The following is a 55,366-nucleotide window of genomic DNA, read 5'->3' as shown; positions in this document are numbered from 1 at the left end:
GGTCGGAGGTGAGGGCGAGTACAGACATGGTGTTCTCCGTTTCGTGTGGTGGTGGTGCGGGGTGTTCGGCGCCGCCGGTGAGGGCGCCGAAAAGGTCCGGCTATCCGGTGGTGAGGGGGCCGTCGGCGTAGGCGACGTCGAAGTGCAGGTGGTTCGGGGTGTCTGTGAACTGGGTGATGTGCTGGTAGCTGGTCGAGCGGCACTGGATCTGCCCGGCACGCGAGCCCGCCGGAACCTGTGGGTCCAGGACGGTGAGGAGCGTGAGCGCGTTCACGTCGCAGCCGGTCGTGGCCGTGCCGTCGAAGGAGAAGAAATCGACCGCGTTCCCGCCGCCGTTCATCCAGTGCGAAGAGCCGGTGCCGGCGCCTAGGAGGGATCCGGTGCACTGGCGGTTGAGGTCGGAGACGCCGACCTTCCCGAACGTGTTCAGCGCGATGGTGATGATCTGGAGGATCCGCACGTCGATGCCACAGTTCTCCTTGGCGGTCCCGGCGGCCATGTCGCGGATCTGCTGCGCGTACCTTTCCTCGAGCAGTCGCAGGCGCCCCTCGTCCATCGCCGTCACGAGGCCGGCTGCGAGGGACTGCGCGTCGCCAGATACGGCGACGCATCCACCGATCGGCGCAGCCGTCGCAGGTGCGGTGCTGGCCGGCGTCGACGGAACATCGACCGGTGCAGCGGTCGTCGCGGGGGCGGTCGTGCTGCTGCCGAGGCCGTTGAGGTAGGTCATGATCGCCACGGCGTCGGCGCGGTACTTCGTGTAGTGGTTCGGGTCGGCGTTGCGCTGGACATTGTTGATCGCGATCGAGGGCTCCATCGACTGCCAACCCTCGACCGCGACGAGGCGGTCGTAGAAGAAGCCCGCCGAGGTCGTCGGGTCCATTCGCTGCTCAACGGTGCCCCAGCTCGACTGCTGCTGGAACAGTCCGATCGAGTCGGCAACTGACCCGTCCGGGTTGATCGCACCGTCCCCGTGGGTGATGTTCACCAGGGAGGACTCCCCGATCGCTGTCTGCACGCCGAGCGTCTGCCCGTCCGCGCCGAGCCCCTTCGCGGCTCCCGCGTTCACGATCAGTGCAGCGTTCACGAGTTGGTCGTGCCCATAGGCGCCGACCTTCGCGTCCGCAGGGATGGCGGAGACGTTGACGGGCCCCCCGCCCGGCAGGCATGCCGCGGCAGCAGAGCCGCCGAAGAACAGCACCCACAACAGCATTGCGACCGCCACGACGGGCACCATGACCGCCGCCATTACCCCCAGTCCCCCCTTCTGCATTCGGCTATTCCGAGGCCAGAGGGGTGATCTGCTCGACGGCCCAGGGAGTGCTCTCGCTGGTGCGGTGGACGTACACGGAGTACTCCCCCGCGTCGGTGGGGACGAGGATGCGCATCGTGAACGCGCCGTCACCGTCGCGGACGGTCGCAGCGCCCGTGAGGCTCGTGCAGGGCACGTTTGCCGGGTCGACCGTCTCGTAGGCCACTGCGGCCCGCTGGCTCAAAAACGGGTAGAGCTCGCTGATCCAGGTGTCGTAACCGACCGTTGGACGGCAGAACGCCACCACCGCCTCCGTCGCAATCGCGACGGCTGTGCTCATGAGAGACGGTTCTGGGGACGGCTCCGTGTCGACCGGTTGTACGCCCTCAGGGGTCGGCGTCGGCGATGAGAGTCGGGTGTTGGGGAGAGGTGAGGCGGTCTGCGGTGACTCGTTCTCACGTGACGCCTCACCTGGCGAAGTCGACGAGCAGCCGCTCACGAGGAGGGAGGCGACGAGGGCGAACAAGACGGTTGAGTACCGAGACGAAGAAGCGGGCACATGACAAAACTACCGATTTCGGTAGCTATTGCAACCCGGTTCGGTTACCGAAATGGGCTTATATCATCTTTGGTACATTCCAGGGGTGGCTAGACGACCGGCGCCGGGACCGACCGACTTTTCGCGACGCGTGGTCCGCGCGGTCGAGACGCTCCGCGATCGTGCACGACTGACCAACACCGAACTCATCCGTGCTGCAGGCATCTCGGCGAACTACTTCTACATCCGTCTGCGCGGCGAAGCGCCGTTCACCACCAACGACATCGAGAAGCTCGCTGGAGCCTTCGGGGTCGAACCGTACGAAGTGCTGCAGCTCGCGTCTTCTCCGAACCCGGAAGACGGTGGCGGAGAGCTCACTGCTGAGCGCATCGACGGCAGGGAGTTCGCTCGACGACTCCGATTCCTCGCCGAAGGGCCGACGAGTGCGGATGCTCAGATCTTCACGCTCGACACCCTCGTTCAGTCCATCCGCGGTCGTGACATCAGCTTCGAGCCGAAGGACTGGGATGAGCTGCTTGAGCTGGAGGGCTCCACGCGGCTCCCAGTCGATCTGCTCGTCGGTCTCAGCGAGTTCTTCGGCGTCAGCTACGAGTACCTGACTGCAAGGCGTGAAGACGAAGCCAGCGAGCTCATCGAAGCGGAGATCCGCTTCCACCGGGCGCTACTGGCTACCGGAGCCACCTCGGTCAGTGCTCGAGCGCTTGGGGGCATGAACGCGAAGCAGCTCGCCGCCGTGACCAAGGCGATTCTGTCGATCGAGCGAACTCCGAAGGAGGGCACTACCGAATGAGCACCACCCAGAGCAACGAAGCCCTGTGGTTCGAACACGCCGACGTCGCCGCACGCACGACGCAGACGTTCGAGGAGAACCGGTTCCAGGACGATCAGACCCTGGATGCCCTCCTCAAGCATGTCTCTGACCTGCACGGCAAACCGATCCACGTCGATGCCATCGACGACGATGACTGGCAGACGCTCACAGCTCTCTGGGTCGATTTCCCCGACGAGGCCCAGATTCTCTACCGCTCGACCGATACCCGGCTCTACCAGATGCACTGCATCCTGCACGAACTCGCTCATATCGCCCTCCGCCACCCCGGCTGCAACGTCCTTGGGGACGACTCTTCCGTCGCCTCCTATCGGGGGACGAACGGAGTCGTGCGCGGCCGGCTCCTAGAAGCAGGCGGCTTGGAGGACCTCGAGAACGTCGATGGGGACCGGCGCATTCTCGAAGGCGAAGCAGAGCACCTCGCCCATCTTCTTTCCCGCTCACTCCTGCGTCCTCGTTTCCGGGAGGACGAGGAGGTCTTCGGGTAGATGCAGGCTCTAGCCCTGATCGCTCTTGCGGTCCTCGCCGTCGTCTTCGTCGCCCGGATCCCCGCTGCTGTCTCCCAGCCCTCGAGCCGGCTGTCCTGGCTCGCGAGCGGAGTCGGCTCCCTCGCGCTCCTCACCCGAGTCCACCCCGGATTGGACCGGTTCCTCGGTGGCGAGAACTACATCAACCTCGCCCAGAACGTCCTGGCGACCACCGCGTTCTGGTTGGTCATGAGAGCAGCCCTCCTTCAGTCCCGCAGCACCCCACGATTCTGGACGAGGAAGCTCATCCTCGCCGCCATGGTCGTGTCCTTCGTCGTGCCGTTCCTGTTCATCACCGACAAGGAACCCACCTCGAAAACTTTCATCACCGAGCACATCTCCCAGACAAGTACCTGGCTTTACGCCAGCATCTACATGACGGCGATCCTCGCCATCTCGACGATGCTCCTCCTTGGTCTCCGTCGCAGAAAAGCGCGCTCCTACGGCTTCTTCGTCGCAGGCAGCAGCCTCGTCATCCTCGCCTGCATCGACGAGATCATCGTCTTGTCCCTCGACCACTTCGAGATCACCGACCTCGGTTTCCGCGTCCTCCTGCGGAACGCGTTCGACTTCCTGTTCTACTGCGGCGTGATCCTCATCGTCACCGGAATCGCCTCATTCACTCTGCAGAAGGCCATGCGCGAGGCACGACTCAGTCGGCATGCACGGCGACTTCGCCGCCTCGCCGGCAGACTCGCGGTGATGCCGACTACGAACGGGTCAAGTCGCGCTCGAGACGAATCATCGATCGCGGTCGTGTATGACCTGGTCATCGCGCTACGCGACTTCGAGAACGCTCACCGCGGCCGTCTGACACCAGCCGACGCTCGTCACGTTGCAGCGGCGGAGGCCATCGTGATGGAACAGCTCCCCTCCCCCGCGACCACAAGAGCTTGGACTCGATGAGCGCCCGGCAAGGCGGCGTGAGAGCTGTCGCAGGAGTAGCGGGAGCCGCTGTGACTGCCCTCTCCCTGCTGGCAGGCGTCGGTGTCGTCCTGGGGCGGCGAGTCGTGATGCCCGGGCGCAAGAGGACCGTGCAGGTCCTCTCGGCGACCCCGGACAGCCTCACTCTCCACGCCACGCCCGAAACCCTTCACGACGGCGAGTACGGCTTCTGGTTCGACTCCGATCGGGGCCACGCGCTCGTCGGCCGGATCCTTCATCACGACGCGATCGAGCGGACCGTTCGGCGCGAGGTTCTTCGAGTCACCGGCGGCGATCTCTCTACCGCTCACGAAGGCCGATGGACCGGGCACGTCTTCGCACGTCCTGAGGACATCGACCCGCGCGTGCGCGAGATTCACGTCGACGCGCCAACAGGCCCATGTCCGGCGTGGCTCTTCCCGTCGACCGGCGGCGAGGGCGAAACAACCTGGGCGATCCACGTGCACGGCATACGCACCACCCGCATCACCGCGCTGCGCTCAGTCCCGGCAGCACGCAAGCTCGGCTACACGTCGCTCGTTCCTTCGTTCCGAGGTGACGGAGATGGGCCACCAGCGAAGAACAGGGCGTCGACTCTCGGTCAAAGCGAATGGGATGACGTCGATGCTGCGATCAACTACGCCGTGGAGCACGGAGCGCACAGCATCGTTCTGTTCGGCTGGTCCCTCGGTGGCGGCATCGCACTTCAACTCACCGAGCGGTCTCGACACCGCCAACTCATCACCGCCCTCGTCCTCATCGCGCCCGCCACCGACTGGCGGCAGGTCATTCGGGCTGGAGCGCGCCGTGCTCATCTGCCATCGGTGGTGGGTGCGCTTGGGACGTTCGCGCTCTCCACTCGCCCCCTCAGCACCCTCGTAGGACTTCCCGGGCCCATCGATTTCGATGCCCTGGACTGGACCAAAGGACCGAGACTCACCGTTCCGACCCTCCTCATCCACTCAGAAGGAGATCGGGAGGTGCCTGCCTCGTTGTCACGGGCCTTCGTGAGCGTGAACGTCGAGCGGAGCGCGCTAGCCCTGCTCCCGCCCGCTGCGCATGCCTGGGAGTACAACGTCGCGCCGGACGTCTTCGACGCCTCGGTTCGTGAGTGGTTGCAGAGTCCTGGCTGACCCTCTGGACGGTGTACCGGAATCGGTACGGGAGCGGCACCTATTTTGGTAGGGTGCCGACATGGTTGTTCGACGGGAGTCTCATGCCCCGGCAGGTAGGGGCCGTCACGGCGCGACTTGGGCTGACGCCCCTGCCCCTCGGCAGCAATCGCGCTTAATCCCGGGATTGATCCGCCCTACGCGCGGCGTGGCGCGCACAATCCCGGGGTTAAATCACCACTCTGGTGGCATGGCTCCGATCAAGCAGAAGCGACGCGCGCGCAACGGCGCCGTCACCGTGCCCGTCGAGTTTCAGATGCCTCACGTGCTAAAGGACGACGTCGACGGCGCCGCCAAGGCCTCAGGCGTCTCCCGCTCGCTGTACTTCGAGCTTCTGGCAGATCAGCTCCGCGACTCCACCGGGCGCCTGCCCGTGCTGGCACCGACGTTCGATATCGACCAGGAGGCGCACATCTCCGCCGCTTAAACGAAGGAGGCCCGCCGAAGCGGGCCTCACCAAGTTTCGTAGCTCGTACCCCGACACCGACCAAAGCAACGGGTCCGAGCTAATCAAGTCACCACCCTCACGGGAGGCTTCTCTATGCCCGAAAGATTACACGACGGGCTGAGAGATTCAATGATGGATCTTTCGGCGCGCCGTAGCAGCTCGTCGACGCTCGGCGGTGACGCATGGTCCCTGACGCGTCGGCTGAGCCCGCGCGGCACTGTCCGGACGATGCGCCGCGACGCCTACGGGCGCTTGGATGAGAACGCGTATCCCATGGCGTTCCTGATTTCTCCAGTTGCCCCGAGCACTCCCTGGGCGGTCTACCTTGCGGACGACACAGGCACGTTCCGGCTGCTCTGCTTCGACTTCGACGGCAAGGACTCCCACGGCGTCGACGCGGACCTCATGGAGCAGGCCGCGGACGACTGCGACGCTCTCTCCGCCGTTCTGGACGCGCACCATGTGGCCCACCTGGTGTGCCAGTCCTCAGGGACCGGCGGCCGGCACCTGTGGATCGCACTCGCCGAGGGTGCGCCGGCCGAGTTGGTGGCTCGGTTGGCGATCGCTGCTCGCGCGAACTTCCGCACGCTGGATCACGGGATGCTCTGCAACCCCCGCACCGGCGCCGCTCGACCGCCGCTGTCCCCGCACCGCGACGGCAGTTTCTCGAGCGTTCTCCGCGGCCGCGTGGAGGAGCTGCTGGACGCGACCGTCACCGTGGCCGCGGTCGAGTCCGTGACTACTGCGCTGCAAGCGTCCCGCCCGCCCCGGTCTGTCGACGCCGCTCCCCCGGTCGCCGCGACGACTGCGCATCGGGCGCACCGCCAGCTCAGCGCTGCCGGCGCCGGGCACATGGCGACGGCGGGTGGCGGCGCGAATCCGTCGTGGACGGCGTTCATGTGCCTGCTCTCCGCGGCGCACGCTGGCTGGTCCTTGACCGACGTCGAGCACGCCGCGCGGACCGCTCCCGGGATGGAGCACTTCCGGACCAAGAACACCGGTCGCGGCCACCGCCGTCCGCGCTCGCGGGACGAAGCGGCCGAGCGCCTGACGCGGCAGTGGCAGAAGGCGCTCCAGTACGCGGCGCTGCACGCCGTTCTCCCGTCCGAGCGCGAGCCGGGCGACATGGTGGAGCTGGAGAGCCTCGTCGGCTCCGTCAGCGCTCTCCTCGAGCGGTTCCGGGTGAGCCCGGGCCGGTGGGGCCGGAGTGAGCGGGCGACGTCGGAGAAGACGATTCTCACCGCGCTGGCCTACCTGACCCTGCATACCGGCAAGCGCACCGTCGCCGCATCCATCCGAGACCTCGCCCTCCTCGCGGGCCTGGGCCGCACCACCGCGGCCAGCGCCCTGCGGACTCTCCGCGAAGACGGCTACGTGCAGCTCGCCGTCCGCGCGGACGGCTCGAACGCCAGCGAATGGCGACTGTCCGAGCATTTTTCCACAGGCCCACTGCAAGGTCCGGCCACAACCACTAATAACCCCCGCCCCCCCGGTCCGATCTTCACCGAACGAACCATGCTCCTGACCATGCTCGAAGTAGACCTCACCGACACCCGGCACGATCTCTTCACCCGCGCTGGCCTGGGACACCTGGCAGGAAAGACCTACGCTCTGCTGCGTCGCGAAGGGACCCTCGCCCTCGACGCCGCAGCCACGCTGCTCGGAGTCACTACTCGCACCGCCGCCACTGCTCTCTCCCGCCTACGCACACACCGGCTGATCATCAAGCACACGACCGGGTGGACCCGCGCCAAGCGTGACCTCCGCACTGCCGCAGCTCGCATCCTCGGCGTCGACGGAGCCCTCGCAGATCGAGCCCACCGATACGACGTCGAACGCGAGGTCTGGGCCTGGTGGCAAGCCGAACTGACCCACCGCTCCTCCTCCCCCAGGCAACGCCCACGACGCCGACACGTGTCGAGCCGACCCCTGTTCGAGGACACCACTCCCGGTGAGCGCGTCTGGCCGCTCTACCCCCGCGACGCCGCCGGCCGCGGCGATCACCGAGAAGCGCTGCATTGGGGACGCACCGGCATGCTCGCCCCCGGATCGCTCTGGTGGTCCTCCACCGCTGCCTAGCCCCCGACGTGGCCCTCGACGTCGACACGGATTTTCGACGAGCTCGACGCGCCCGAGACGGCTCCACCCAGCGGCCGAACCATTGGTACCCAGGAGCGCTGTCGGACCCTCCGACTTACATTCGACCTTCATCGAACGTATGTTCGAACGTATCAGGAGGTATCGAGATGACTGTGACGATCGTGGAGCGGATCTCGACTCCGGCCCTGGACGCCGTGGCGATCGCGTTCCTCGTCGCCGGCGACGCGGTAGCCGCCGGGTTCCCCTCTCCCGCGCAGGACTACTTCGACGGCTCCCTCGACCTCAACGACCACCTCATCCGCGACAAGACCTCCACCTTCATCGTCCGCGTCTCCGGGGAGAGCATGATCGGCGCCGGCATCAGCGACGGCGACGAACTGGTGGTCGATCGCTCCCTCTCCCCCAAGCACGGCAACGTCGTCGTCGCGATCCTCGACGGCGAACTCACCGTCAAACGCCTCGAACACTCCCCCGGCGGCGTCATCCTGCGCGCCGAGAACTCCGAGTACCCGCCGATCCTCGTCCCTGAACTCAGCGACCTCCAGATCTGGGGCGTCGTCACCGCCTGCCTCCACCGCCTCCACCGTGCGCTCTGAACAGCGCAAGCGTCATCCTCACCAACCTCTCCCCCAGGAACTCCCACGCCTCCCTCGACGTCTTCGATACCGCCTTCGACACCAGGGGCCTCGGCGCGACCATCGATGCCGTGACCAAGCGCCATGGCCGCTCCGCTGTCGGCCTCGGACTCCCCGCGGTCCGCAAGGGACCCGTCTGGACGATGAAGCGCGGCGCGCTCTCCCGACGCCCCACAACCCCTTGGGGCGAACTGGCGATGGCGTTCGCGCACTGACCGCAGCTGCAGGCGTATGGAGACATGAACCACATTGCGGTGTAAGTTCCAAACTTCGAAAGATACAGAACTACAAAGTCTGTAACTTTGGTCCCAGGTCGCCACGCCGTGGTCTGTAAGTTTCAGAATCACGAACTCTGTAAGTCGTATTGTGAGACTGGGGAGCCCAGTGTGTCAGGGAGACGGAAGAGGACCCGTCTACAGAGTTACAGACTTTGTAGTTCTGTAGATCACAGGCTTTGTTGACGGCCGAAGTTGCTGGTGGCGGGGAAGTTCCACGTGCCACCTGGACCTAGTGGAACGAACTGGGCTCAAGCGTTAGAAGAGACCTGCGTCGCAAGCGTCCGTCGATGTCCCAGCGCTGCTCGGAGGCGACCAGGTGCAACTCGGGTCGTCGAGGGCGGTGGTACCACGTACTTCGTGGGTTACAGACGTCCGAAGTTAGGGACCTTTCGCCGAACTTTGGTACTCTGTAACTACGGGAGTGAGAGGAGCATCCATGCGCATCGTGTCCCTGGCAAATCAGAAGGGCGGGGTCGGGAAGACGACGAGTCTGATGAACCTTGCGGCCGTCGCCGCCAAGAACGCGCGAGTGCTCGTGGTCGACGTCGACCCCCAACAGTCGACCACCATGTGGGCGGCTCGGGCAGGGGAGCGGCTGCCCTTCGACTTCGCGGAGAACACCGACCCCAACACGCTCACACGCCTGCGGGAGCTGCCGTACGACGTGGTCTTCGTAGATACACCAGGAAACCTGACTGATACGGCGATCCTCGGTGCCGTTCTCGATGTCTCCGACTTCGCGATCGTGCCGATGGTTCCAGAAGCGCTTGCTGTCGATCCGACGCGCAACACGATCAGCAAGCTCATCGAGCCCCGAGATGTTCCGTACCGAGTCCTGCTCGGCAAGGTGGACATGCGTGTACCGAACCTCCTCGAAGACTGGGTCAATCTCGTGGATGTAAGCCTCAAGCTCCCTCGCTTCAAGCAGCACATCCGACAGTACAAATCGATCAGCGATTCGCCGCTCACCGGAGACGTTGTGACGCAGTACCCCGACACCAGGCAAACCGCCAATGCGATCTACGACTACAACGCAGTCGCCCTGGAGCTCACCTCCATCTGGGCGCACTCGACCACGAGGAGCTCCTAATGGCCCGCCAGGACCTCAGCGCCATGCTGTCTACGCCGCCCCAGGCGGATCTGTCTCTCACTCCCCCCGAAGCATCCCCAGAGGTGGTGAAGCCTCTTCAGCCGTCGAAGTCGCCGGGAGTGGAAGACGACGCCTCTGCAACTCGACAGGACCCGGCTGAGGGAGCCGGCTACCGGTCCTTCGCCAGGAAAGAAGCGAAGATCCGAGACGATCAGTACACCGCGCTGACTGCGCACGCGCGTCGACTCACGCGAACCAGGCCCGCCGGGACCGAGCGAATCACGGAGAACACCCTCATCCGAGTAGCGATCGATCTTCTTCTCGAGAGAGGTGATCAGATCGCGGGCGGGTCGGAGGCCGAGATTCGGAAGTCTGTTGGTCTGTAAGTAACAGACTTGGTGGGAGACGTCCCTTGCCGCCATCCTTGAGCACGCCCTCCGCTCGGGTATTTCACTGACCGTGACGGTCCTTCGATAGAATGATCTATAGGAGGTGGTTGCCATGGCGATCGCTCAGAGGCCCGATGGGGACACCGTTCGCCGGCTACGCAGCCGTCAGGTCGTGACGAGAGTGTCGTACCTGCGGGAGCTGCGCCGGGCCGCGCAGGACACCACGCAGAGGCAACTCGCGCACCTGATCGGTATCTCCCAGCCCTCCGTCAACAGCGCCTTGAAGTCGGCGGCCGCCGTGCCGGACGTGCGCCCGGGGTTCTCCGGCGCCACCACCTACGAAATCGCCCAGCGCTACGACGCCGGCGAGCTGACGCGCGAGCAGACCATCGATGAGCTCGGCCGCTGGTCGTACCGACCCGGCTCGCCCAGCGACGGCTACGACTGGACGACCGGCGACGCGGGGGAGTTCGCGGACGTCCGACGCGCGTTCAGCGAGCACCTGATCGACGCGGAGATGTACGACGAGATCCTGACCCGCTACAGCGAGCAAGGTCGGTGACGGGCGAGGACTCGTCAGCGATCGCCGCGCACCGCGAGACGGTGCGCGAGTGGGCTCGGGCCGGCGGCCCGCTGAGCCCTGCCGGCGAGCGGGCGACGGTCAACAACCGCGACTGGTTCGTCCGGGACCCTGATGGCACGTATCAGCCGCGCGCTGCGCGGCAAGAGCTGCACGATCGACTCGTGGCCGAGTACCGCGATCGCTTCCCTGACGTGCGCGCGGACCGGAAGGCGATCATCCTCGCCGGCCCGCCCGGGGCCGGGAAGTCGACCGTCCTCGCGGACGTGCTCGGCGCCGACCGCGGCGCGTGGATCACCGTCGACGCGGACGAGTTTAAGCGCGCCCTGCTCACCGAGGCGATCAAGGACGGCAGCTACGACCGCGCGATCATCCCGTCAGAAGTTCGAGCCGCCGAGGCGGCGGGGGAGCGGTTCTTCCCGCTCGAGCTGGCCTCCCTCGTCCACGAAGAGTCGTCCATCCTCGCGCTCCAACTGCGCAGCGAGGCGGTGCGCGACGGTCAGAACCTCGTGATCGACACCGTGCTCTCCTCACCCGAGAAGGCCGTCGAGCTGGGGCAGCGACTCGGATCCGCCGGCTACAGCGTCGAGGTCATCGACGTGGAGGTCCCGTTCGAGCTGTCGGAGTCGCGCATCGCCGGCCGCTGGCAGCAGTCCTACGAACGCGCCCTCGACGGCGCCGACGAGCTCGGCGGCCGATGGGTGCCCAGCGAGTACGCCCGCGGCGTCTACGCCGGCCCGGACGGCCGCTCCCTCCCCGAGGTCGCCGCCGAGCAGCTGGCCGACACCGGACCGACCGTCATGCGCTACCGCCGCTACAGCACCGCCGCCGAAGGGCAGCCGCGCACGCTCGACGTCGACAAGTCGCGCACCGCGTTCGGAGAACCCCTGATCGACACTGCCCTCGCGCAAGCACGAGCGACCGTTACCCGCAGCTTCCCCACGACGCCGGCGCAGGCGCCGGACCGCGGCGACCGAAGCCGTTAGACCCACTGCCGGCGGCGCCCGTCAGCCTGCACTCTTCCTCTACCCGTTCCGGGGGCCGCTAGACGCGGCACCGGCGATGCCGGGGGAGGGAGGCCGCTGCGCGGCCCGTTCTTGCGCGTTTTCTTCACCTCTCCGCGGTTTCAACCTATTTCGCTCCGGCGGCTGCGTGCCACCGATCCCGAACGCGGTCGCTGCGCTCCCTCACATCGCTCGTGATCGGCGTCACTCCGCCGCCTCCACTCAAACGGTCTTCCCCGCCGGAGAGGCAAAGAAAAACGATCAGCCAGAGGGAGACACACCATGAGTCAGCAGCGCGGCACCCGTACCGAGGTCATCACGAGCGAGTACCACGGACCCGGAGCGGACGGGATCAGCCGGACCGCCCGTCAGGTGGTCATCGTCGGCGCCGGTGGCCGCGACCCGGTGACCGAGCAGACACCGGCCGTGCACCTGGTCACCCGCGAGGGCCGCGCGGGGCTTCCCGGGGTGACGTTGCAGCACTTCGAGCCCGTGGAGGCGCTGCCCGCGGATCGCGTCGGCTACATGGCCTCCGGTGCCTACGTCGTCGTGCCGGTCGACGTCGCGCGAGCGCTCGACCTGTTCCCGGCCGCGTACGCGCTGCACGACCGCAGCGAGACGCCCGCCGACTACCGCGCCAACGACTGACCCCCCGAACCGAGAAGGAGAACCGACATGCTCACCATCACCCACACCCCCGAAGCCGGAACGATCATCGAGGGCACCAGCCGCGGCGACGGCACCGCCGAGATCCTCAAGGCGTCCGGCTGGCGCTGGGGCCGCTCCATCAGCGCGTGGTACGTCCCGCAGTCCCGTGACCGCCTGCCGAAGTGGTGGACCATCAACCGCGCCGCGACCGCCCTGCGCGACGCCGGACACGAGGTCACCATCGAAGCCGAAGAGACGTTCCGCCCGACCATCGAGGCGGAGGCGGCGACCATCGAGCGCCAGGCCGTCCGGGTCGACGCGCTCGACGCGAAGGCCGACCGCCGCGCCGTCGACGCCGATACCGCCGACGCGGCCGCGCGCCGCGCGTTCGATCGGCTCCCGGAGGGTGGCGAGCCGATCAAGATCGGCCACCACTCCGAGACGCGGCACCGCAACGCGATCGAGAAGGCCCACAACGCGATGGGCCGCAGCGTCGAGGCCGACCGCGAGGCCACCCGCGCCCGCGCCCGCGCCGACGTCGCCGCCCACACCACCGAACACCGCTACGCCCCCGGAATGGTCGCCCGCCGCATCGACCGGCTCGACACCGACATTCGCGGATGCACGCGGAAGATCGAGGGCAGCTCGCACAACTTCGGCGGCGGCTACATCGAAACGACCGCCCCCGCCACCGGCGCTTACCGGGAGCGGCTGCTCACCCAGCGCGCGCAGCTCGACGACCAGCGCGACTACTGGACCGCCGTCCGCGAAACGCAAGCCGCCGCCGGACAAGTCACGATCCACAGCCGAGACACGATCGCCAAGGGCGACATGATCAAGCACCGCTTCGGCTGGCACGTCGTGACCCGCGTGAACCCCAAGAGCGTGACCGTCGCGCTCGACTGGAACGACGGAACCCGCCCCTACAAAGTCGCCTACGCCGACGTTCAGGGACACCACACCGCCGCCGAGGTTGAGGCAGCCCGTACCGCGGCCGCCGAGAAGGCCGCCGCGAGCTAAACGGCGAGGGCTACCTACCTATATAGGTAGGTAGCCCGTGAGGGGCGGGCCCTCACGCTCCCCGGGGATCCCGCTCCGGGAGGCGCGAGCTGCGCTCGTGCAGCGGCGACGGAGCGCCGCCAGAAGGTCGCCCGGCTGCGCCGGCCGCCGTTGGTCGCCCTACTTTTTTGCCGTGAAGCCTTCGGCGGCGCCGGATCGCGCGGAAGCAGTAGGCCGATAGCGTGCGCGGAAGATGCATTCAGTGGAGCAGCGCTCGTCCCGGTCAGGGCACGCGGCGAGGTCGTGGTCCGCGCGGCTGAGGCGGCTGCGCAGCTCATCGAGTCGCGCCCGCTTCTCGTCCAGTTGCCGCACCCGCTCCGCGAGGAGCGGGCGCAGTCCGTCGCGGACGTCCGTGCAGGAGGTGGTTTCGAGGGCGCGGAGGTGCCGGCCGATGTCCTCGAGTGGGAGGCCGAGTTCCTTGCTGGACTCGATGAGGTCCAGGCGGGCGAGCACGTCCGCGTCGTAGTCGCGGTACCCGTTGCTGCTGCGGCTCGGGGTGAGGAGTCCGATGGACTCGTAGTACCGCAACGCCGTCGCGGAGACGCCGCTGCGCTTGCTGACATCCGAGATTCGCACACGCCGACCCTACGGCCGGAGCCCCCGCTTGACCTTCAAGCGGCTCGAACGTTTACCGTTGCACCCCGTGCCCCTCCTCCTTCCCGGTCTGCTGCCGTGAGCGCGTTTGTCGCCTGGCTCGAGCATCGCCAGATCGCCCACTATCTCGTCGCGATCGCGGCCGGCGCTGCGCTCGGGCTGCTGCTGCCCGCCGCGCACCATCTGGAGGTCGCGATCGAGCCGGTGCTCGCGCTGCTGCTGTTCGCCACGTTCCTCGGCGTCCCGTTCGCCGCGATCGGCCGGTCACTGCGTGACGGCCGTTTCCTCGCGGCGGTCGGGGTCTTGAACTTCGTCGTCGTGCCCGTCGTCGCCTATGGCCTGTCCCGGTTCGTGGCGGACACTCCTGCGTTGCTGTTCGGGGTGCTGCTGGTGCTGCTGACGCCGTGCATCGACTACGTGATCGTCTTCGCCGGCCTCGCCGGAGGCGCGTCCGACCGGCTGCTCGCCGCGGCGCCGCTGCTGATGCTCGCGCAGATCCTGCTCCTGCCGCTGTATCTGCTGCTCTTCCTCGGAACGGGGGGCGTCGCCGTGGTCGAGGTCGGCCCGTTCGCGCGCGCGTTCCTGCTGCTTATCGTCGTGCCGCTCACCGCGGCCGCTCTCGTGCAGGCCCTCGGCCGCCGGCACCGGGCGGGCCGGGTCATCGAGTCCACGATGCTCGGCCTGATGGTGCCGCTGATGATGGCGACCCTGTTCGTCGTCGTCGCCTCGCAGGCCGGCGCCGTCGGCGCGGCCGTCGGACAGCTGCTCGTCCTCATTCCGCTCTACGCAGGCTTCCTCGTCGTCATGGCTGCCGCCGGGCTCGGTGTCGCCCGCCTCTTCGGCCTCGAGTACTCCGCGACTCGCGCGCTCGTGTTCAGCGGCGCGACCCGCAACTCCCTCGTCGTCCTGCCGCTCGCCCTCGCGCTGCCCGCATCGCTCGCGCTCGCGCCGGTCGTCGTTGTCACCCAGACCCTGGTGGAACTCGTCGGCATGGTCGTGTTCGTTCGACTCATTCCGCGGCTCGCACCTGGTCGCCCCGCAGAATCGCCGCCGAGCGAAGTGAGCGGGCCCGCGCGGTAGGCATCCGTTGGTGGACCCTGTCAGTGCTCGTGGCGGTGGTGGCTGTCCGGGTAGTGCTCGTGGGTGTGCGTGATCGCCTCGTGAGTGTGGACGTGCCGGTGCCGGGTCCCGGCGGGGACGGGCTCGTCGTGCTCGTGGCGGTGGTGTTCGTCCGGGTCGTCGTGGGTGTGCCAGTGGTCGTGGCTGATCGCTTGGTGGGTGTGCTCGTGCTCGTGGCGCTCCGTGAGGTGCAGTCCGATCCCGACCGCCATCAGCGCGGCGGCGACGAGCAGCGGCGCGGTCACCGGTTCGCCGAGGACGGCGGCGAGGACGGCGCCGAAGAACGGGGCGACGGAGTAGTAGGCGCCCGCCCGGGCGGTGCCCACGTGCCGGAGGGCGACGATGAAGAGCACGAGGCTCACTCCGTAGGCGAAGAAGCCGACGGTCAGCGCGGCGGCGATGTTGCCGAGGGCGGGCAGCTGCGCTCCGAGTGTGAAGGCGAGGACGAGGTTCACCGGCCCGGCGACGCCGCCTTTGACTGCCGCGAGCCAGGTCGTGTCGGTGAGGGCGACCTTCCGGGTGAGGTTGTTGTCGATGCCCCAGCACAGGCAGGCGCCGAGGATCGCCAGCGCCGGCCAGGGGCTGCCGAACGCGATCCCCGCGGGCACGGTGAGCACGACGGCGCCCGCGACGATGGCGAGCATGCCGACGGCGATGCGCCGGTCGACGTTCTCGCGGAAGACGAACCAGGCCAGCAGTGCGGTCGCGACTCCCTCCGCGTTCAGCAGCAGCGACGCTCCGGAGGCGGGTGTGTTCACCAGGCCGACGAGCAGCAGGACGGGGCCGAGGATCCCGCCGAAGAGGATCGCGCCGCCGAGCGGTGCGTACTCGCCGCGCTCGAGGTGCACGCGAGGGGAGCGGCGGACCAGACGCAGGAGGCCGAGCCCGATCCCGGAGCCGCAGTAGAGGAGTCCGGCGAGCAGCCAGGGGCTGACGGAGTCGAGCAGGAGCTTGGCCGCGGGCGTTCCCGCGCCGAACAGGACCGCGGAGAGCAGCGCCGCCTGCACTCCCCGGCTACGCAGTGCGGTCCGCATCGCCCGCCTCCCCGTGATGGTGGGCGGGAGTGCCGCCGAGCTGGTGCTCGGCCTGGAAGATCGCGTCCGCCACGAGCTGGCTGGCGTGCTCGTTCGTCAGGCGGTAGAACACGCGCGTCCCCTCCTGACGGGTCGAGACCACCCGCGCCAGCCGCAGCTTCGCGAGATGCTGTGACACCGCGGCGGGTGACTTCCCGACCCGCTCGGCCAGGTCGTTCACCGCGAGTTCGCCGTCGGCGAGGGCGAGCACGATCCGCACCCGGGTGGCGTCGGCCAGCATCGAGAACACCTCGACCGCGAGTTCGACGTACGGGCTCTCGACGTGCCGCCCGCACCCGCTGTCTGCATCCATGCGCAGATTCTTTCAGATGAGCAGTGGTCAGGGGAACACGGCTGCAGTGCCCGGTCGGTAACCCGAATACGGACCAGGCACTGCAGCCGCGATCACTGACGTCGCGGCAAGGGCGACATCAGTGAACGTCTGTGGGCCGCGCTGGTGCGGGAGTCGATCATCCGAGGGTGACGCCGCGGGCTCGCATGAACGGTTCAGGGTCCACGCGGGCGCCGCCGGTGCGGGTTTCGTAGTGGGAGTGGCAGCCGGTGGAGGCTCCGGTGGTGCCGACGAGGGCGATGATCTGGCCCGCGGTGACGGTCTGGCCGGCGTCGACGAGGAGGGTGGAGTTGTGGGCGTAGCCGGTCTGGATCCCGTTGCCGTGATCGAGGAGGACCCAGTTGCCGTAGCTGCCGAAGGCGCCCGAGTAGGAGACGGTGCCGCTAGAGGCGGCGGCGACGGGAGTTCCGCAGCTGGCGACGATGTCGGTCGCGTAGTGGAAGGGGTTCACGCCGGCGACGGGCTGTTGCGGGCGGGGTCCGAAGGGGCTGCTGATGCGGCCGGAGACGGGCTTCACCCACCCCTGGGAAGAAGGGCCGGCGACCGGCGCCCCGCCACCTGCGGGTGCCGTGCCTCCGGCCGGAGCGCTGCTGGCTGGCGCAGCGGCGCGGGCAGCTTCGGCAATTCTGGCGGCTTCGGCCTGGGCAGCAATGCGGGCGGCTTCCTCGGCCGCGCGGGCTGCTTCCGCGGCGCGGCGCGCGTCCTCGCCTGTCTCATAGTCGGCTTCGGTCGCGGCGCGGTTCTCGGTGAGAACGGCGAGTTGGCTGCGGAGGGTGCTCTCGTAATCCTGCTGTTCCTGCACTCGCGTGTCGGCGGCCTCGCGCGCGGCGATCGCATCGGCGAGAGCGGCATCCGCGGCGACCGCGAGGTCCGCGAGAGCATCGCGGGCGATGTTTGCCTGCGAGGTGAGGGCGGTGGCGGTGTTGGAGTCGGTGCGGGCGGTCGTGTAGATCGCGTCGGTCTTCTCCGTCAGCTTGGTCATCGATGCGAGCTGATCGAGCAGGCTGCCGCTGTCGGGACTGGTCAGCAGCGCGAGAGTGAGATTCGTGCCACCGGCGCGGGAGAGGGTAGACGCGAGCTGACCGGCCTGCTTCCGGGACTGCTCCGCGAGGGCGGTCGCCTCGTCCGCGTCCGCCTGGAGCTCGTCGGCTCGGTAGGTGGCGTCGTCGAGAGTCGCCTGCGCCTTCTCGTAGTCGGCGACGCGCGCGTCCTGGGCGCTGCGCGCGGTGTCGGCGTTGTAGCGGAGCTCGGTGAGCAGCGCGGTGATCTCCCCGATCTGCGCCTGCTTACTGGTCTCGCTGGAGCGAGCCGCTTCGACGTCCTCCCAGCTCGGAAACTCCGCCGCCATCGCCGGAGCGGGAGCGAGAACGGCCAGCAGGACGCTGAGGGCGACCGCGGAGACCGCGAAGCGGTGGACCCTGCGGCGCGGGGTGTGCTGGTGGCGGGTCATGCGGAGGCCTCCGTCGTGCGTCGGGGTCGTCGAGCGAGGTTGAGGAGCGCGCTGGTCGTCAGGGCGGTGACGGTCGCGGCGATGAGAGCGACTGCGCCCGCGCGGCCCTGATCGAAGAGGACGGCGTCGTCGGGGTAGAGCATCGCGATCCACCACGACGGCGCGAGGATGCTGTCGGTGTCGCGCAGCGTCCAGCCGAGGAGGAGGAATCCGGCCACGGTGGCGAGCAGGGCGAGCAGTTGCTCGATGGCGTCGCTGGTGCGTCCGGGACGACGGGAGAGGGCAGCGGCGAGCAGCAGTCCGGTGGTGATGCTGGTGGCGATGATCGCGGCACGCCCCTGGTAGAAGAACAGCGACCATTGCAGCCAGTCGGTGCCGTAGTACGCGGTGAGGTTCGCGAAGAACAGGACCACGGCGACGCTGGGACGCCGCAGCACCTGCACGAGAACGCCGGACCGGCGTGACGCACGAGGGAGGGCGAACGGCGGCAGGTGTGCAGCGCGGTTCGCGCGATGAAGATCGACCGGTCTCCCGGCGACGAGCAGCGCGGGGACGACGGCGGCGAGAAGCAGGTGCTGTCCGAGGAGGGTGCTGAGGTGCACTTGGGCGTAGACGCCGGGTCCACCGTTCGTCGCCCAGAGCAGAACCAGCACGCCTGCGCACCAGGCGATCGTGCGCCGGAGAGGCCAAGTGCGGCCGATGCGGCGCAGCCGCGTGAGAGTGCGCAGGTACCAGAAGGCCACGGACACGGCGGCGGCGAGGCCGATCCAGTCCAGGTGCCAGGAGGTGAACAGGCGGGCGACGGTGACCGGGTCGGGGTAGGGGTAGCCGAGGAGGTTACGGCGGGGATCGTTCACCGTCGCGTCACCGATCGGGGTCTCGGACAGGGAGAGGGCCACGGACACGCCGATCGTGGCGGCCATGATCACCAGCTCCACCGCGGCCAGGCGCAGGAACGCCCGGCGACGCCGGTCCTCGACTCGCAGGCCGGGCAGCACGCGGGCGCGGTGCCACGCGCCGATAGCGCCGAGTGCCAGCAGGGCGGTGGTCTTGATGATCAGCAGGGTCCCGTAGGGGGTGGCGAGATCGGTGGGGTCGGAAAGGCGGAGGGAGGCGTTGATGATCCCGGAGAGGGCGACGGCGGCGAACGCGAACCCGGCGACCCGCGAGTACCGTTCGGCGACGTCGGGAAGAGCCGCGCCGAGGTGTCGGGCGAGGAGGACGACGCCGAGCAGGCCTCCAGCCCACAGGGTCACCCCGATCAGGTGCACGGCGAGGCTGTTCACGGCGTTGATGTGCTCGTCGGCGCCGGCCGCGTGACCGGTCAACGCGAGCGGGAGCAGAGCGAACAGGGCGAGCGCGAACGCAGCGACACTCCACGCCCGGTCGGGGGTGAGCAGGGTGATCACGTGCACGGCCGCGGCGGCGGCGAGGGAGAGCAGCAGGACCTGACCGAGCTCGAGCTGGGTGATGTAGAACCACAGCTGCGCGGGGAACGTGGGGGAGCTGACGGGGGCGCCGATCGCGTTGGCGACGGTGAACACGAGGACCGCGGCGGCGGAGAGGACCCAGGCGGCGGCCGCCCAGGACGCCCACCGGATCGCCGTCTCCCGGACCGCGTCCCCGGGACGGTTCGAGCGGGGCAGGAGAAGGGCGACGAGGAGCAGGCCCATGGTGAGCGTTGCGGCGAGGTCGTGCAGGACGCGGGCGAGGGGCAGGCCGCGGGTCGCGACGACGCCGGGGTCGATGAGGAGCCGGTCGGGGTCCAGGGCGCCGGTCGCGGCGAGGGCGAGCAGTGCGGCGCCGGCTGCGAGGGGCGCGCCGAGGATCAGCGCGACGCGGGTCGTCCGTGAGGGGCGCTGCGGCGCTTCGTCGAGGGCGGTGTGTGTGCTGGGCACGGCGGGGTGGCTCGTCTCGTCGTTCGGGGAGGTCCGGGGTGTGTGCGTCATGTGCGGGGTCAGATGGGGGTGACGAAGCCGTTGATGAGGTTCTGGAGGCGGTAGATCCCCTCGGTCCACAGGCCTGTGAGCATGGCGGCGCCGATGAGGATGAGCAGCGCTCCGCCGAGGAGGTTGATGGTGCGGATGTGGCGTTTGAGGAACGCTGTCGCGGTGCTCGCCCAGGAGAAGCCGAGGGCGATGAGCAGGAACGGGATCCCCAAGCCGAGGCAGTAGAGCAGCCCGAGAAGGGCGCCGCGGCCGGCGGAGGCGCCGTCGAGGCTGAGGGCGGAGATCGCGGCGAGGGTGGGGCCGAAGCAGGGCGTCCAGCCCAGGCCGAAGACGACGCCGAGAAGGGGCGCGCCGAGCAGCCCGGTCGCGGGCTTCCATCGCGGCTTGATGGTGCGTTGCAGGAAGCGGATCTGTCCGATGAACACGACGCCCATGAGGATCACGAACGCCCCCAGGATCCGCGTGATCACGTCCTGCCATTGCAGCAGCCACGTGCCCAGGGCACCGAACGCGGCGCCGTAGGCGGTGAACACGACGGCGAAGCCGCCGATGAACAGTCCCACCCCGAGCAGCAGCCGTCGGCGGCTGCCGGTGGCGAGGTCGGGGTTCCCGCCGATGTAGGCGAGGTAGCCGGGAACGAGGGGGAGCACGCACGGAGACGCGAAAGACACCAGTCCCGCGAGGATCGCGATGGGCGCCGCGAGCAGCAGCTGGCCGGCGAAGACGGTCTCGCTCCAATTCACGGCGCCGACTCCGCGATCGTGTCCGCGATGAGGGTGTCGAGGATGGAGCGGGCGGTGACTCGTCCGAGAATGCGGGACGCGGGGCGCCCCTCCGCGTCCAGGACGATCGTGGTGGGGACGGCGTTCGCAGCGAACTTCCCGGAGAACGCGAGCTGCGCGCCCGCGTCGACATCGACGATCGAGGGGTAAGTGATGCCGTACGTCTGGGCGAAGGCGGCCGCGGTGTCGGCCTGGTCGCGCACGTTGACGCCGAGGAACTCAGCACCCTGCCCGGTGTACTGCTCGTACAAGGCCTGCAGATCGGGTGCTTCCGCGCGGCAGGGGGCGCAGGCGGCGTACCAGAAGTTCACGACCAGGACCGTGCCGCGATAGTCCTCGGCCGTGATCGTCTCGCCCGTCTCGCTGAGCCCGGTGAACTCCACCGGCTCGCCCCGCGTCTCGGCCGGCCACTCGACGACGGTCCCGTCACCAGCGACGTAGTTCTTGTTCGACCCGGTCCGGTACTGCTCCGACAGCTCATCCTGGGCGCAGCCGGTCGTGGCCAGCGCGACGGCCGCGACCACCGGGAGGGTGAGCAGGGTGCGTCGCGGGACGCCGGTCACGAGGCGAGCGCGGCGTCGAGGGCCGCCTTGATGTCGCCGAGTCGTTGAAGATCGATCGCCTTGTCGTTGACGAAGATGGTGGGGGTGCCCTGCACGCCGAGGTCCTGACCGGCTCGGAAGTCGAAATCGACGCGCTCGGCGGTGGCCGGGTCGGCGACGTCGGCATCGAACTGGGCCATGTCCAGCCCGAGCTCCTCGGCAAAGCCGCGGAACACGTCGGCCTTGGAGTCCTGGCTCTCACCCCAGCTGGCCTGCGTCTGGAACATCCGGTCGTACATGTCCTCGAACCGGTCCTGCTGCGCGGCGGCCTCGACCGCGATCGCCGCGTTCTTCGAATTGCGGTGCGAGGGGATCGGGAAGTAGCGGGTCGCGAACGTGACCCGGCCGGCGTACTCCTCCCGCAGTTCCTCGATGGTCGGGTACACCTGCCCGCAGACCTCGCATTCGAAGTCGAGGAACTCCACCAGCGTCACCTCCCCGTTCTCGGCGACGTCGAGACGGTGGGTGTTCTCCTCCAGCACCGCGGTCGACGCGGCGACCTCCTCGCGTGAGGGCGAGAACGGGCGGAACGTCGTGATCGCCGCGATGACCGCGACGATCAGGACGACGGCGCCGATCGCGATGAGGTTGACCTTGGTGCTGGTTTTCATGGGGTGCTTTCTGTCAGGCCGGAGGTCGGCAGAAACGGTGGAGCAGGGGATGCTCGGGTCAGGGTTCGCGGGAGCAGTCCGTGCCGGAGCGCTCGTCGGTCTCGGTGTGGGAGGTGCGGGGGAGGGTGTGCACGAGGACGGTGTGACCGATGTGCTCGAGCCCGCGTTCGAGGAACTCGCGCACGTGCTCATCAGCGATCGCGTACGACGCGCTCCGGCCTTCGCGGTGCACCTCGACGACGCGGTGCGAGCGCAGCAGCCGCAACGCGTGCGAGGTCGCGGAGGGGCTGAGACCGCTGTGCTCCGCGAGCTCGCCGACGGTCCGCGGCCCGGGGAGCAGCGTGATGAGGATCCGCAGACGTCCGGGATCGCCGAGGAGCCCGAAGACGTCGGCGAGATCCTCGATCATCGCGGTCGAGGGCATCGCGTCGACGGGAAGCGCGGCGACGGGCGCTGCGGGCGGGGAGTCGGGGGTGTCGGTGCTCATCGGTGCCTAGATCAGGTTCGTGGTCTCGGAGAACTCTTCGGGCTCGCACTGGATCGTGACGTGCTCGATGTGGTGAGTGTCCTTGAGGACGACGAGGACCCCGGCGAGGACCTTCTCGTAGTCGGCGCCGCGTTCGAGGACGATGTGCCCGCTCGCGCTGTCCATCCCGGAGGTGATGGTCCACACGTGCAGATCGTGCAGCGCGACCACGCCCGGCACAGCGAGGACGTCGCGCTGAATGGCGGGCATGTCGACGTCGTCGGGAGCGGACTCCATCAGGATCCGCAGCGCCTGGCGGGTGAGGTTCCAGGTGCGGGGCAGGATGAACAGTCCGATGCCGACACCGATGATCGGGTCCGCGTACGGCCAGCCCGTGGTGAGCAGGATGATCGCGGCGACGATCACGCCGACGGATCCGAGCAGGTCGCCCATCACTTCGAGGTAGGCGCCCTTGAGGTTCAGGCTCTCCTTCGATCCCGCCATCAGCAGCCGGAAGCTGATCAGGTTGATGATCAGCCCGATCACCGCGGTGATCAGCAGCGGCGCTCCCGGAACCGAGGGCGGTTCGGAGAAGCGCTGCACAGCCTCGAAGATCACGTACCCGGCGACCGCGAACAGCAGGATCCCGTTCGCCAACGCCGCGAGGACCTCCAGCCGGTAGAAGCCGTAGGTGCGCTGCGAGGTCGCGGGGCGGGAGGCGAGCGTGATCGCCGCCAGCGCCATCCCGAGCCCGAGGACGTCGGTGCCCATGTGGGCGGCGTCGGAGATGAGCGCGAGCGAGTTGACGGAGAACCCGACGACGAACTCGACCACCATGTACGCCGCCGTGAGGCAGAACGCGATGACGAGGGGCCGACGGTGCTTGCCGGCGGCGGACACGGCGGACCCGTGAGCGTGATCAGATCCCACGAGCACCACCCTCAATAGCTGCATGAATGAACATATGAACAGTCTTGCACTTGTTGGTGAGTCGCGGTGCGGTTCTATCCCGCATTGTTCGAGAGCCAGGCGTAGGGGTCGATGGGGTCGGTGCCGCCCGCCCACACCTCCAGGTGCAGGTGGGGTCCGGTGCTCTGACCAGTGGATCCGACAGCGCCCAGACGCTGACCGGCCTTCACGGGTTGCCCTTCGGAGACGGTGAGGGATCCCCACTCCATGTGGGCGTAGAGGGTGCTCACGAGTTCGCCGTCGACGACGTGGTCGATGACGGCGTAGTTGCCGAATCCGGTGTCGGTCTCGCCGGTCTCGCGGACCACGCCGTCGGCGACGGCGCTGATCGGGGTGCCGGCGCCGGGGGTCATGTCCAGGCCTTTGTGGAAGGTGGAGCAGCCGCTGCACGGCGCCACTCGAGGGCCGTAGTCATCGGAGATGCGCACGCCGACAGGGAAGGGCCAGCGCACGGAGCCGCTGGAGAGCTCGGTCGCCGTGGATCCGGTCTCGGTTGCTGCTTCCGAATCGTCGTCGGTCGCGGCGAGGGGGTCCACGGCGTCGGTCGTCTCGGTGGTGACCTCGACGATGCGTGCGGGTGCAGCGGCGGCAGTGAAGTTGTCGCGGATGACGATGCTGTCAGGCAGGTCGGAGGCGACGAAGGCTTGCGCGCTGACCGCGGCGGCGACTCCCGGGGTCTGCGAGGCGGCCGCACTGGAGGCGGGCAGCAGCGTGCCCGGGAGGGCCATGACGGTGGCGAGCGCGATCGCCGAGAACGCGGCCGCCGCCGGGAGGACTCGGCGGGAGATTGGTTGGGGCTGCGGCGTCGGACGGGCCGGTCGGCGACGGGGCGGGCGGGTTCGGTGTTCGAGCGCGATGGCGGCGCGGCGGGTTCCGGGGGTGGCCGGGGGAACGGAGGAAGAGAGGGGCATTGCACGTCCAGGGTCGGCGAGAGGTCGGTCGTCGTGACCTGACTCCGTGTCGCGGGCGCGCAAGTGCGCGCCGATCGAGACGGGGCTCAGATCCGTGGCGACGGCCTACAGCCGAAGAGGGACGCAGCTGGCGGAGAGGCTCAGCCGTGCTCGTGCAGCGGTCGTGAAGAACGACGGTGCGGACGCCGGCGGTGCCGTGCTGGCGATGGAGCCCTGCCCGGGCCGTGCGCGGGCGGCGAGGGCGACGACGATCACGATGACCGCGCAGACGACCGCCAGCAGCGCGCACAGCTCAGCGACACCACCGAGCGTCGCCGCATCGGTGAGCGCTGCCACGCTCGCGGTGAGAACTTCGGCGTCCCCCGTCGTCGTCGCGGCTGCGGCGACCGTGGTGTCGGCGGGAACCGCGTCGTGGAGGCGCTCGAGAGGATGTCCGAGCAGCAGCGCGAGCGCGGTCAGGACGACGAGGAAGAGCAGCGTGAGGGTTCGCTGCACACCAGCGCGCGAAGCGTCTGGTTGCAGGTTCGTCACGATGGCATCTTCCCGATAGCGTCGAAGAAGCCTGCGGTGTAGGCAGGCAAATTTCGACGTAGCGTACCAAGAACAGCTGTTGGTGGCTACGAGGTTAGGGATCGAAGATCATCAGCGGACGGGTCGCAGACTGCGCTCCTTCCCGCGTCTCCGCCTTGGAGAGCCCCGCTACACGGAACAGGACGACTTGATGCCGCTCTCCGCCCCCACCCGACGGGGTCGCCCCGTCCTGTTCGGCGTCGTCCTGGCGGCCGTTGCTGCATTCGCCGTGCTACTTCCGGCTGCGCCGGCAGCGGCTCACACGGGAGTTCAATCCAGCAGTCCCTCCGCGGACGCGACAGTCACCGTGGCACCGTCGGAAGTCACACTCACCTTCGGGCATGAGGTCGGTTCCGACCCGACCAACAACGTCTCACTCGTGCAGGTGGTGCGAGAAGACGACAACCTGTTCTACTCCAACGGCTGCGCCGATGTGAACAACGAGTCCGTGACCACCGGCATCGCTCTGGGCGAGAGCGGCCGGTACCTCGTGGCGGCGAAGATCGTCACCGAGGACGGGCACGTCTCGACCGCGGAGTACGGCTTCACGTACGAGCGCCCCGCTGAGACCGCGGCGAGGACTGGCGTCGCTCAGCCGCCGGCCTGCGCGAACACCGCGACGGTCTCAGCCGCGCCGGAGTCTCTGTTCGCCCCCTACGTCGCCCCCATCCCGGCGTTCGTGCTGGTGGGCATCGCGCTGGGATTCTTCGTGGTGCTCGCGATCGTCGTCCTCTTCCTCGTGCGCCGGACGACGCCGAGAACTGCGAGCGTCGGCGGTGAGCCGCCGGCTGCTGAGTGAGCGCCCGCCTGTCCCTGAGTGTGCCGGTTCGAGTGAGCGTGCCGCTTCGCGCGCCGGCCCGGTCGAGTCGTGCCCTGGATCTGGTGAGGGCTGCTCTCGCGGGCGTGCTGTTGGATGTGGGCTTCCCGGGTGTGAGCGTGTGGCCGGCGACCCTGCTCGGTGTGGCCGTGTTGATGACGCTCTTGCGCGGCCGGACGATTCGGGCGGGAGCGGTGCTCGGTGCGGTCACGGGAACCGTGTTCTACCTCACCCACGTCGCCTGGACGTCGGAGTACCTCGGCCCTGTCCCGTGGCTGGCGCTCTCGCTCCTCGAAGCCGCGTTCTTCGCGGTGGGCGCGGGCGCGATCTCGGGACTGTGGTCTCTGATCGAACGATTCTGGCCGACCCGGCTGGGGCGGCTGATCCTGCTCCCCGTAGGTGTCGCCGGCGTATGGGTGGGTCGGGAGGTCGTTGCCGGGTCGTGGCCGTACGGAGGGTTCGCGTGGGGCAGGCTGGCGTACTCGCAGTCGGAGAGTCCGCTCGCTCCCGTGATTGCCTGGATCGGGGTGAGCGGCTTCAGTTTCGTTGTCGTCGCGTGCATCGTGTTCCTGTTGCAGCTGCAGCAGTGGCTCCCGGACCGGCCGGCGGTCCTTGCTCTGGCGGCGACAGCAGTCGGGGCCGCGCTGGTGGCGGTGCCCGTGTGGGAGGCAGTGCCGTCCGGGCAGCTGCGCGTCACGGCCGTGCAGGGGGCGGGGCCCGCCGGTTACTTCGATGCCCGAGATCCGGGTGAGCTGCTCGACGCGCAGATCAACGCCACCCCGCGAACGGCGGGGGTCGCGGACGTTGTGCTGTGGCCGGAGAACAGCATGGACGAGGACCCTCTCACTTCACCGGCGACCGCCCGGCGACTCTCCGAGCTCGCTGCCGAGCTTCAAGCGCCGGTGATCGTCGGATCTATCACCACCCGCGAGGGCCGCTACTACAACAGCTCCCTCGTCTGGACACCGGATGGAGCCGCTGGTCTCTATGACAAGAAGCATCCGGTGCCGTTCGGGGAGTACGTCCCAGACCGCGCGTTCTGGTCGCGTCTGGCACCGGATCTGATCGGCCTGGTGCAGCGGGACTACGAGATCGGTGCGCTCTCACCGGCGGTCGCGGTCGCCGGCACCATCGCCGGAGTGTCGCTGTGTTTCGACATCGTCGATGACCGTCTCTTCGACGAGATGATCGCCGGAGGCGCGCAGGTCATCTTCGCGCAGACCAACAACGCCGATTTCGGGCGCACCGACGAGTCCGCGCAGCAACTCGCGATCGCTCGCGTGCGCGCGATCGAGACCGGCAGGACGATCGTCAACGTCTCCACCGTCGGGCAGAGCCAGACGATCCTCCCCGACGGTTCCACGGGGGCCCGGATCCCGGCGTTCACCCCCGGAGCCTTCACCGACACAGTGCCCCTGGTCGCCGCCGTCACTCCAGCGATGTCCCTGCGTACCGCTCTCGCAGGCGGTATCACCCTCAGCGTCCTCGCACCTGTCCTGACGGCCGCCGTCCTCACTCTGAGTGGCATCCGACGGCCCGCCTCGTCACGGCGTCAGCGCACGTCGGGTGGTGATTGAGGGGCACCTGCCCGCCGATTCAAGCCCTGCAGGTACTCGTTGTACGCATCCAGGTCTGGGGTGCCGTTCTCATCTCCGGCGCGATCCGCCGCTCGAGCGGCCCGAGTGTCATCCCGCTGCCACCGCACGAGCAGCAGCAGCACGATCAGCAGGCTCGGCAGTTCCCCGTAGGACCACGCGAGCGCGCCCGCGATCTGCTGGTCCGCGATCGGATCCACGCCCCACGACGCCGGAGCCTGGAACGCGGCGACGAACGCGCTCGCGGACATCATGACGATGACCCCGAAGAACGCGTGCAACGGCATCTCCGCGAACAGGTCGAACATGCGCCCCAGATGCGTCTGACGCACCGGCAGCGGATCCGCCGACAGCAGCGGAACAGCGAACACGACACCGGCTGCTAAGAACAGCACCTCCAACCCGAGATGACCGGCAGCACTGTCCAGCAGCAACTCGTCCAGATCGCTGAAGTACAGCCCGTAAAACAGCAGCAGGAACAGCGGAATGGTGAACCCCGGATGCAACAGCAGCCGTGACGTGCGCGCACGCAGCAGCGCGAGAGCGGTGAGCAGCACGACGCGTCCCGGCCATCGATGCGGTGTCGCGCGCAGCAGGAGGGTGCCCGGCGAGCCGAGCACGAGCAGCGGTGGAATGGCCATCATCAACGTCAGCTGCTGGAACATGAAGATCGAGAACATCTCCCGGCCGTAGTCCTCCAGACCGCTGGCCATCGTGACCACGAGGATCGCGCACCCGAGGAGAAAGCTCACCATCCGCCACCACGGCCACCGTCGCCGCGTCCACCAGAGCCGCGCGACCCCGATGACGTACACGCCCGCCAGCAGGATCCCGAACAGGCCCCAGACCGGGAATGCGCTGGCGGAGAGGGTGAGGAAGCTGTCCAGGGACGGCGGCGCGTCCGGGAGGCTCGCGAACAGCGACGCGAGGGTCATCAGCGTGCCCTTCGTTCGTTCGTACGTTGTCAGGGGATGACGGGCCCGCCCCAAGCGGGGGCGGGCCCGTCGGGTCAGCTGCGGCGTCGCATCCGGCCGATCACGAAGACCGTGATCGCCGTCGCGACCGCTATCGCGCCGACTCCGATGGACAGCCCCGTGATCACCGGAGCCGCATCGAACCCCGGATCGGACGCGGCAGCTGGAGTCTGCGTGGTGCTCTCGCTCTCACCATCGGTTCCGCAGCGGGCAGCCGTTGCGGCGCCCTCGGCGGCGGGCGCGGTCGCGTCGGGAGCGTAGTCGAAGGTGTAGCTGTCGGAGGTCGGGTGACCGTCGGAGGACACCACCTGCCACCGCACCTCGTACTCGCCCGGCGCCCCGAGCGCCGCCGGCACCGACACGGTGGACCCGTCCAAGGCGACGCATCCCTCCGAGTAGTAGCGGCCGTCCGGGCCGAGCACCTGGATCGCGAACGCGTTGCTCGCGCCTCCCAGATCCAGCAGGGTGTCATTGAAGGACAACGAGACCTCCGTCACCTCCGTCACCTGCTCGTCGGGGGAGGGGCTGCTGCCGAGCACCGAGTCGTGAGCTGCAGCCGCGGGCGCTACGACCAGGGCGAGCAGCAGCGTCGCGGCTGCAGTGACCGCGGCCCTCCCGGCGAGGCGACCGGTCATCCGCGCGCTCGCTTCCGACCGAACAGGGCGATGGCGCCGAACGCAGCCCCCACCACCCCGAGCAGCAGGGCCGCGATGCTCAGCCCGAGGGCCAGGCCCGACTCAGCACCCATCCCGGACGCAGACGCCGTGGCGTCGACGCTGTCGGTGGAATCGGCGGTCGTGCTCGATCCGCCGTGATCGTCTTCAGCCGGTTCGTCCTGCACGTAGAGCACAGGGGCGGACTTCAACGAGGTATCGGCCTCGACCTCCTCCGCGGTCGAGACCCAGTCGACGCTCGTCCCGTCGCTGTAGGACTGCACGGCCGGGAACAGCAGGCTCCCGGTCTCCGGGATCGGGCCCAGCGAGACGGTCCACTGCATGAACTGACCCGGCTGGATCTCGCTCCCCGCATCAGCGGTGAAGACGATGCTGGTCGGCGCCTCGATGATCTCGTTCCCGCCGACCGTCACCGGTTCCGGGAGCGTGCTCTCCACGACCGACGTGCTCCACCCCGGGGTCGGCAGGTAGCGCACCGACACGATCGGAGTGTCGGTCGGGAGGGACACGGTCACCGCGGTGGTCATCGCGGTCTCGGACTCGTTCACGGCTTTGAACGTGAAGTTCTCCGAGGCTCCGGGATCGGTGGCGTTCGGGGTGATGCTGATGTGCGCGGACGCGGAGAGCGGGGCGGCTACTGCAAGGGCGATGCCGGCGCTGAGCGCGGTCACCGCGGTGAGAGTGGATCGTGTGGACACAAGAAAATCTTTCCGTGGGGCGGGCGCGACGAAGCAGCCCGAGAAGGGTGAGAAGAGTGCGGGCGGTGGCTGCGCTCAGGCAGCAGCGACCGGCGGCCCTCGATGCCTCATCGTCGACAACGTCACCAGCCGCGGGCGCACCGTCACTGCAGCAGTCGCCGGGGCTCTCTCGCCGGTGGGTACCGGTTCGAGCGTGAACGCGAACAGCGCCTGAACCGTTTCGAACTGTTGACGCCGGAGGATGCTCCAGAACGCGCGTTCGCCCATCCGCAGCGCGAAGATCGTCGCGATCGCGGCAAGGAGGTGCGCTCCCCACATGAGGGTGTTGTGGTCCGCGTGGGTCACAGAGTTCGCCAGGTCCAGAGCCGGAACGCCCGCGTTCTGGTGGTGCCCGGCGCGTTCCGGCGCGGCGGGCGACGCGGGTGTGGTCGCCGGGTTGCCCAGCATCATCGCCGCGTGGAACGCGAACTGGCTGATCAGCACCGACACGCTCAGGCGCACGCGCGAGAGCCGTCGGCCGGCGAGAGCGATGCACACCGGGACCGCGAACGCGAGTGCCAGGAGAACGCCGAGTCGGCTGGGGGCTGATCCGTCGGCGATCGAGTGAGACACCAACGCGAGCAGTGTCGCAACGAGCGCAGCGACGATGCCGCGCACGGTCCGCGCGCCGCGAGTCGTCATCACATCACCCGTCCACTCGAGCAGCGGGATCGCGATATCGCGTCGCGCCGCTCTCGGCACAGGCTACTGGCCGACGCCCCCGAGCTCCTGCCGGCCGTCCAGCCGACCGCGATCCGTCCTGTCACCGAGTTAGGTCCAGATGGAGGTGAGGTAGTCGCCCGTGATCGCGGGGCTGCGCTCGCGGACATCATCCGCGCTCCAGCCGAGGATCGACGGGTCGATGATCCATTCGCCGTCCTGGGGGGCGTCGCCGGTGCTCTCGTAGCCGACGGTGGAGTTCGACACGGACGCCCAGGTCGCCGCTCCCACCGGTCCGATGAAGATGCTGTCCACGGCGGTGCAGCCGAAGTCGGTTCCGGGGCCGTTCACCGCGCCGAAGTTCCCTCCGGTGTCGGCGCCCTCCAGCAGCGGGAAGACCCGCTGGACCGTCTCTGCGCCCACGACGAGGCAGTGCTCGAAGCGCACTCTCGCGGCCGAGCCGATCTGGAACGCCGTGTTCGAGGAGGCGAAGTCGATGCAGTCGATGCTCGTGATGTCGCCGTAGTAGTTGCCGCCCTGCCCGGAGAGCTGGACCGTGTCGGTGTGGGCGTCGGATCCGTCCGCTTTGTAGGCAGGAGCGGTGTGGCACCCGATGCGGTAAATGAAGCGCAGACCGCCGGCGCCATCCGTGGGGGTGCGCATGCTGGACACGTCTTCGTCTCGCAGCTGCGCGTCCGGGACGACGATCTCGACGAGCTCGATGTTCTCAGTGAACTCGACGTCGTCGACGCCGTAGACGTTGTACGCGGTGGTCGTGATGCGGGTGAACGCAGAACCGGTGCAGCCGGAGGCGAGGAACCCCCCGGTGGTGACGATGCCGCCCACGGCGACGCCGTGCACGCGCAGAAGACGCCAGGCGTCACTGGTGGTGACCGTACCCCAACCGTCACGGGGGTAGACGAGAATGCGGTTCTCACGGTCGAGGGATCCGACGTCCTGCATCATCGGTGACGAACTCGACCCTGCGCCGCCACCGGCGAGCTCGCCGGGAGCGACGAGGATCCGCACCGTCTCGGACGGACCCGTCCCCTCCACTGCGGCGGTGATCGCGTCGCTGATCGCGGACCACGAGCACTCGACCTCCACCTCAAGGTCGACATCGCCGGTGATCCACGGCGTCCGGGAGGGCCAGTGGGTGCCGTTGGGCCCGAACGAGGGGACAGGCGCAGGGACGCCCACCAGCAGTTCACGCTCCGCAGGCATCGCCTCCGGGTCGCCAGCGACACCGGCGACGTCGGAGTCGCGGGGTGCAAGAGCCTGGTACGCGGCGTAGCCGCCGGCACCGAGCACGGCGACGCCGACGCCCGCGCTCACGGCTCCCAGGATCACGGTCCGCCGACTCGGCCGACGAGGTGATGTCTCGGGAGGGTTCGCAGAGTCGGAGGAGGTAGCGGCGGGGTCGGCCAAAGTGGTATCCAAACCGTCAGGGGGCGGTGCGGGAGGCGACACGCCTCGGGACCGGCGCGCCACGCTGTGCCGTGAACACCTTGGGCGGGATGCCGGGGCGCTCGAGGGGGGACAGTAGCAGTCCTCTCCGAGGACGCGTCGGACGGCGCCGTGTCCGGGCGGCGGCGCAGACTCCCGTGAGCTCGGTCAGTGATGTCACCGGCTGCTCGCTTGTAGCGCGGGCTGTGGAGTGAGCGGGGTGTGGCGGCGGGCCGCGCGCACTCCGTTGGCGATGATGACGACCTCCGCCAGCTCGTGCACGAGGACCACTCCTGCCAGCCCCAGCACACCGGTGAGAGCGAGGGGGAAGAGGACGATGATCACGCCGAGAGCGAGGATCAGGTTCGCGGTCATGATGCGTCGACCGCGTCTGGCGTGGAGCAGCGCGGCGGGGATCAGGCGCAGGTCCGTGCCGGTGAAGGCGACATCTGCGGATTCGATGGCGGCCGCGGACCCGGTGGCGCCCATCGCGATTCCTACATCCGCGGTCGCCAGCGCGGGCGCGTCGTTGATCCCGTCACCGATCATCGCGACTCGTCGATGCCGACGGAACTCCTCGATCGCCGCGGCCTTCTGGTCAGGCTTCTGCTCCGCACGCACCTCGAAGATCCCGGCCTGCTGCGCGAGGGCGTGCGCAGTGCGGGTGTTGTCGCCGGTGAGCATCAGGGCGCGGATGTGATGACGTTTGAGTTCCGCGATGGTGGCGGCCGCTTCCGGCTTCAGTTCGTCTCGGATGCCGATGATGCCCAGAACCGAATCGGCCTGTTCGACGACGACCGCTGTCATCCCTTCGGATTCCATCGCTTCGAGCTGCGCGGTGAGAGCGTCGGCGGGCACCCAGCGCGGGCTTCCCACCCGGATCGGGGTGCCGTCGACAGTGCCCGTGAGGCCGTCTCCAGGATGCTCGACGACATCATCTGCCTGAGGGTGGAGGGATGCCGCCGCGACGATCGCCGCAGCGAGGGGATGGGTGCTGCGCTTCTCCAGTGCTGCCGCGAGGGCGAGGACCTCGTCGCGGGTGACGCCGTCCGCGGTGGCGACATGAGTGACGATGGGGCTGTTGCGGGTGAGAGTGCCCGTCTTGTCGAACGCGACGAGTTGCACCGTGCCCAGTCGTTCGAAGGCTTCGCCGGACTTGATGATCAGACCGAACCGGCTCGCCGAGCCGATCGCGGAGATGACGGTCACCGGGACGGCGATCGCCAGAGCGCACGGCGAGGCGGCGACGAGGACCACGAGAGCGCGCTCCGTCCACGTCCCCGGGTCCCCGATCAGGACACCGAACAGGGCGATGCCTGCGGAGAGGATCAACACGGCGGGCACGAGAGGCTTCGCGATGCGGTCAGCCAGACGGGCGCGGTCGCCCTTTCGTGCGTGGGCCTGCTCGACGAGCTTCACGATCGTCGTCAACGAGTTGTCGGTTCCAGCGGCGGTCGCCTCGATCTGCAAAGCACCGCCCCCGTTGATGGAACCGGCGGTAACGGCGTCGCCTGGACCCACTTCGACCGGTATCGACTCGCCGGTAATCGCAGACGTGTCCAGGCTGGTGCGCCCCGACACCACGACACCGTCGGTGGCCACCCGCTCACCCGGTCGGACGACGAGGATGTCGAGCTCGCGCAGCTCCCGCGCCGGAATGGTCACGTCGCCGTGCAGACGGGAGACGGTTGCCGTCTGCGGGATCAGATCGAGCAGCGCCCGCAACCCGTCGCGCGCCTTGTCCATCGCCCGGTCTTCGAGGGCTTCCGCGATGGAGAACAGGAAGGCCAGGGCGGCGGCCTCTCCGACGTGGCCGAGGAGGACCGCGCCGACGGCCGCGATCGTCATCAGCAGGCTCACACCGAGCTTCCCGCGCAGCAGGCGCCGCACCGCGCTCGGAACGAACGTCGACGCTCCAGCCAGCAGGCTCGCCGCCAGCACGATCGTTCCCGCGACCGGGAACCCGGTCCACTCGAGGAGGTAGCCGACCGCGAGCAGAACTCCGGCCGCGACCGGGATCAGGACACCTCGATCGCGCCACCACGGCGCGAGCTCGTCCCCGTCGGAGTGCTCGTCATCCTCACCGCCCTCATCGTGCATGTGGGAGTCAGCGGGTACCGGACCTGTACCGAGGGTCACCATGGCCGGAGTCTCCTCCACGGCGCAGCAGGCATCCCCGGTCGGTCGCGGCCGCGCCCTGACGATCCGTCGAGAGGCAGCAGACTCGTCACCGTCGCCGCAGCACTCAGCGCTCACGCGTTCACCTCGCAGCACATCGGGACGTCGCAGTTCTCGTCCGTGCACCCTGCACCGTCCTCCACAGCGAGTACGACGTCGAGCATCACCATCAGTGCCTTCGAGAGGTGAGGATCCGCGATCTCGTATCTCGTGCTGCGGCCCTCCGGGATCGCTGCGACGATTCCGCACCCACGCAGACACGTCAGATGGTTCGACACGTTAGAACGGGTCAACCCCAGAGCCTCCGCCAGCTCTCCCGGATGACCCGGCTGCTCGATGAGCGACAGCAGGATCCGGGAACGAGTGGGATCCGCCATCGCTCGGCCTAACCGGTTCATGACGTCGAGACGCGAAGCAATAGTCAGCATGCACTGACCTTACAGCGGTCGGTGTCGAATGATCGTATGATCGGCAGATGAGCCGACCATCGAAGAGCCGGCGCCGCACCGGACGAGGGCCCGCTCCCCGCTCCCACCAGGGGCGAACGCCTTCTCGAGCTGCGGCCTCTCGATACCCGGATCGCAGCAGGGCGAAGATGGCTCTGGCGCCGGGAATCATCCTCGCGATCGCGCTGCTCGCCGGGCTGGCACTCGTGGGCACCGAGGAGTACATCTTCGTGCTCTACACCGTTGCGATCCTCGCAGCGGTGATGTCGTGGTTCGCGATCCAAGCCCGCGCCTGGTGGTGGCTGATCGGGCTCGCACCGATGGTCGTGCTGTGGAACCCCATCCTCCCCTTCACCTTCCTCGACGTCATCTGGTCGTCACTGCACCTGGTCGGTATCGGCATCGCTGGTGCCGCTGGCCTCATCATCCGCGTGCCGGTCAACGACTGAACTGCGCTGAGCAACCCCGTCGACTGATCAACCCCCGATCCACTTGAGGAGCCGGTCAAATGACCGACAGCGCATCGTCCCGCAGCCGTTCTGATGCTGAGGCGGGCTTGGCTGTGGGCCCGAGCCGGCCTGTGGATCACATCGACGCGGTCGCTGAGGACCGCGGCGAGATTCGTGAGCCCAGGCTCGGTCCGGTGGGGTGGATCCGCTGGGTCTGGCGGCAACTGACCAGCATGCGGACCGCGCTGTTCCTGCTCCTGCTGCTCGCGATCGCCTCGATCCCGGGGTCGTTGGTGCCGCAGCGTTCATCGGACCCGAACGGTGTTGCGCAGTACTTCATCAACAACCCCGACATCGCACCGCTGCTGGAGAAGGTGCAGGCGTTCGACACCTACACGTCGATCTGGTTCTCCAGCATCTACCTTCTTCTCTTCGTCTCTCTCATCGGCTGCGTCATCCCTCGAACGAAGCACCACGTGGCTGCTCTGCGCGCGCTCCCACCCAAGACTCCCGTGCGACTTGAACGCCTCGTGGGTTACCGCACTGCTGTCGTGGAGGAGCCGACGGCCGGTGAGTCCATCACCGCAGCGCAGATGCGGCTGAGGAAGGCGGGATATCGCACCGCCCGCTACGACACGGATCGGCCCGGTCGCGTGGTCGCGAGTGTCGCGGCGGAGCGCGGCTACCTGCGCGAGACGGGAAACCTCGTTTTCCACCTCTCTTTGGTCGGCCTTCTCGTGTGCGTGGGCTTCGGCGGCGGCTTCGGGTACGCCGGCCAGCGGGTGATCGTGGAGGGCCAGTCCCTGTCGAACACCCTCGCCTCGTACGACTCCTTCAACCCGGGCCGGTTCTTCGTTCCCGAGCAACTGGACCCCTTCACTCTCAAGCTGGAGGATCTGTCCGTCACCTACGAGGAAGAGAATCGCAGCGCCCTGGGGCAGCCGATCGATTTCACCGCCTCCGTGAGCACGCGACTGGGTCCCTCCGCTGCAGAGTCGTCGAGGATCAAGGTCAACGAACCGATCTCGGTCGGACGCAGCAACATCTACCTTCTCGGCAACGGTTACGCCCCGACCATCACGATGCGAGATCCCGGCGGACGGATCGTTTTCTCGGAGCCCGTCCCGTTCCTGCCGCAGGACTCGAACATGACCTCCATCGGTGTCGTCAAAGTCCCCGACGGGCTCGCGACCCAGGTCGGCATGACCGGGTTCTTCTACCCCAGTGAAGCGGAGCTGCCGTCCGGCGCTTCCACCTCTAACTATCCCGACCTCGTCCTGCCCGTGCTCTCCCTCGACGTCTTCACCGGTGACCTTGGCCTCGACGGCGGGATCCCCGCGTCCGTCTACACGCTGAACACGGATGACCTGACCCGGGTCACCGGCGGATCCACCGGCACGGCCTCCCTCCGCCTGCAACCCGGAGAGACAGCCGAGCTCCCCGGGGGCCTGGGCAGTATCTCGTTCGACGCCGCCGATTCCGCGGCCACTGGCGGTGAGAGTGTCCTGCGTTTCGCGTCGTTCGACATCAACGCGGACCCGACGGAATCCTGGGTCCTCGTCTTCTCCATCCTCATCGTCGCCGGTCTTCTCACCTCGCTCTTCGTCGCTCGCCGACGCGTATGGGTGAAAGCGACAGCGCAGGACGACGGCACCGTCCTTGTGGAGTACGCAGGACTCGCCCGCGGAGAAGACCCTCATCTGGCGCATGCAGTCGCCGAGCTCGCTCGCACGCATCTCACCGGACCGAATCGAGAACCATGACCCCCGAACCGATCACGCTCCGACCCATGACCTGCCGGTCCTCGAACAGCACAGGATGCGCCTGACATGCAGACACCCACCACTACTGCCGCGCCTGGCGTCGGGCGGATCGTCCTCGTCGCTGCAGCTCTCGTCGGGGCCTTCGCCATCGATAGGGCCACAAAAATCTGGGCGCTCGACTCGCTCTCCGACGGCAGCGTGATCCCCTTTGCGCCCGGCTTCAGTCTCGAACTGCACTTCAACCCCGGAGTGGCCTTCGGAATCGGCGCCGACGTCGGAGCGCCGCTCGTCGTCGGCCTCATGCTGATCATCAGCGTGCTCTGCGTGTGGATCGCGCTCAGGCTGATCCGACGCTCCTCACTGCCGGGCACCGTCTTTCTGGCGGTCGTGGCCGGCGGCGCGCTAGGAAATCTGTGGGATCGCATCTCCCGCGCGCAGAACGGTCCGCTGACCGGCGAAGTCATCGACTTTCTCGCCGTCGAATGGTTCTCCATCTTCAACGTCGCGGACATCTTCACCACCTGCGGCTTCATCGCCTGGGCGATGACCTCCTCACCGATGAGTGGTATCCGGGCCACACCTGCAGCACCGGATCGCAACACGCGGTGACAGCCGACCTGAACACCTTCTCCCATCTGCTGTCCACGCACACGAGGAAGGGCCGCCCCGAGGGGCGGCCCTTCCCGCGTCATCGCTCTTCAGTAGTGAAGAAGCGGCGCGCGCGGATCTACTTGGTGACCGTGAACGGCAGTGAGATGGCCTTGCCGGTCTGGGCTCCGGTCACGGTGACGGTGTAGTCGCCGGGGGTGGTGGGCGCCTTGGCGGAGACGGTGAGGCCTCCGTCGACGAGGTCCTGTGTCGCGGTGCGCTCCGTGAACATGGGAGCGGAGCCGACCAGCTGAGTGTCGCCGTTGTAGTTCTCAGCGGTCAGCGTGATCTTCTCTCCGGGCTTGAACGTCGTGCCCGAGAGCTCGGCGGTCGCGTTGAAGCTCAGCGAGTCGACGTCGCGGTCCAGGCCCAGCGCGTTCGAGATGGTGAAGAACGTGTCGGTCTGGTCGGTGAGGCCGGCGACGTTGGCCGCGCCGGGTCCGTAGCCGGCGATGCGCAGCTGCGAGCCGGTGTGCTGCTGCGAGCTGCCCTCGGCGCCCGTGCCGTACGAGACCTTCATCGTGCTGCCGTCAGCGGTCTTCAGCGCGGTGCTGAGCGACGTGGGGGCGTGCTGTCCACGATCTGGCTGGTGTGGGCGTGGTCGGCGGTGACGAGGACGAGCGTGTTGCCGTCGGCCTTCGCGAAGGCGAGGGCGGCCTGGACGGCCTCGTCGAGGTCGACGGTCTCACCGATCTGGCCGCAGGCGTTGGCGGCGTGGTCCTGCTTGTCGATGCTGGCGCCCTCGACCTGGAGGAAGAAGCCCTTGTCGCCGGTGTCGAGTAGGTCGATCGCCTTCTCGGTCATCGAGCGAAGCGTGGGCTGGTCAGCGGGGCGCGTCGGGTTGGCGACGCAGGTCTGCGGAGCGGCGTCGCCGCCTCCGACCGTGGCTGGGGTCGGCGCGTAGCGGACGGGCAGGTTGCCCGAGCCGAAGAGGCCGAGGACGGGAGCGTCCTGGTCGGCGACGGTGAGGGCTTCGAGCTGGGCGGCCGTGCCGGCGGTGGTCGCATCGCCGAGCACCTGATAGCCGCGCTCATCCGCCTGCTGGAACAAGGTCTGACCGGCCCAGTCGCCGGCCTTCGCGGTCTGACCGAAGCTTGCCGAGCCACCACCAAGGGTCAGGTCGGCGCGGGTGCCGAGGATCTGCTCACTGATCGAGCCGAGTCCACCGTTCTCGAGCGCGTCGTTCCCGCAGCTTGCGCTGTCGGGTCCGTAGCAGCTGCGCGCGTCCACGTGCGCGGCCTGCACGGCGGGCGTCGCGTCCTGGATCTCGGAGGTGGTGACGTTGCCGGTCTTCAGTCCGTTCGCCTTCGCGATCTCCAGCAGGGTGTCCTTCCGGTTCTGGTCGATATCGACCGAGACCGCGTTGTCGTAGGTCTTGGTGCCGGTCGCCCAGGCGCTGCCGGTGGCGGCGGAGTCGGGCACGTAATCCGGAGCGCCCTTGACCGCACCGGTGGCGGGGTCGTCGGCGCGGTAGAGCGAGTAGGTCGTGTACTGGCCGGTGATCGGGAGGGCGTCGATGCCCGGGAAGCGGCCGGCCGCGCCGTACTGGTAGTTGCGGGCCACGGTGATCTCGGAGTCGCCCATGCCGTCACCGATCAGGAGGATGACGTTCTTCGCGTCCTGCTCCTTGATCTCGGCGCGAAGCGAATCGGAGAGGTCGGCGTCGACCGGGGAGATGCGTGCGGCGCCACCGGTGGCTGAGAGGTCAGCGGAGCCGGCAGCGGTGGCGATGCTGGGAGCGGCGAGGGCCGCTCCGCAGATCAGAGCGGCGGCCGTGAGGGCCACCGCGGAGCGCCCGCGGTTCGCGGAGCGGAAGAGTCGTGTCACGTCGTGAACTCCCTGAAGATTCTTGGCCCAAACAGACCAGCTCCAGGTCACTCCGCCACGGAGTCGCACGAGTGGACAGCAGACGCCTGCCGGGTGAACGCGACTCAACGCGCTGGGTTCTCCCCAGCCGTTGCGCGTGAACGTCAAGAGAAGGAGACTCCACCGTCACTCGTGATCACAGGTCGGTTCTGGGGCGCCGGATCCGGGTGAGCATTCCGAGAGTCGATCTCGGGACGAACGCGGCGAAGAGCCGGTGTCGCACACCTGCGTCCGCGCGCAGCGCGGCGACGACGCGTGAGGCGGCCTCCCATGTGGTGCCGCCATCGTCCGCCTCCGGCGCGTAGCGCACACGTTCGAGCGCCCGGCGGAGCCTGCGGAGTTCGTCGCGAGCCTGCTCATCCCCCTTGATCGCGTCCGCGACGAAGCCCTCCTGGACGCGAAGGGTGCTGTGTTCCTTGACCGGGACGTCCAGGTCCCGCGCGCTCGCGAGGACCTCCGACCACGCAGCCTCCGTTGACCCTGCCGCCGCCGCCCGCCGCCTGGCGGCGCGTTGGCCGATCCGCAGCAGCCACGGCGCAAGCAAGAGCAGTGCGAGCAAGATCCAGGCGGCAACCGCCGGCGTTGAGGGTGTCCCTGCCGTTCCGCCGGCTTCTCCTGCCACGGAGGAGGCCGGTGCCGTCGCGGTGGGCGCGGCGCTGGCTTGCGGAGTAGCGCTCGGCGCGGGCGCGGCGGCAGCGCCCGGCGTGCTCGAGCTGGTCGCTGATGTCGCGCTCGGGAGGGTGTAGGACGCGGGCGCACCACGGCTGGGGGTCGGCTCGAAGGGCAGCCAGCCGACGCCTTCGAAGTAGAGCTCCGGCCAGGAATGCAGATCGGAGGACATCACACGGTAGGTGGTCAAGTCAGTATCTTGCGACGGAACGACAGCGCCCGGCTGATAACCGATCGCGAGCCGCGAGGGGATGCCGAGCTCGCGCGCCATCACGGCCATCGCCGACGCGAAATGCACGCAATAGCCCTGACGAACCCTCAGGAAATCTTCCAGCACACCGACTCCATCGCCGTCGTAGCCTTCCTCGGCCGGAGTGTCCTCCGAGTAAGTGAACTCCGATGAGCGGAAGAAGGACTGCAGCGACCGCGCCTGGTCGTAGGCGTTCGTGTCATCGGCCGTCACCTCCACGGCCGTGGTGCCCACGATCTCGGGCACGTCGTCCGGGAGGGAGAGGTATCGATCGAGTCCGGACGGAGCCGGGGCGTTGAGGAGTTGTTGCGGATCCGGATCAAGGCGCAGGGCCTGGATTTGGTACTCGTCGCCTGCACGAGTAGTCGTGTCGCCGCGGATGGATCCGTCCTGCACGTCCTGCAGCCAGCCATCACCGACGCCCTCGAGTGAGGCGACCGGGTACGGAACGGGAAGCCACTGGCTCCGCAGAGTCTCGATGGACACTTCGACCTGCTCCGTCGTGCGCGGGACGCTCTCCGTCAGACCCTCCGGAGTGATCGGCGCGTCGATCGGCGAGGTCTCCTCCGTGTCGCTCGGCGCCCAATTCTCCCCCTCGAAGTCAGAGACGGTGAGCACCCGCAGATAGACCGGCAGATCGGAGTCGGTTGCGTAGCGGAGGACGGTCACGGGATTCGGTTGACGGAGATCAGCGCCAAGTGCGACAACCGGGTTGATCGATCCGTTGAACAGCGTTCCCGAGATGTCCGAGGATGCTGACGTGCGCATGTATCCGGTGGCCGAGCCCGAGAGGGCCGCTGCCGCGAGTACCACCACGCCGGCGACGGCCACGGAGGGCGCGGCTGAGGCGAGCGTGGGCCGATACCTGCGCTCGGGGCGGGCGCTGAAAGCGAGGATCGCCGCATAGAGGAGACCCGTGACGACCAGGCTCGACCAGGACACCTCCGCAGGATCAATCACCGCTGGAACCGCGAGCAGCACAGCCGGAAAAACGCCCGCCAACGCGGGCAGGCGCACCGAGAATGCAAAGAGGTCGCTCGCCCAGGCGAGCACCACGACCCCACCGACGAGAAGGAAGACGATGCCGGTGTCAGCAACGGCCGGCAGGCCCTGCTGAGCAATCGAGGCGAAACCTGCCTCAGCAAGCAGCTGCGCATCTTGCACCGCGCCGGCCGTAGGGACGAGAAAGAGCAGGGCGCGAGCAGGGACGAACATCGCGGTGATGACGGCGACGGCAGTCACGCTCGCCAAGATCGGCGGAAGCACCGGATGCGCCCGGAGCGCTCGAGCCCCGGCCGGGACCGCGAGGGTGACGCCGACCGCGAAAGCGAGCTGCACCAGCCAGCCCCACCCATCCAGCAGTCGACCAGCACCGGACGCGGCCGCGATCATCGCGAGCCAGAGCAGAGTCGATAGAACGGTGGATCTTGTCCGCGAGTTGCGATCCGATCGGCGGTTCACACCACCACCCCACCGCTGAGCGCGGCCCACGCGATCAGGTCGAGCCCGGCGCCTACGCCGTCGAGACGCGAAGCGGCGATCATCATGCGAGGACAATACAGTCATCGCTGACTAATTTGCCTGGGATGAATCGTCCGTTTCACCAGTCACGACGAGAATCTGCGGGTGCGCGAAGCCCGAGATTGGCCTGTCAGGAAGCTCGTAGAGAGACACCAGGACCGGCTCGTCATGCAGGCGGACCTCGGTTGCGGGGGCCGGTTAAGGCAACAGCGACGGGCGCTACAACGTGAGGGGACTGGCAGCGCAGCACACCCATACCGCGCCTCAGGGACCGTCGGATCCGGAGACACTCGACTTCCCTGAGGTGGCCCTGTGCCCCCAGCGATTCCACGCGAGGATGTAGATCGCGAGTCCGGTGACGAGCCCCGCGATCACCCACAGGACGACGAGGTAGTCGATCCAGGATCCGACTGGCGGCGCGCCGGGGAGGAAGTTTCGTAGCGGGATGACGGCGAAGAGCATCGCACCGATCCAGCTCGTGAGGGTGGCTTCCACCTTTCGCCTGCCGGTGTAGGCGCTGATGGCGACGAACAGGACCAGCACCGGGGTGGCAGCCATCAACCCGAGCAGCACGATCCCGAACGCGACCGTGCTCGCCGAGCGGGTCGCGGTGATCTCCACGGAGGGCAGTGGTCGAAGGCCGTCAGCCGTGGGCACGGTGTTCGCGGGGTGCTCGATCGTCACGGTGTGCAGCTGCCATCCCGGCACGGCATCGTCGAGGCAGACTCGGGTGGGGAGAGCGGTGTGCTCGTGGCCATCCTGATGGTCGTCCTCGCCGGTGAAGGCGAAGGTCGTGAGGTCGGCACGGTAGCTGTCGAAGGGCCATTCCTCGACGATTCCCTCGGCGTAGTCCGATTGCGTCGAGCTCTCGAGCACCTCGCCCGCCGGGAACGTCAGGACGCTCGATCCGTCGACCGGGAAGGTCACCAGGCTGATCGTCTCGGTGGCCGTGTAGCCGTCGGAGGAGGTCAGGTTCTCGGAAGGCACCAGGGTCATCTGGAACTCGAGCCTCTGGCGGGCCGCGTTCACTGCCGCCGGCTGCAACTTCACGGTGACGGGGTCATCGCCCGCGATGACCGTCTCGCAGCCATCGCTCGACTCCCGAATGCCGCCTGCGTACGTCAGCACGACAGTCGCGTACAGGAGTGCCGCAGCGACTACGGCGACCACGACCGGCCATCGGCGACGCGTGGGACGAGGGCGGGCGTCGATCATTCGCCGAGCGTATCGAGTCGGTTGGCGGCGCCGATCGCTCACGCCTCTGAGAACGTCGCCCAGGCGAAAAGGAGACGGGACCCGCTTTCGTCATCTCCGTCTCCGAAGCTGAGGCCATGTCCGTTCTCGCGGCTAGATCCGGATCGGCTTCGAGCAGCCCGAGGACCGGCGCGTCAGCGTTGGGACCGCGAAGGGGTGCGCGGGATGTCGCTGCCTGGACGCAGTGCTATCCAGAGCCCGCATCGCCGGCACACGTACGCGGCGCCGCCGTTGAGCGCGTGAACCTGCCGCCGACCACGGGGTCGTCCGCAGCAGGAGCAGATGACGGAGGAATCAGGGTTCACGAGAAGTGATCGCTTCCACGAGCTGCTCAGTCGTGGGAAGGCCCGCCAGTCCATTCGAGGTGAAGTAGATCCGACAGGCGAGGTCCGTGGTCCGGCCGCCTGACGGAAACAGGTCTTCCCCGTCCAGGGTGATCGTCGGGGAACCCGCGAAAGCAACGCCGGCTGCGTCTTCCGGTGTCGCCAGGAGTCGATAGGTGACAGGGACGTCGGAGTGTCCTGTGGCCGCCAGCGCCTCGTCCAGGCGAGGGCCGACGTCCTTCCAATTGGGGCAGTCGTCGATGTGGAGAACCTCGATCATCATTCCCCGATCATCCTCCCGCCGTGCCCCTCGAGCTCGAGAACGCTCCGCCTGAGGGTGAGGCGCGTCGGCGGTTGAGTGGCGACGGCTCACCTATCGGCGCACGCTCTACACGTCTGGATTGTCCTCATCGGCGAGCTCGCTGCCCCCCCCCCGGTCCTCGTGGCCCTCATCAGAAGAATCGCGACGGCGAGCCACGCGATCGGGTCGGAAGTCGCAGAGACAACGGTGGCCTTCGGATTCGGCGGGATCGAAGTGCCGGGGGCTGCAACCGATCACGTCTCGCGGCTCGGAAGTAGGGGAGTGTCCGATCTACCGAAGACCTGTATGAGTGCCCAGCCGGCGATACCGCAGGTGGTGAAGATGTCGGCGACGTTGAAGATCGCGAACCAGTCGACCGCGATGAAGTCCACGACCTCCCCGCTCAGCGGCGTGTCCGAGGCGCGGCTGGTGCGGTCCCAGATGTTGCCCATGCCGCCGCCGGCGGCGAGAGCGAGAAGGGCCGTACCGCCCAGCGGAGCGCAGCGGACGGCCCGCACGAACACCCACACCGTGAGGGTCGTGAGAACCACGATCAGTCCGATCGCCAGGGAAGGTCCCAGCTCTGAGCCCATCCCGAAGGCGACGCCGGGGTTGAAGATCAACTCGAACCGCGCCCCGAGCGCGAGCTCGATCGTGCGCCCGTCATCCAGCTGCGTCAGTGCCCAGCTCTTCGTGAGCTGATCAAGAGCGAACGCGGCTGCGATCAGCGCAGCCACCAAGGCCACCCGGAGGACGGGCCTGCGTGTGGCGGGCATCAAAACAGCTGGAGGAGTCGGGGTGCAACACCGGACTCGATCAGGATGAACAGACCAAGACCGATGAACACGGCGGGCACGAGCCAGTGCTCGACCCTCTCCAGCAGCTCGGTCACTGTCTTGTTCGTACCGACGACGCGGGCGACTAGGCACCACACCGCGACGAGGAGGAAGAACACGATGATCGTGACCACTGTGTCCGCGATCGGGCTGGTGCGGAACACGGGCGTGTAGAGGGAGATGTTGTCCGCGCCGTTCGCGATCGTGATCCCCGCGACGCCCAGCAGACCGACCGCGCTGATCGAACTCTCGTCATCGTCGTCGTCATCATCGCCCCTGCTGCGCAGGGCGCGGATGAGCCCGTACAGACCGATCGCCAACGGGATCAGGCCCAGAAGCCCCACCCACTCGTCCGGGATGATCGTCAGGCCGGCGGCGGCCACGACGCTGATCGCGACGAGAGTCGCGAAACCGAGGTACTGCCCCACCACGACCTTCCATCCGCGCAGTGAGCCACGGGTGGACGCGAGGAAGAGCACCGTCAGCACCACGATGTCGTCGATGTTCGTCGCAGCGAACAAGCCGATCGCGGCGACGGTCGTGCCGATCACTTCGCCACCTCCGCGCCCGGACCGGCATCCGACGCTGTGCCAGCGTCACGCGCGCTGCGAGCCTCCGACCCGAACGTGCCGCACAAATCGACCTGGAATCCCGTTGCCTCCAGCAGCGCCTCGGCGGACTCGAGAAGATCGATCAGCTCTGGACGGGCCAGGGAGTAGAACACCTGCCGTCCCTCCGCGCGCCCCACGACCAGGCCGCACTCGCGCAGGCAGCTCATGTGCTCAGAAGCTGTCGACTGCGCCACGCCCAGCTCCACCACCAGATCGCTGACCCGAGCCTCACCGTGCTGGAGTCGCCGCACGATCTGAAGTCGCTTGGGGTCGGCTAAGGAGTGGAAGAGGGACACGGCGGCAGAAGCACCCTGCACTCGATTGATCGACATCTAGCGATGTTATCGACAAGCAGCGATTCCTCCCGACCCCTCGGTGAATCTCGCGAACGCCTGTTCCCGAGACGAGCAAGTGCGACGATGGCCGCCGTCACGCCGACGAGGATTCGGCCCGCCTGGATGCCGGGGGCAACCGCGACGCCGACGGCAACACCGACGAGAGCGAGGAGCGCCACGGTCGTTCATCGCGGTCCGGGTCTCATTCGCTCAATGTCGGGGGCCGATGCCGTCAGCCTCAGGGGCGCGAGGGGCGCAGCGAGGACGGCCTGGCTCGAAGCGAACCTGGTCGCGCTGGGCGCGTTAGGAGCGGACGAGGCGGGCGATGGCGTCGGAGGCTTCTTGTAGCTTGATCTTCGCTTCGTCGCCGCCGGCCGCGGCGGCTTCGAGAACGCAGTGGTTGAGGTGGTCGTTCAGCAGGCCCAATGCCGCGGATTCCAGAGCGCTGGTCATCGCGGAGATCTGGGTGAGGATCTTGATGCAGTACTGCTCGTTTTCGACCATGTTCTGCAAGCCGCGGGCTTGCCCCTCGATGCGTCGCAGGCGGCGGAGGTACTGGTCCTTGTCGGAGATGTAGCCGTGGGGTGCGGCAGTGTCGTTGTGCTCGGTCGTCTGCTCGGTCACGGTGTCCTCGTTCCCCGGGTGTTGGTGCAGCTCGTCCGCTGCTTGTGCGGCTCGGATGGGTACAGAGAGGGTTTTCAGCCGCTCTGGCTGCTTTCTGCATACTCTAGGGGGGTATGCATGGGCGTTCCTCGTGGGCCCCTCGAACGAGTATCCAGCGGTTTCGGAGGTGTTGATGATGAGCGGCAACGTCGTTTCTTCACTGTCCACACCGCTGACGCGCGCGGTGGTCGTGGTGCTGACGCTGGCGGCTCTACTGCTGGGCGTGTTCGCGATGCATTCCATGATGGGCAGCCACGCCGACGCGTCTGCGTCCACGGGACACACGCACCCGCAGACCGATGGTCACGCCGACCCGATGGCCGGCTCGACCGGTGGGATGGTTCTTGCGGCCGGCGCCGATCATGGCGCGGTCGTGCCGATGATCCCGTGTGATGAGAGCTGCGCGATGGGGTGCGCTCTGATGGCGGTGACGTGCGTCATCGTCTTCTTCCTCGCCTCCTTGATCCTCCTGGCGCGGGTGCCGGCCATGTTCGCGCGCGTGTTGGACGCGGGTCCGCGTCTTATGCTGCTGGTTCCGCACGCGAGGTTCCACGTGTATTTGCCGTCGTTGACGGTGTTGTCGATCAGTCGCACCTGATTCGCCCATGTTGTCGCAGTGTCCGCTGCGACCTCATCACCGCGCCCGCAGGGCGCGGTTCCGGCGATTTCCGCAACCGACTGAACGGATAAGACACCCATGAACACCAAGCGCACTCTTCTCGCCTCGACTCTCGCCCTGGCGACCGCGATCACTTTGACCGCCTGCTCGGACAGCTCCTCCGGAACGAGCGGCATGGAGGGAATGGGCGACAGCACCTCCTCCGCGTCCGCCGCACCGTCTTCATCGTCCGCGACGGCGGCGGAAGACTTCAACGATCAAGACATGACGTTCGCGCAGATGATGAAGCCTCACCACGAGCAGGCAGTGGAGATGGCCGACATGATCCTCGCGAAGGACGGCATCAACACCGACGTCACCGCCCTGGCGACGCAGATCAAGGAAGCGCAGGGTCCGGAGATCGCTCAGCTCGAGGAGTGGATCACCGCGTGGGGTGCTGACGATTCGATGTCGGGCATGGATCACAGCATGAACGGGATGATGTCCGATGAGGACATGTCCTCGCTGGAGGGCGCGGCCGGCGCCGAGGCGGAGAAGCTGTTCCTCGAGCAGATGATGATGCACCACGAGGGCGCCGTCGAGATGGCGCAGACCGAGGTCGACGAGGGCCAGAACGCTGACGCCATCGACATGGCGGAGATGATCGTGCAGACCCAGACCGAGGAGATCGCGACCATGCAGGACCTCCTCGCGTCCCGCTGACCCGACTTCCTGACGCCCCTTCCCCCTCTCCTGGGCGGGTGCAGCTCTGCTGCGCCGCGCCCGGGCGCGCGTGATACCGGCGCGCCCCGGTGGGGGTCGCCGTACCCGGCGATCCCCACCCCTCAACTTCTTCGCGCCTATCGAGTGCGCTCGAACCAGAAACGTCCCCTATGCACCACCTTCCTCTTCACCTCCGTCCGATTCGCTCGGGAGCTGCCCGGTGAGCGCCTCCTCGACGCCGACGAGCGACCCGCGCCGCCGCGACGTTCACCGCACCCGAACCCGCACCCGCGAGACCTCCCCAAGGCAGGCTGCGCTCGCCCAGGGACGCCGGGTGACGTACACGGCACCCTCGCGAGCCGACGCCCAGGCGTTGCAACATGCCGCGCGCGTCGCGGCTCGCCCACGCCAGGTCTCACCGGGAACGCGCACGATGCGGCCGCGCCTGGCGGGAGTGTCTGCGATGACTCTCGTTGCGATGATCGCGGTGACCTCCTCCATGCCCGCGTTCGCTGTCGAGGGCATCCCGACCACGACCGCGACTCTTGCCGCGGGCGAGGTGCAGCCGCAGACGTTCGTCGCCGCCGGTGCGGTGCAGCGCACCGTCACGCGGGACTCGTTCGGCGCGGAAGCCAAACCCGAGGTGCTGGTGTCCACCGCCGTCGCCACGGAAATGGTCGAAAACGCATCCGATGACACCGCAACGTCGACCGCGGACGCGGATGTGGCATCCCAGGCCTGGATGCTGCCCATTGAGGGACGCATCTCGAGCCCCTTCGGTCCGCGCCCGGATGCACCGGTGGCCGGTGTGAGCGCGTTCCACAAGGGCACCGATCTCGCAGCACCGTGCGGGACACCCGTCGTCGCAGCCGCCGATGGCACCGTCGAAGAAGCCGGCTATGCCGGCAGTTACGGCAACTGGATTCTGCTCGCCAACAGCGACGGCATCGAAACCGGGTACGCGCACAACAGCGAGCTGCTCGTGGACGTCGGCGATACGGTCGCCGCCGGTGACCCGATCGCGCTTGTCGGCTCCACCGGAGCGTCCTCCGGCTGTCATGTCCACTTCGAAACCCGTATCGACGGGACACCGGTGGACGCGGAGGGCTTCATGAGCGATCTGGGCGTCGGACTTGGCTGAGCGCACCTCCACCCTCGCTGACCGGACGAAAGCGTTGAGCGCTCACTTCGGTGCGGGAGACACGCCACACCACCCCCACCCCCGCTTCGTGGCACCCGCCGAGGACGCGGGTCGGCCCGGAATCCTTCATGAGCGCTACAGGAGTCACCCGTGACTGAACATCGCCCGCACCGTCTCGCCCATCTGCTCGGCGCGACCCTCACCCTGGCACTCCTCACCGGCTGCTCCGCAGCAGCATCCCGCGAGAACGCGAAGGCGCCGGAGGCGTTGGAGCACGTACACGGGCTCGGCTGGGATCCGGCGACGGGACTCACCTATGCGGCCGCGCACTCGGGAGTGTGGGTGATCCCCACCGACTCGCTGCCGGGCACCTACCCCGCCGCGGACGCAACGGCCGGGAGCACGGGGCCGATCGGTGGCCGGGCGCAGGACACCATGGGATTCACGATCACCCCGGAGGGGATGTTCTACGCCTCCGGTCACCCGGATCCCGCCGACACGACAGCGCCCGGCCCGAACCTGGGCCTGATCCGCAGCACCGACGCGGCCGCGACATGGGATCCGCTCTCCCTCAGCGGCGAGACGGACTTCCATGACCTCGCGACCGTCGCGCTGGATCCTTCCCGAACCCGCGTCTACGGATACGACGCGAGTGCTGCCACGATCCGCCGCAGCGACGACTCCGGGACCAGCTGGACGTCGACGGCGCAACTGGCGCTGCGCGATCTGAGCGCTGATCCGAAACGCCCCGACCGGGTGTTCGCGACCACCGAGACGGGCTTGCAGGTCAGCGACGACGCCGGGATCACGTTCCAGCCTGTCCCCGGCGCTCCGGCGCTGTACCTCGTGGAAAGCAGCGCAAGCGGGGAACTGGTCGGCGTCGATGTCGACGGAACCGTGTGGACGGGCAACGCAGACGGTAGCTGGGAGAGCCACGGAGCTCTCACGGGAACCCCGGAGGCGTTCGCGATCGTCGACGGCAAGGAGAGATGGGTCCTCGCCGCCGATGACCGCGGCATCGTCGCCAGCCGCGACTACGGCCTCACCTGGACGGTGCTGCGCCCGTCCTCGTAACGAGAACCTCTGCACGACCGCCGTACTAGACGCCCGACCCCCTTCACCTTCTACCCATCGCACACTCACGAAATGCTCCACTCGATGGAGCCGACAAGGAAACGACGACCATGAGCGATGACATGACGGATATGACGTCCATGCAACCCGCCTTTCCGGACTGGCTGACACCCGTGTCCTGGTTCTTCGTCGCGCTGGGAGTACTGAGTGCGATCGTGGTTCTGTACGAGATCGTCGTTCGGCAGCACCGTCAACGCAACGCAGCCATGAACCTGGTGTGGCCCGTCGCGGCGCTATTCCTGGGCCCGGTCGCCGTCTGGGCGTTCCGCAGATGGGGCAGGGACCGCACCGCCGCGTCCTCACCTAGCCAGGTCGGGTTGGATGATCGTCTCAGCCGCGACGCGGTCGCGGGAAGTACGTCCGGTGGTGCCGCGGCGACGGTGGGGCACTTCATCGGGGTGCCGCTCGTCGTGGCGAGCGGTTTGACCATCGCCGGCACGAACCTGTGGGTGCTGATCATCGTCATCGCCCTGTTGGCGATCGGATTGCTGTTCGTCTTCGAATACTTCTTCGCCGCACCTGCGTCCCGCGATACCGCGGAACGACGTGCCGGGGTGGCGCTGGTGGCGGCGGTACTGACGGTGGTGGCTTTCGATGTGGGCATGGGAGGCTGGATGCTTCTCATGCACTTCGGGAACTTCATGCCGGCTCCGACCGATATCCGGTTCCTCTTCCTTATGCAGATCGGGCTCGTCCTCGGATTCCTCACCGCCTACCCGATGGTCCGGGAACTCCTTCGCCGCCGCGCCATAGCCGTGTGAGCCATCCCGCGGCGTCCGGCTCCCAGGGCCGGACGCCACGCTTCCGCGGCGGGGCGGCTAGGACAGCTCGTTGACCTCGCGGCGTGATACCTGCGGCTGTCCGGCGACGTCTTTCCCTCGGTCCAGCGCTGACCGGGTGCTGGCTTGAGGGGTGAGGTCCAGCCGGCGCAGCAGCTGCGCGTTCACAGCGACGACGACGGTCGATGCGGACATCAGCAGAGCCCCCACCGACATCGGCAGCACGAACCCGATCGGGGCGAGCACGCCCGCGGCCAGCGGGACGGAGAGCAGGTTGTAGCCAGCCGCCCACCACAGGTTCTGCTTCATCTTGCGGAAGCTCGCGCGGGACAGCTCGATCACGGACAGCACCGATCGGGGGTCATCGGAGGCGAGGATCACCCCGGCGGATGCGATCGCGACGTCGGTGCCCGCGCCGATCGCGATTCCCACGTCGGCCTGCGCGAGAGCGGGAGCGTCGTTGACGCCATCGCCGACCATCGCGACCCGTCGGCCCTCGCGCTGCAACTCGATGACCTTCGCGGCCTTGTCCTCCGGCTTCACGCCGGCGAACACCCGATCGATGCCGAGCTCCTCGCCCACGGTGCGGGCGACCGCTTCCGCGTCGCCGGTGATCATGACCACCTGCACGCCGATCGCGTGCAGCGCGTCGACAGCCTGCCGGGACTCCTCCCGCACCTCATCCGCCAGCCCGAGAGCCCCGATGACGCGACCGCCGGCGAGGACGTGCAGGATGATCATCCCCTCCGCCTCCCACGCGCGCGTCTGCTCGAGCGCAGCAACGTCGTGGGCGCGCAGCATGGACGGTCCGCCGACGCTCACCGTGCGGCCCTCGACCTGCGCCGTGACGCCGACAGCGGTCGACGCCTGGAAACCGGTCGCTGCCGGCACCCGCACATTGCGGCTGTTCGCAGCTCCCACGATCGCTTGAGCGAGAGGGTGTTCACTGTCCGTCTCGACCGCCGCGGCGACCGCGAGCAGCTGCTCCTCGGTCACCCCGTCGACGGTGTGCACGGCGGCAAGAGTGGGCTCGCCCTTGGTCAGGGTGCCCGTCTTGTCGAACAGGACCGTGGTCACCGTGCGCATGCTCTCCAACGCGAGACGGTCCTTGACGAGGACGCCGCCCTTCGCGGCGCGCTCGGTCGCGATGGACACGACCAGCGGGATCGCGAGTCCCAGCGCGTGCGGGCACGCGATGACCAGAACCGTGATGGTGCGGATCACAGCCTCGTCGGGACTGCCCAGCAGCGACCACACGATGGCGGTGATCACTCCCGCGCCCAACGCGAACCAGAACAGCCACGCGGCGGCGACATCAGCGATGCGCTGCGCGCGGGAGGACGAGTTCTGCGCTTCCGTGACCAGGCGCTGGATGCCGGCGAGAGCGGTGTCGTCTCCGACGGCCGTCACCTCCACCCGCAACGCCGTGTCAGTGGCGACCGTTCCGGCCACGACCATCGATCCTGGGCCGCGACTGACCGGCCGGGACTCCCCGGTGATCATCGACTCATCCACGTCCGCGGTGCCCTCGAGCACTCGGCCATCGGCCGGCACCCGGCCGCCGGGACGCACGATCACGACATCCCCCTGCACGAGGTCCGCGGGAGACACCTTCTCCACCTCACCGTCGCGCACTCGCTCCGCCTCATCCGGCAGTAGTGCCGCGAGAGAGTCCAGTGCGGTGGACGTCTGCGCGAGGGAGCGCATCTCGATCCAGTGCCCGAGGAGCATGATCACGATCAGCAGCGCCAGCTCCCACCAGAAGTCCAACTCGTGATCCACGAGCCCCGCGCTCGCACCCCACGACGCGAGGAACGCGACCGTGATAGCCAAAGCGATCAGCAGCATCATCCCCGGCGTCCTAGAGCGCAGCTCCGACACCGCCCCCTGCAGGAACGGCCGGCCACCCCACACATACATGACCGTGCCCAGCACCGGGGAGATCCACGCAATCCACGATGCATCGGGAAGCGGATAGCCCAGGATCATCGAGAACATGCCGCTGAAACCCACCACCGGCACCGCGAACACCAGCATGATCCAGAACAACCGCCGGAACTGCCCTACATGATCGCCGTGCCCGCCGTGCCCGCCGTGCCCGCCGTGCCCGCCGTGCCCGCCGTGCCCGCCGTGCCCGTCGTGCGAGTCCGCGCCGGGCGTCATCTGGTGGCCGGCATGAGGGTCCGGCGAGCCCTGCATCTGATGCCCTGCCTGTCCATCGGGCGCTGTACTCACGTGGTGCCCGATGTTCGCGGCCGAATGAGATTCACCCGGTGTCTTGGCCTCGTGCTCGTGTGCCGGTGAGTGGTGCTGCGCCATGATGACTCCTCCTGGTCGCTTCCGACCTGTTCCCGAAGCTATACCCCCCGGGGGTATTGGGCAACGGGCGGAACCCGCAGGGAATTCCCGATCTCGTCACGACTGTCAGAGGGTGCCGTGACGGCGGTTGCGCCAGCTGGTCAGTGTTCGGCCGCGATGGTCGGCTGGAGGTGGATCTCGTCGAGGTGGGGGAGCGCGTGTCCCAGTCGGTGCCGCGCATCCTCGATCACCGCGGTCGCTTCGGCGAGCGTGCCGTCCGTGACGACGAGGGTGGCTGCGCCCTGGAGGCGGTGGCCGACCCAGCGCAGTTGCAGTCGGGGAACTGCGAGCACGCCTGGTGTGTGGCGGAGGGTCGCTTCGGCGCGGTCGAGGAGGTCGGGTTCGATGCCGTCCATCAGTCGCCGGCCGATGGAGCGGACGGTGCCCCACAGCAGCACGATGATCGCTGCGGAGATGAGTAGACCCACGAGGGGGTCGGCGAGTGGGAAGCCGAGCAGCACTCCGATCGCGCCGACGACGACCGCGAGCGAGGTGAAGCCGTCGGTCCGTGCGTGGACGCCGTCCGCGACGAGGGCGGCGGATCCGATTCGGCGGCCTACGCGGATGCGGTAGATCGCGACGGCCTCGTTGCCCGCGAATCCGATGACGCCAGCGGCGATGACCCAGCCCAGGTTCTCGAGAGGCTGCGGGTTCACGAGACGGTCGATGGACTGCCAGGCCGCGATGATCGCCGAGAGGGCGACGACGGCGACGATGAAGAGACCTGCGAGGTCCTCCGCTCGTCCGAGGCCGTAGGTGTAGCGGCGGGTCGCCGCTCGGCGTCCGAGGATGAACGCGATCCAGAGCGGCACGGCTGTCAGGGCGTCCGAGAAGTTGTGGATGGTGTCCGCCAGCAGCGCCACGGAACCCGAGATCGTGACGACGGCCAGTTGCAGGACGGTCGTGGCGAGAAGGATGACCAGGCTGATCTTCAGCGCCCGAACCCCCTCCTTGCTCGCCTCCAGCGCGTCATCGATCGAGTCCGATGCGTCGTGAGAGTGCGGCACGAACAGCCCGTGCAGAAACCCCTTGAACCCGGTCGGGTGCGAGTGCCCCTCTGGGCCGTGAGAGTGTTCCTCGGCGGGCTCGTGGTGGTGGTCATGGTCGTGGTGGGCGTCGAGATGCTCATTGTGACTACCGCGGGGGGAGGAAGCGGCGCTCACGAGGTCTGATCCGACGGCGCGTGGTGATGGCGAGGTGTCCCGCCGAGGGAGTGCTCGGCTTGGAAGATGGCGTCGGTCACGAGCTGGCTCGCGTGCTCGTCCGCCAGCCCGTAGAACACGCGCGTACCGTCCTGACGCGTGGTGACCATCCGCGTCAGACGCAGCTTCGCGAGATGCTGCGACACCGCCGCCGGCGACTTCCCCACCAGCTCCGCCAGCTCGTTCACCGACTTCTCGCCGTCCCGCAGCGCGAGGATCAACCGCACCCGCGTCGCATCGGCCAGCATCGCGAACACCTCCACCGCGAGCTCCACGAACGCACCGTCCGGCTCACGACCGCATCTCCTACTATCTGCATCCATACGCAGATCATTGCACGTCTGCGATGCGAGCCATCTTCGACAGCAGATGTCACGCACTCCCACCTGGCTCGGCAGCCTGTCCGTGGACGATCGTTCACGAGACGGTTAGCAGCGGAACGGCGCAATCGGCGCGCCGTGTTCCACGGCCCGTGTCCGAGACCTATGACTCGTCAGTAACGTTCACAGTACAGTCGGCTTATGGCTTCGATCGGATACGCGCGCGTCTCGACCAGAGACCAGAACCCAGACGCTCAGACCGACGCGCTCACGGCAGCCGGCTGCGCGAAGGTGTTCGTGGAGCACGCCTCCGGAGTGCTCGCGAAGCGTCCCGCGCTCGAGGACGCACTCGACTACCTCCGCGAGGGCGACTCCCTCGTCGTGACCAAGCTCGACCGCCTCGGCCGGTCCGTGCGGAACCTGAAAGAGGTGGCCGACGGCCTCCAGCAGCGCGGCGTCGGGCTAAAGGCTCTGTCTCAGGGCATCGACACCACCACTCCGGGCGGCCGGCTGTTCTTCCACATGCTCGCCGCGATCGCAGAGTTCGAACACGATCTCATCGTGGAGCGCACCCATGACGGCCTCGCCGCCGCGCGAGCTCGCGGACGCAAGGGCGGCGGGCGCTTCAAGATGACGCCGACGAAGGCGAAGCAGGCGCGCGCGATGTACGACGAGAAGACCTACACGGTCCAGCAGATCGCCGACACCTTCGGTGTCTCCCGCGGCACCATCTACCGCCACCTCACCGAAGACCACTGACAGCCGCCGCGACGAGCGTCGCGGCTCACGGACCTGAGCGGACGCCGACCCCCAGTCGGCGGCGGTGCTTTGCGCTGCGCGCATTTTTGCCTGGAAGCCTTCGGCAGCGTACGGGCCTGCGGCGTCCACGCAAGCCGCTGCGCGGCCGGCTCCTCCGAGGTTCTCGGCACGCGGTCGCTGCGCTCCCTCACATCGCGCCGACAACCTCTCCTCCGCCGCCCTCCGGGTTGCGCTCCCGCCTCCGACCCTGCTCGGCACTACGTGCCTTCCAGGCAAAAAAACGCTGGGAGAGAAGGAAGAACAGACGAGCCAGACCACCCCCGCTGGCTTGACAAATCTGATTGAGAATCTTCACCTCTCCGCGGTTTCAACCTATTTCGCTCCATCGGCTCCC

General features: G+C 68.0%; 60 protein-coding genes (1 of these 60 cut by a window edge). 26 read left to right on the top strand and 34 right to left on the bottom strand.

The annotated features are described in order from the left end of the window. The 3 genes from ASG06_RS17535 to ASG06_RS17525 form a co-directional block, all read right to left on the bottom strand. Nucleotides 1-28, bottom strand: partial view of a hypothetical protein gene (locus tag ASG06_RS17535; RefSeq protein WP_056045694.1) — the beginning only. It extends 278 nt beyond the left edge of the window; only the first 28 of its 306 coding nucleotides appear in the window; its start codon is at nt 26-28; its stop codon lies beyond the left edge, outside the window. A gap of 72 nt (nt 29-100) precedes the next feature. Then, nucleotides 101-1,237 carry a hypothetical protein gene (locus ASG06_RS17530; RefSeq protein ID WP_156466050.1) on the bottom strand — a complete coding sequence of 379 codons (1,137 nt, stop codon included), beginning with the start codon at nt 1,235-1,237 and terminating at the stop codon, nt 101-103. A 40-nt stretch (nt 1,238-1,277) separates the two neighbouring features. Further along, nucleotides 1,278-1,592 carry a hypothetical protein gene (locus ASG06_RS17525; protein WP_056045686.1) on the bottom strand — a complete coding sequence of 105 codons (315 nt, stop codon included), beginning with the start codon at nt 1,590-1,592 and terminating at the stop codon, nt 1,278-1,280. 304 nt (nt 1,593-1,896) lie between these two features. Here ASG06_RS17525 and ASG06_RS17520 point away from each other — a divergent pair, with 304 nt between their 5' ends. The 14 genes from ASG06_RS17520 to ASG06_RS17460 all read left to right on the top strand — a co-directional run bounded on the left by ASG06_RS17520 (nt 1,897) and on the right by ASG06_RS17460 (nt 13,455). Next, nucleotides 1,897-2,601, top strand: coding sequence for a helix-turn-helix domain-containing protein (locus ASG06_RS17520; RefSeq protein WP_133963501.1), 705 nt, complete (start codon nt 1,897-1,899; stop codon nt 2,599-2,601). After that, the gene (locus ASG06_RS17515; protein ID WP_056045680.1) at nt 2,598-3,128 is read left to right on the top strand and encodes a hypothetical protein; all 531 of its coding nucleotides are present in this window, start codon (nt 2,598-2,600) and stop codon (nt 3,126-3,128) included. The genes ASG06_RS17520 and ASG06_RS17515 overlap by 4 nt, the downstream gene beginning before the upstream one ends. Before the next feature lie 150 nt (nt 3,129-3,278). Next, nucleotides 3,279-4,073, top strand: a complete 795-nt coding sequence (locus ASG06_RS17510) for a hypothetical protein (protein ID WP_133963500.1) — start codon at nt 3,279-3,281, stop codon at nt 4,071-4,073. Between the two features lie 50 nt (nt 4,074-4,123). Beyond that, nucleotides 4,124-5,224, top strand: coding sequence for an alpha/beta hydrolase family protein (locus ASG06_RS17505; protein ID WP_056045673.1), 1,101 nt, complete (start codon nt 4,124-4,126; stop codon nt 5,222-5,224). Nucleotides 5,225-5,453: 229 nt separating this feature from the next. Next, complete coding sequence (locus tag ASG06_RS17500) at nt 5,454-5,690, top strand: hypothetical protein (protein WP_056045669.1); 237 nt, start codon at nt 5,454-5,456, stop codon at nt 5,688-5,690. A 249-nt stretch (nt 5,691-5,939) separates the two neighbouring features. Continuing rightward, nucleotides 5,940-7,790, top strand: a complete 1,851-nt coding sequence (locus tag ASG06_RS17495; protein WP_156466049.1) for a hypothetical protein — start codon at nt 5,940-5,942, stop codon at nt 7,788-7,790. A gap of 167 nt (nt 7,791-7,957) precedes the next feature. After that, nucleotides 7,958-8,407 (top strand): LexA family protein, encoded by a 450-nt coding sequence (locus tag ASG06_RS17490; RefSeq protein ID WP_056045664.1) that lies wholly within the window; start codon nt 7,958-7,960, stop codon nt 8,405-8,407. Continuing rightward, on the top strand, nt 8,359-8,661 hold the full coding sequence (locus ASG06_RS20660) for a DUF4113 domain-containing protein (RefSeq protein WP_082499394.1): 303 nt from the start codon (nt 8,359-8,361) through the stop codon (nt 8,659-8,661). Before ASG06_RS17490 ends, ASG06_RS20660 begins: the two co-directional genes overlap by 49 nt. A 499-nt stretch (nt 8,662-9,160) precedes the next feature. After that, a complete protein-coding gene (locus ASG06_RS17485; RefSeq protein WP_056045660.1) occupies nt 9,161-9,814 on the top strand; it encodes a ParA family protein in 654 nt (217 codons plus the stop codon). Then, on the top strand, nt 9,814-10,200 hold the full coding sequence (locus ASG06_RS20315) for a hypothetical protein (protein ID WP_197409455.1): 387 nt from the start codon (nt 9,814-9,816) through the stop codon (nt 10,198-10,200). The genes ASG06_RS17485 and ASG06_RS20315 overlap by 1 nt, the downstream gene beginning before the upstream one ends. 115 nt (nt 10,201-10,315) lie before the next feature. Continuing rightward, complete coding sequence (locus ASG06_RS17475; protein ID WP_056045655.1) at nt 10,316-10,765, top strand: hypothetical protein; 450 nt, start codon at nt 10,316-10,318, stop codon at nt 10,763-10,765. Beyond that, a complete protein-coding gene (locus ASG06_RS17470; RefSeq protein ID WP_056045651.1) occupies nt 10,762-11,769 on the top strand; it encodes a zeta toxin family protein in 1,008 nt (335 codons plus the stop codon). Before ASG06_RS17475 ends, ASG06_RS17470 begins: the two co-directional genes overlap by 4 nt. A 300-nt stretch (nt 11,770-12,069) precedes the next feature. Next, on the top strand, nt 12,070-12,435 hold the full coding sequence (locus ASG06_RS17465) for a hypothetical protein (protein WP_056045649.1): 366 nt from the start codon (nt 12,070-12,072) through the stop codon (nt 12,433-12,435). 27 nt (nt 12,436-12,462) lie between these two features. Continuing rightward, nucleotides 12,463-13,455, top strand: a complete 993-nt coding sequence (locus ASG06_RS17460; RefSeq protein WP_056045646.1) for a DUF3560 domain-containing protein — start codon at nt 12,463-12,465, stop codon at nt 13,453-13,455. A 159-nt stretch (nt 13,456-13,614) separates the two neighbouring features. On the opposite strand, the gene ASG06_RS17455 is transcribed toward ASG06_RS17460, so the two are convergent. Continuing rightward, nucleotides 13,615-14,070, bottom strand: a complete 456-nt coding sequence (locus tag ASG06_RS17455) for a MerR family transcriptional regulator (RefSeq protein WP_082499393.1) — start codon at nt 14,068-14,070, stop codon at nt 13,615-13,617. Between the two features lie 96 nt (nt 14,071-14,166). Here ASG06_RS17455 and ASG06_RS17450 point away from each other — a divergent pair, with 96 nt between their 5' ends. Continuing rightward, nucleotides 14,167-15,168, top strand: a complete 1,002-nt coding sequence (locus tag ASG06_RS17450) for a bile acid:sodium symporter (RefSeq protein ID WP_056045643.1) — start codon at nt 14,167-14,169, stop codon at nt 15,166-15,168. 20 nt (nt 15,169-15,188) lie between these two features. Here ASG06_RS17450 and ASG06_RS17445 read toward each other — a convergent pair whose 3' ends face one another. The 11 genes from ASG06_RS17445 to ASG06_RS17395 all read right to left on the bottom strand — a co-directional run bounded on the left by ASG06_RS17445 (nt 15,189) and on the right by ASG06_RS17395 (nt 24,867). Then, nucleotides 15,189-16,241, bottom strand: a complete 1,053-nt coding sequence (locus ASG06_RS17445; RefSeq protein ID WP_056045638.1) for a DMT family transporter — start codon at nt 16,239-16,241, stop codon at nt 15,189-15,191. Further along, nucleotides 16,222-16,593 (bottom strand): ArsR/SmtB family transcription factor, encoded by a 372-nt coding sequence (locus ASG06_RS17440; protein WP_056045635.1) that lies wholly within the window; start codon nt 16,591-16,593, stop codon nt 16,222-16,224. The genes ASG06_RS17445 and ASG06_RS17440 overlap by 20 nt, the downstream gene beginning before the upstream one ends. 157 nt (nt 16,594-16,750) lie before the next feature. Beyond that, nucleotides 16,751-18,082 carry a M23 family metallopeptidase gene (locus tag ASG06_RS17435; RefSeq protein WP_056045632.1) on the bottom strand — a complete coding sequence of 444 codons (1,332 nt, stop codon included), beginning with the start codon at nt 18,080-18,082 and terminating at the stop codon, nt 16,751-16,753. Next, the gene (locus ASG06_RS17430) at nt 18,079-19,980 is read right to left on the bottom strand and encodes a cytochrome c oxidase assembly protein (protein WP_156466048.1); all 1,902 of its coding nucleotides are present in this window, start codon (nt 19,978-19,980) and stop codon (nt 18,079-18,081) included. The genes ASG06_RS17435 and ASG06_RS17430 overlap by 4 nt, the downstream gene beginning before the upstream one ends. A gap of 59 nt (nt 19,981-20,039) precedes the next feature. Further along, on the bottom strand, nt 20,040-20,774 hold the full coding sequence (locus tag ASG06_RS17425) for a cytochrome c biogenesis CcdA family protein (RefSeq protein ID WP_056045626.1): 735 nt from the start codon (nt 20,772-20,774) through the stop codon (nt 20,040-20,042). Further along, nucleotides 20,771-21,376 (bottom strand): TlpA family protein disulfide reductase, encoded by a 606-nt coding sequence (locus ASG06_RS17420; protein WP_056045624.1) that lies wholly within the window; start codon nt 21,374-21,376, stop codon nt 20,771-20,773. Before ASG06_RS17420 ends, ASG06_RS17425 begins: the two co-directional genes overlap by 4 nt. After that, nucleotides 21,373-22,026 (bottom strand): thioredoxin domain-containing protein, encoded by a 654-nt coding sequence (locus ASG06_RS17415; protein WP_056045621.1) that lies wholly within the window; start codon nt 22,024-22,026, stop codon nt 21,373-21,375. Before ASG06_RS17415 ends, ASG06_RS17420 begins: the two co-directional genes overlap by 4 nt. Before the next feature lie 58 nt (nt 22,027-22,084). Continuing rightward, entirely contained in the window at nt 22,085-22,513 is a 429-nt protein-coding gene (locus tag ASG06_RS17410; RefSeq protein WP_197409454.1) for an ArsR/SmtB family transcription factor, read from the bottom strand. A gap of 6 nt (nt 22,514-22,519) precedes the next feature. Beyond that, nucleotides 22,520-23,422 carry a cation diffusion facilitator family transporter gene (locus ASG06_RS17405; RefSeq protein WP_056045871.1) on the bottom strand — a complete coding sequence of 301 codons (903 nt, stop codon included), beginning with the start codon at nt 23,420-23,422 and terminating at the stop codon, nt 22,520-22,522. Nucleotides 23,423-23,496: 74 nt separating this feature from the next. Then, nucleotides 23,497-24,189 (bottom strand): M23 family metallopeptidase, encoded by a 693-nt coding sequence (locus ASG06_RS17400; RefSeq protein WP_056045616.1) that lies wholly within the window; start codon nt 24,187-24,189, stop codon nt 23,497-23,499. 288 nt (nt 24,190-24,477) lie between these two features. Then, on the bottom strand, nt 24,478-24,867 hold the full coding sequence (locus tag ASG06_RS17395; protein ID WP_056045612.1) for a hypothetical protein: 390 nt from the start codon (nt 24,865-24,867) through the stop codon (nt 24,478-24,480). Nucleotides 24,868-25,093: 226 nt separating this feature from the next. Between ASG06_RS17395 and ASG06_RS17390 the strand changes: the two genes are divergently transcribed. Continuing rightward, complete coding sequence (locus tag ASG06_RS17390; protein ID WP_082499391.1) at nt 25,094-25,741, top strand: copper resistance CopC family protein; 648 nt, start codon at nt 25,094-25,096, stop codon at nt 25,739-25,741. Further along, nucleotides 25,738-27,336 (top strand): apolipoprotein N-acyltransferase, encoded by a 1,599-nt coding sequence (lnt, locus tag ASG06_RS17385; protein ID WP_082511843.1) that lies wholly within the window; start codon nt 25,738-25,740, stop codon nt 27,334-27,336. Before ASG06_RS17390 ends, lnt begins: the two co-directional genes overlap by 4 nt. On the opposite strand, the gene ASG06_RS17380 is transcribed toward lnt, so the two are convergent. From ASG06_RS17380 to cmtR, 7 genes are all read right to left on the bottom strand, one after another. Next, the gene (locus tag ASG06_RS17380) at nt 27,312-28,289 is read right to left on the bottom strand and encodes a cytochrome c oxidase assembly protein (RefSeq protein ID WP_056045869.1); all 978 of its coding nucleotides are present in this window, start codon (nt 28,287-28,289) and stop codon (nt 27,312-27,314) included. The two genes, lnt and ASG06_RS17380, sit on opposite strands and share 25 nt — an antisense overlap. A gap of 74 nt (nt 28,290-28,363) precedes the next feature. After that, the gene (locus ASG06_RS17375) at nt 28,364-28,963 is read right to left on the bottom strand and encodes a copper resistance CopC family protein (protein WP_056045866.1); all 600 of its coding nucleotides are present in this window, start codon (nt 28,961-28,963) and stop codon (nt 28,364-28,366) included. After that, nucleotides 28,960-29,700, bottom strand: coding sequence for a YcnI family copper-binding membrane protein (locus ASG06_RS17370; protein WP_082499411.1), 741 nt, complete (start codon nt 29,698-29,700; stop codon nt 28,960-28,962). Before ASG06_RS17370 ends, ASG06_RS17375 begins: the two co-directional genes overlap by 4 nt. A 75-nt stretch (nt 29,701-29,775) precedes the next feature. Continuing rightward, on the bottom strand, nt 29,776-30,357 hold the full coding sequence (locus ASG06_RS17365; RefSeq protein WP_156466057.1) for a hypothetical protein: 582 nt from the start codon (nt 30,355-30,357) through the stop codon (nt 29,776-29,778). 153 nt (nt 30,358-30,510) lie between these two features. After that, nucleotides 30,511-31,734 (bottom strand): hypothetical protein, encoded by a 1,224-nt coding sequence (locus ASG06_RS17360; protein ID WP_156466056.1) that lies wholly within the window; start codon nt 31,732-31,734, stop codon nt 30,511-30,513. Between the two features lie 288 nt (nt 31,735-32,022). After that, a complete protein-coding gene (locus tag ASG06_RS17355; protein ID WP_082499410.1) occupies nt 32,023-33,987 on the bottom strand; it encodes a heavy metal translocating P-type ATPase in 1,965 nt (654 codons plus the stop codon). 110 nt (nt 33,988-34,097) lie between these two features. Further along, a complete protein-coding gene (gene cmtR / locus ASG06_RS17350; RefSeq protein ID WP_056045852.1) occupies nt 34,098-34,451 on the bottom strand; it encodes a Cd(II)/Pb(II)-sensing metalloregulatory transcriptional regulator CmtR in 354 nt (117 codons plus the stop codon). Nucleotides 34,452-34,618: 167 nt separating this feature from the next. On the opposite strand from cmtR, the gene ASG06_RS17345 reads away from it, so the two are divergent. The 3 genes from ASG06_RS17345 to ASG06_RS17335 all read left to right on the top strand — a co-directional run bounded on the left by ASG06_RS17345 (nt 34,619) and on the right by ASG06_RS17335 (nt 37,290). Beyond that, a complete protein-coding gene (locus tag ASG06_RS17345) occupies nt 34,619-34,918 on the top strand; it encodes a DUF6804 family protein (protein WP_056045849.1) in 300 nt (99 codons plus the stop codon). Nucleotides 34,919-34,977: 59 nt separating this feature from the next. Then, complete coding sequence (gene resB, locus ASG06_RS17340) at nt 34,978-36,681, top strand: cytochrome c biogenesis protein ResB (RefSeq protein WP_082499409.1); 1,704 nt, start codon at nt 34,978-34,980, stop codon at nt 36,679-36,681. 66 nt (nt 36,682-36,747) lie between these two features. Further along, nucleotides 36,748-37,290, top strand: coding sequence for a signal peptidase II (locus tag ASG06_RS17335; protein WP_056045845.1), 543 nt, complete (start codon nt 36,748-36,750; stop codon nt 37,288-37,290). Nucleotides 37,291-37,408: 118 nt separating this feature from the next. Here ASG06_RS17335 and ASG06_RS20525 read toward each other — a convergent pair whose 3' ends face one another. From ASG06_RS20525 to ASG06_RS17295, 9 genes are all read right to left on the bottom strand, one after another. Next, a complete protein-coding gene (locus ASG06_RS20525; RefSeq protein WP_231727818.1) occupies nt 37,409-37,849 on the bottom strand; it encodes an alkaline phosphatase in 441 nt (146 codons plus the stop codon). 20 nt (nt 37,850-37,869) lie between these two features. After that, on the bottom strand, nt 37,870-39,156 hold the full coding sequence (gene phoA / locus ASG06_RS17330; RefSeq protein ID WP_231727817.1) for an alkaline phosphatase: 1,287 nt from the start codon (nt 39,154-39,156) through the stop codon (nt 37,870-37,872). A gap of 175 nt (nt 39,157-39,331) precedes the next feature. Continuing rightward, on the bottom strand, nt 39,332-41,506 hold the full coding sequence (locus tag ASG06_RS17325) for a transglutaminase family protein (protein ID WP_056045842.1): 2,175 nt from the start codon (nt 41,504-41,506) through the stop codon (nt 39,332-39,334). Between the two features lie 393 nt (nt 41,507-41,899). Continuing rightward, on the bottom strand, nt 41,900-42,850 hold the full coding sequence (locus ASG06_RS17320; protein WP_056045839.1) for a DUF4436 family protein: 951 nt from the start codon (nt 42,848-42,850) through the stop codon (nt 41,900-41,902). A gap of 333 nt (nt 42,851-43,183) precedes the next feature. Beyond that, nucleotides 43,184-43,495: a hypothetical protein gene (locus tag ASG06_RS17315; RefSeq protein ID WP_056045836.1), complete on the bottom strand. Its 312-nt coding sequence runs from the start codon at nt 43,493-43,495 to the stop codon at nt 43,184-43,186. A gap of 272 nt (nt 43,496-43,767) precedes the next feature. Next, nucleotides 43,768-44,250: a signal peptidase II gene (locus ASG06_RS17310; protein ID WP_162239042.1), complete on the bottom strand. Its 483-nt coding sequence runs from the start codon at nt 44,248-44,250 to the stop codon at nt 43,768-43,770. Nucleotides 44,251-44,288: 38 nt separating this feature from the next. Further along, on the bottom strand, nt 44,289-44,900 hold the full coding sequence (locus tag ASG06_RS17305) for a cadmium resistance transporter (RefSeq protein WP_056045831.1): 612 nt from the start codon (nt 44,898-44,900) through the stop codon (nt 44,289-44,291). Beyond that, nucleotides 44,897-45,292 carry an ArsR/SmtB family transcription factor gene (locus ASG06_RS17300; RefSeq protein WP_056045828.1) on the bottom strand — a complete coding sequence of 132 codons (396 nt, stop codon included), beginning with the start codon at nt 45,290-45,292 and terminating at the stop codon, nt 44,897-44,899. The genes ASG06_RS17305 and ASG06_RS17300 overlap by 4 nt, the downstream gene beginning before the upstream one ends. Before the next feature lie 306 nt (nt 45,293-45,598). Continuing rightward, on the bottom strand, nt 45,599-45,919 hold the full coding sequence (locus tag ASG06_RS17295; protein ID WP_056045825.1) for a metal-sensitive transcriptional regulator: 321 nt from the start codon (nt 45,917-45,919) through the stop codon (nt 45,599-45,601). Nucleotides 45,920-46,094: 175 nt separating this feature from the next. Between ASG06_RS17295 and ASG06_RS17290 the strand changes: the two genes are divergently transcribed. The 5 genes from ASG06_RS17290 (at nt 46,095) to ASG06_RS17270 (ending at nt 50,315) form a co-directional block, all read left to right on the top strand. Then, nucleotides 46,095-46,556 carry a hypothetical protein gene (locus ASG06_RS17290; RefSeq protein WP_133963474.1) on the top strand — a complete coding sequence of 154 codons (462 nt, stop codon included), beginning with the start codon at nt 46,095-46,097 and terminating at the stop codon, nt 46,554-46,556. A 99-nt stretch (nt 46,557-46,655) separates the two neighbouring features. Further along, the gene (locus ASG06_RS17285; protein WP_056045818.1) at nt 46,656-47,279 is read left to right on the top strand and encodes a DUF305 domain-containing protein; all 624 of its coding nucleotides are present in this window, start codon (nt 46,656-46,658) and stop codon (nt 47,277-47,279) included. A 478-nt stretch (nt 47,280-47,757) separates the two neighbouring features. Beyond that, nucleotides 47,758-48,420, top strand: coding sequence for a M23 family metallopeptidase (locus ASG06_RS17280; RefSeq protein WP_162239041.1), 663 nt, complete (start codon nt 47,758-47,760; stop codon nt 48,418-48,420). Between the two features lie 150 nt (nt 48,421-48,570). Next, nucleotides 48,571-49,494 (top strand): F510_1955 family glycosylhydrolase, encoded by a 924-nt coding sequence (locus tag ASG06_RS17275; RefSeq protein ID WP_056045812.1) that lies wholly within the window; start codon nt 48,571-48,573, stop codon nt 49,492-49,494. A 110-nt stretch (nt 49,495-49,604) separates the two neighbouring features. Then, nucleotides 49,605-50,315, top strand: a complete 711-nt coding sequence (locus ASG06_RS17270) for a DUF4396 domain-containing protein (RefSeq protein ID WP_082499406.1) — start codon at nt 49,605-49,607, stop codon at nt 50,313-50,315. A gap of 57 nt (nt 50,316-50,372) precedes the next feature. Here ASG06_RS17270 and ASG06_RS17265 read toward each other — a convergent pair whose 3' ends face one another. From ASG06_RS17265 to ASG06_RS17250, 3 genes are all read right to left on the bottom strand, one after another. Next, entirely contained in the window at nt 50,373-52,652 is a 2,280-nt protein-coding gene (locus ASG06_RS17265; RefSeq protein WP_082499405.1) for a heavy metal translocating P-type ATPase, read from the bottom strand. 140 nt (nt 52,653-52,792) lie between these two features. Continuing rightward, nucleotides 52,793-53,698 (bottom strand): cation diffusion facilitator family transporter, encoded by a 906-nt coding sequence (locus ASG06_RS17255; RefSeq protein WP_327205506.1) that lies wholly within the window; start codon nt 53,696-53,698, stop codon nt 52,793-52,795. Nucleotides 53,699-53,850: 152 nt separating this feature from the next. After that, nucleotides 53,851-54,216, bottom strand: coding sequence for an ArsR/SmtB family transcription factor (locus ASG06_RS17250; protein ID WP_082499403.1), 366 nt, complete (start codon nt 54,214-54,216; stop codon nt 53,851-53,853). A gap of 198 nt (nt 54,217-54,414) precedes the next feature. On the opposite strand from ASG06_RS17250, the gene ASG06_RS17245 reads away from it, so the two are divergent. Beyond that, a complete protein-coding gene (locus ASG06_RS17245) occupies nt 54,415-54,972 on the top strand; it encodes a recombinase family protein (RefSeq protein ID WP_056045802.1) in 558 nt (185 codons plus the stop codon). The last annotated feature ends 394 nt before the right edge of the window (nt 54,973-55,366 follow it).

Source organism: Rathayibacter sp. Leaf185, assembly GCF_001423885.1.
Classification (GTDB): Bacteria; Actinomycetota; Actinomycetes; order Actinomycetales; family Microbacteriaceae; genus Rathayibacter.
This window is presented reverse-complemented; position numbering and strand designations above follow the sequence as displayed.

Excerpts from the sequence above, each read along its gene's own strand:
- ASG06_RS17415 (WP_056045621.1), bottom strand. The coding sequence starts at position 22,026 with ATGAAAACCAGCACCAAGGTCAACCTCATCGCGATCGGCGCCGTCGTC.
- cmtR (WP_056045852.1), bottom strand. The coding sequence starts at position 34,451 with ATGCTGACTATTGCTTCGCGTCTCGACGTCATGAACCGGTTAGGCCGA.
- ASG06_RS17265 (WP_082499405.1), bottom strand. The coding sequence starts at position 52,652 with ATGGCGCAGCACCACTCACCGGCACACGAGCACGAGGCCAAGACACCG.
- ASG06_RS17465 (WP_056045649.1), top strand. The coding sequence starts at position 12,070 with ATGAGTCAGCAGCGCGGCACCCGTACCGAGGTCATCACGAGCGAGTAC.
- ASG06_RS17485 (WP_056045660.1), top strand. The coding sequence starts at position 9,161 with ATGCGCATCGTGTCCCTGGCAAATCAGAAGGGCGGGGTCGGGAAGACG.
- ASG06_RS17445 (WP_056045638.1), bottom strand. The coding sequence starts at position 16,241 with ATGCGGACCGCACTGCGTAGCCGGGGAGTGCAGGCGGCGCTGCTCTCC.
- ASG06_RS17400 (WP_056045616.1), bottom strand. The coding sequence starts at position 24,189 with ATGGCCCTCCCGGGCACGCTGCTGCCCGCCTCCAGTGCGGCCGCCTCG.
- ASG06_RS17475 (WP_056045655.1), top strand. The coding sequence starts at position 10,316 with ATGGCGATCGCTCAGAGGCCCGATGGGGACACCGTTCGCCGGCTACGC.
- ASG06_RS17320 (WP_056045839.1), bottom strand. The coding sequence starts at position 42,850 with ATGATCGACGCCCGCCCTCGTCCCACGCGTCGCCGATGGCCGGTCGTG.
- ASG06_RS17495 (WP_156466049.1), top strand. The coding sequence starts at position 5,940 with ATGCGCCGCGACGCCTACGGGCGCTTGGATGAGAACGCGTATCCCATG.
- ASG06_RS17290 (WP_133963474.1), top strand. The coding sequence starts at position 46,095 with ATGAGCGGCAACGTCGTTTCTTCACTGTCCACACCGCTGACGCGCGCG.
- ASG06_RS17390 (WP_082499391.1), top strand. The coding sequence starts at position 25,094 with ATGCCGCTCTCCGCCCCCACCCGACGGGGTCGCCCCGTCCTGTTCGGC.
- ASG06_RS17345 (WP_056045849.1), top strand. The coding sequence starts at position 34,619 with ATGGCTCTGGCGCCGGGAATCATCCTCGCGATCGCGCTGCTCGCCGGG.
- ASG06_RS17435 (WP_056045632.1), bottom strand. The coding sequence starts at position 18,082 with ATGACCCGCCACCAGCACACCCCGCGCCGCAGGGTCCACCGCTTCGCG.
- ASG06_RS17245 (WP_056045802.1), top strand. The coding sequence starts at position 54,415 with ATGGCTTCGATCGGATACGCGCGCGTCTCGACCAGAGACCAGAACCCA.
- resB (WP_082499409.1), top strand. The coding sequence starts at position 34,978 with ATGACCGACAGCGCATCGTCCCGCAGCCGTTCTGATGCTGAGGCGGGC.
- ASG06_RS17325 (WP_056045842.1), bottom strand. The coding sequence starts at position 41,506 with ATGATCGCGGCCGCGTCCGGTGCTGGTCGACTGCTGGATGGGTGGGGC.
- ASG06_RS17525 (WP_056045686.1), bottom strand. The coding sequence starts at position 1,592 with ATGAGCACAGCCGTCGCGATTGCGACGGAGGCGGTGGTGGCGTTCTGC.
- ASG06_RS17530 (WP_156466050.1), bottom strand. The coding sequence starts at position 1,237 with ATGGTGCCCGTCGTGGCGGTCGCAATGCTGTTGTGGGTGCTGTTCTTC.
- ASG06_RS17460 (WP_056045646.1), top strand. The coding sequence starts at position 12,463 with ATGCTCACCATCACCCACACCCCCGAAGCCGGAACGATCATCGAGGGC.
- ASG06_RS17380 (WP_056045869.1), bottom strand. The coding sequence starts at position 28,289 with ATGACCCTCGCGTCGCTGTTCGCGAGCCTCCCGGACGCGCCGCCGTCC.
- ASG06_RS17285 (WP_056045818.1), top strand. The coding sequence starts at position 46,656 with ATGAACACCAAGCGCACTCTTCTCGCCTCGACTCTCGCCCTGGCGACC.
- ASG06_RS17300 (WP_056045828.1), bottom strand. The coding sequence starts at position 45,292 with ATGTCGATCAATCGAGTGCAGGGTGCTTCTGCCGCCGTGTCCCTCTTC.
- ASG06_RS17315 (WP_056045836.1), bottom strand. The coding sequence starts at position 43,495 with ATGATGATCGAGGTTCTCCACATCGACGACTGCCCCAATTGGAAGGAC.
- ASG06_RS17355 (WP_082499410.1), bottom strand. The coding sequence starts at position 33,987 with ATGGTGACCCTCGGTACAGGTCCGGTACCCGCTGACTCCCACATGCAC.
- ASG06_RS17410 (WP_197409454.1), bottom strand. The coding sequence starts at position 22,513 with ATGAGCACCGACACCCCCGACTCCCCGCCCGCAGCGCCCGTCGCCGCG.
- ASG06_RS17250 (WP_082499403.1), bottom strand. The coding sequence starts at position 54,216 with ATGGATGCAGATAGTAGGAGATGCGGTCGTGAGCCGGACGGTGCGTTC.
- ASG06_RS17335 (WP_056045845.1), top strand. The coding sequence starts at position 36,748 with ATGCAGACACCCACCACTACTGCCGCGCCTGGCGTCGGGCGGATCGTC.
- ASG06_RS17440 (WP_056045635.1), bottom strand. The coding sequence starts at position 16,593 with ATGGATGCAGACAGCGGGTGCGGGCGGCACGTCGAGAGCCCGTACGTC.
- ASG06_RS17500 (WP_056045669.1), top strand. The coding sequence starts at position 5,454 with ATGGCTCCGATCAAGCAGAAGCGACGCGCGCGCAACGGCGCCGTCACC.
- ASG06_RS20525 (WP_231727818.1), bottom strand. The coding sequence starts at position 37,849 with ATGAAGGTCTCGTACGGCACGGGCGCCGAGGGCAGCTCGCAGCAGCAC.
- ASG06_RS17515 (WP_056045680.1), top strand. The coding sequence starts at position 2,598 with ATGAGCACCACCCAGAGCAACGAAGCCCTGTGGTTCGAACACGCCGAC.
- ASG06_RS17270 (WP_082499406.1), top strand. The coding sequence starts at position 49,605 with ATGAGCGATGACATGACGGATATGACGTCCATGCAACCCGCCTTTCCG.
- ASG06_RS17375 (WP_056045866.1), bottom strand. The coding sequence starts at position 28,963 with ATGACCGGTCGCCTCGCCGGGAGGGCCGCGGTCACTGCAGCCGCGACG.
- ASG06_RS17490 (WP_056045664.1), top strand. The coding sequence starts at position 7,958 with ATGACTGTGACGATCGTGGAGCGGATCTCGACTCCGGCCCTGGACGCC.
- ASG06_RS17280 (WP_162239041.1), top strand. The coding sequence starts at position 47,758 with ATGATCGCGGTGACCTCCTCCATGCCCGCGTTCGCTGTCGAGGGCATC.
- ASG06_RS20315 (WP_197409455.1), top strand. The coding sequence starts at position 9,814 with ATGGCCCGCCAGGACCTCAGCGCCATGCTGTCTACGCCGCCCCAGGCG.